Annotated in this window: 49 protein-coding genes and 1 pseudogene (1 of these 50 only partly in view); 22 read left to right on the top strand and 28 right to left on the bottom strand. The window is 69.3% G+C overall.

Annotation, left to right across the window (positions count from 1 at the left end; genetic code table 11):
- The 4 genes in view from RN02_RS00310 to RN02_RS00300 are tightly spaced (at most 25 nt apart) and all read left to right on the top strand, a layout consistent with a single transcriptional unit that may run on beyond the window.
- On the top strand, positions 1-180 hold the final stretch of the coding sequence (locus tag RN02_RS00310; protein ID WP_043312568.1) for a TolC family protein. 1,041 nt of this gene lie to the left of the window's left edge; only the last 180 of its 1,221 coding nucleotides appear in the window; its start codon lies beyond the left edge, outside the window; the stop codon is at positions 178-180.
- Positions 180-350 (top strand): hypothetical protein, encoded by a 171-nt coding sequence (locus RN02_RS33650; protein WP_161796232.1) that lies wholly within the window; start codon positions 180-182, stop codon positions 348-350. The genes RN02_RS00310 and RN02_RS33650 overlap by 1 nt, the downstream gene beginning before the upstream one ends.
- Before the next feature lie 25 nt (positions 351-375).
- Complete coding sequence (locus tag RN02_RS00305) at positions 376-1,623, top strand: efflux RND transporter periplasmic adaptor subunit (RefSeq protein ID WP_043312523.1); 1,248 nt, start codon at positions 376-378, stop codon at positions 1,621-1,623.
- A gap of 15 nt (positions 1,624-1,638) precedes the next feature.
- Entirely contained in the window at positions 1,639-4,770 is a 3,132-nt protein-coding gene (locus RN02_RS00300) for a CusA/CzcA family heavy metal efflux RND transporter (protein WP_043312522.1), read from the top strand.
- A 540-nt stretch (positions 4,771-5,310) separates the two neighbouring features.
- Here the strand turns inward: RN02_RS00300 and RN02_RS00295 are convergent.
- Positions 5,311-6,636, bottom strand: coding sequence for an OprD family porin (locus RN02_RS00295; protein WP_043312521.1), 1,326 nt, complete (start codon positions 6,634-6,636; stop codon positions 5,311-5,313).
- A 632-nt stretch (positions 6,637-7,268) separates the two neighbouring features.
- Here RN02_RS00295 and RN02_RS00290 point away from each other — a divergent pair.
- Positions 7,269-8,570 (top strand): MFS family transporter, encoded by a 1,302-nt coding sequence (locus tag RN02_RS00290; protein WP_043312520.1) that lies wholly within the window; start codon positions 7,269-7,271, stop codon positions 8,568-8,570.
- 21 nt (positions 8,571-8,591) lie between these two features.
- Here RN02_RS00290 and RN02_RS00285 read toward each other — a convergent pair whose 3' ends face one another.
- The gene (locus RN02_RS00285; RefSeq protein ID WP_009614612.1) at positions 8,592-10,070 is read right to left on the bottom strand and encodes an MDR family MFS transporter; all 1,479 of its coding nucleotides are present in this window, start codon (positions 10,068-10,070) and stop codon (positions 8,592-8,594) included.
- A gap of 278 nt (positions 10,071-10,348) precedes the next feature.
- On the opposite strand from RN02_RS00285, the gene cfaB reads away from it, so the two are divergent.
- Entirely contained in the window at positions 10,349-11,533 is a 1,185-nt protein-coding gene (gene cfaB, locus RN02_RS00280) for a C17 cyclopropane fatty acid synthase CfaB (RefSeq protein WP_043312519.1), read from the top strand.
- Positions 11,534-12,035: 502 nt separating this feature from the next.
- On the top strand, positions 12,036-12,488 hold the full coding sequence (locus RN02_RS00275) for a GNAT family N-acetyltransferase (RefSeq protein ID WP_043312518.1): 453 nt from the start codon (positions 12,036-12,038) through the stop codon (positions 12,486-12,488).
- Here the strand turns inward: RN02_RS00275 and RN02_RS00270 are convergent.
- Genes RN02_RS00270 through folE2 form a run of 4 tightly spaced genes read right to left on the bottom strand, consistent with a single transcriptional unit; the run spans position 12,485 to position 15,799 of the window.
- A complete protein-coding gene (locus RN02_RS00270; protein ID WP_043312517.1) occupies positions 12,485-13,357 on the bottom strand; it encodes a metal ABC transporter substrate-binding protein in 873 nt (290 codons plus the stop codon). The two genes, RN02_RS00275 and RN02_RS00270, sit on opposite strands and share 4 nt — an antisense overlap.
- A 23-nt stretch (positions 13,358-13,380) precedes the next feature.
- Positions 13,381-14,244, bottom strand: a complete 864-nt coding sequence (locus RN02_RS00265; RefSeq protein ID WP_043312516.1) for a metal ABC transporter permease — start codon at positions 14,242-14,244, stop codon at positions 13,381-13,383.
- Entirely contained in the window at positions 14,244-14,909 is a 666-nt protein-coding gene (locus tag RN02_RS00260; RefSeq protein ID WP_043312515.1) for an ATP-binding cassette domain-containing protein, read from the bottom strand. The genes RN02_RS00265 and RN02_RS00260 overlap by 1 nt, the downstream gene beginning before the upstream one ends.
- The gene (gene folE2 / locus RN02_RS00255) at positions 14,906-15,799 is read right to left on the bottom strand and encodes a GTP cyclohydrolase FolE2 (protein WP_043312514.1); all 894 of its coding nucleotides are present in this window, start codon (positions 15,797-15,799) and stop codon (positions 14,906-14,908) included. The genes RN02_RS00260 and folE2 overlap by 4 nt, the downstream gene beginning before the upstream one ends.
- Before the next feature lie 67 nt (positions 15,800-15,866).
- Between folE2 and RN02_RS00250 the strand changes: the two genes are divergently transcribed.
- On the top strand, positions 15,867-17,045 hold the full coding sequence (locus tag RN02_RS00250; protein ID WP_043312513.1) for an N-acetylmuramoyl-L-alanine amidase: 1,179 nt from the start codon (positions 15,867-15,869) through the stop codon (positions 17,043-17,045).
- Positions 17,046-17,334: 289 nt separating this feature from the next.
- Here RN02_RS00250 and RN02_RS00245 read toward each other — a convergent pair whose 3' ends face one another.
- A complete protein-coding gene (locus tag RN02_RS00245; RefSeq protein WP_009614620.1) occupies positions 17,335-17,742 on the bottom strand; it encodes a hypothetical protein in 408 nt (135 codons plus the stop codon).
- A gap of 105 nt (positions 17,743-17,847) precedes the next feature.
- On the opposite strand from RN02_RS00245, the gene dksA reads away from it, so the two are divergent.
- Genes dksA through RN02_RS00230 form a run of 3 tightly spaced genes read left to right on the top strand, consistent with a single transcriptional unit; the run spans position 17,848 to position 20,122 of the window.
- A complete protein-coding gene (gene dksA, locus RN02_RS00240; RefSeq protein ID WP_043312511.1) occupies positions 17,848-18,276 on the top strand; it encodes an RNA polymerase-binding protein DksA in 429 nt (142 codons plus the stop codon).
- 26 nt (positions 18,277-18,302) lie between these two features.
- On the top strand, positions 18,303-19,505 hold the full coding sequence (gene zigA / locus RN02_RS00235) for a zinc metallochaperone GTPase ZigA (RefSeq protein WP_043312509.1): 1,203 nt from the start codon (positions 18,303-18,305) through the stop codon (positions 19,503-19,505).
- Positions 19,505-20,122 carry a DUF1826 domain-containing protein gene (locus tag RN02_RS00230; RefSeq protein ID WP_043312505.1) on the top strand — a complete coding sequence of 206 codons (618 nt, stop codon included), beginning with the start codon at positions 19,505-19,507 and terminating at the stop codon, positions 20,120-20,122. The genes zigA and RN02_RS00230 overlap by 1 nt, the downstream gene beginning before the upstream one ends.
- On the opposite strand, the gene RN02_RS00225 is transcribed toward RN02_RS00230, so the two are convergent.
- The gene (locus RN02_RS00225; RefSeq protein WP_043312502.1) at positions 20,119-20,574 is read right to left on the bottom strand and encodes a GNAT family N-acetyltransferase; all 456 of its coding nucleotides are present in this window, start codon (positions 20,572-20,574) and stop codon (positions 20,119-20,121) included. The two genes, RN02_RS00230 and RN02_RS00225, sit on opposite strands and share 4 nt — an antisense overlap.
- 58 nt (positions 20,575-20,632) lie before the next feature.
- The gene (locus RN02_RS00220) at positions 20,633-21,550 is read right to left on the bottom strand and encodes a LysR family transcriptional regulator (protein WP_043312499.1); all 918 of its coding nucleotides are present in this window, start codon (positions 21,548-21,550) and stop codon (positions 20,633-20,635) included.
- A 97-nt stretch (positions 21,551-21,647) separates the two neighbouring features.
- On the opposite strand from RN02_RS00220, the gene RN02_RS00215 reads away from it, so the two are divergent.
- Positions 21,648-21,929 carry a DUF2218 domain-containing protein gene (locus RN02_RS00215; protein ID WP_009614626.1) on the top strand — a complete coding sequence of 94 codons (282 nt, stop codon included), beginning with the start codon at positions 21,648-21,650 and terminating at the stop codon, positions 21,927-21,929.
- A gap of 40 nt (positions 21,930-21,969) precedes the next feature.
- Here the strand turns inward: RN02_RS00215 and RN02_RS00210 are convergent, their stop codons facing one another.
- From RN02_RS00210 to RN02_RS00200, 3 genes are all read right to left on the bottom strand, one after another.
- Positions 21,970-22,701 (bottom strand): RcnB family protein, encoded by a 732-nt coding sequence (locus RN02_RS00210; RefSeq protein ID WP_043312496.1) that lies wholly within the window; start codon positions 22,699-22,701, stop codon positions 21,970-21,972.
- A gap of 259 nt (positions 22,702-22,960) precedes the next feature.
- Positions 22,961-23,242 (bottom strand): type II toxin-antitoxin system RelE/ParE family toxin, encoded by a 282-nt coding sequence (locus tag RN02_RS00205; protein WP_009614629.1) that lies wholly within the window; start codon positions 23,240-23,242, stop codon positions 22,961-22,963.
- Positions 23,239-23,466, bottom strand: a complete 228-nt coding sequence (locus tag RN02_RS00200) for a CopG family ribbon-helix-helix protein (RefSeq protein ID WP_009614631.1) — start codon at positions 23,464-23,466, stop codon at positions 23,239-23,241. The genes RN02_RS00205 and RN02_RS00200 overlap by 4 nt, the downstream gene beginning before the upstream one ends.
- Before the next feature lie 280 nt (positions 23,467-23,746).
- Between RN02_RS00200 and speB the strand changes: the two genes are divergently transcribed.
- From speB to RN02_RS00180, 4 genes are all read left to right on the top strand, one after another.
- The gene (speB, locus tag RN02_RS00195; RefSeq protein ID WP_043312494.1) at positions 23,747-24,703 is read left to right on the top strand and encodes an agmatinase; all 957 of its coding nucleotides are present in this window, start codon (positions 23,747-23,749) and stop codon (positions 24,701-24,703) included.
- Between the two features lie 74 nt (positions 24,704-24,777).
- Positions 24,778-25,704: a LysR family transcriptional regulator gene (locus tag RN02_RS00190; RefSeq protein WP_043312493.1), complete on the top strand. Its 927-nt coding sequence runs from the start codon at positions 24,778-24,780 to the stop codon at positions 25,702-25,704.
- Positions 25,701-26,432 carry a phytanoyl-CoA dioxygenase family protein gene (locus RN02_RS00185; protein ID WP_043312491.1) on the top strand — a complete coding sequence of 244 codons (732 nt, stop codon included), beginning with the start codon at positions 25,701-25,703 and terminating at the stop codon, positions 26,430-26,432. The genes RN02_RS00190 and RN02_RS00185 overlap by 4 nt, the downstream gene beginning before the upstream one ends.
- 11 nt (positions 26,433-26,443) lie before the next feature.
- On the top strand, positions 26,444-26,845 hold the full coding sequence (locus RN02_RS00180; protein WP_043312489.1) for a GFA family protein: 402 nt from the start codon (positions 26,444-26,446) through the stop codon (positions 26,843-26,845).
- A gap of 657 nt (positions 26,846-27,502) precedes the next feature.
- Here RN02_RS00180 and RN02_RS00175 read toward each other — a convergent pair.
- The 4 genes from RN02_RS00175 to RN02_RS00160 form a co-directional block, all read right to left on the bottom strand.
- Entirely contained in the window at positions 27,503-30,466 is a 2,964-nt protein-coding gene (locus RN02_RS00175; protein ID WP_043312487.1) for an autotransporter outer membrane beta-barrel domain-containing protein, read from the bottom strand.
- Between the two features lie 116 nt (positions 30,467-30,582).
- Positions 30,583-31,422 (bottom strand): acyl-CoA thioesterase, encoded by an 840-nt coding sequence (locus tag RN02_RS00170; protein WP_043312485.1) that lies wholly within the window; start codon positions 31,420-31,422, stop codon positions 30,583-30,585.
- A 73-nt stretch (positions 31,423-31,495) separates the two neighbouring features.
- The gene (locus RN02_RS00165) at positions 31,496-32,524 is read right to left on the bottom strand and encodes a DUF5924 family protein (RefSeq protein ID WP_043312483.1); all 1,029 of its coding nucleotides are present in this window, start codon (positions 32,522-32,524) and stop codon (positions 31,496-31,498) included.
- 296 nt (positions 32,525-32,820) lie between these two features.
- Positions 32,821-33,756: a LysR family transcriptional regulator gene (locus RN02_RS00160; RefSeq protein ID WP_009614641.1), complete on the bottom strand. Its 936-nt coding sequence runs from the start codon at positions 33,754-33,756 to the stop codon at positions 32,821-32,823.
- Positions 33,757-34,042: 286 nt separating this feature from the next.
- Here RN02_RS00160 and RN02_RS00155 point away from each other — a divergent pair, with 286 nt between their 5' ends.
- The 5 genes and pseudogenes from RN02_RS00155 to RN02_RS00140 all read left to right on the top strand — a co-directional run bounded on the left by RN02_RS00155 (position 34,043) and on the right by RN02_RS00140 (position 39,547).
- Positions 34,043-35,533: an aldehyde dehydrogenase gene (locus RN02_RS00155; protein ID WP_043312481.1), complete on the top strand. Its 1,491-nt coding sequence runs from the start codon at positions 34,043-34,045 to the stop codon at positions 35,531-35,533.
- Between the two features lie 45 nt (positions 35,534-35,578).
- Positions 35,579-35,652 (top strand): annotated as a pseudogene (locus RN02_RS34625) (hypothetical protein); the annotation flags it as partial.
- A 39-nt stretch (positions 35,653-35,691) separates the two neighbouring features.
- The gene (locus tag RN02_RS00150; protein WP_043312479.1) at positions 35,692-37,074 is read left to right on the top strand and encodes an aspartate aminotransferase family protein; all 1,383 of its coding nucleotides are present in this window, start codon (positions 35,692-35,694) and stop codon (positions 37,072-37,074) included.
- Positions 37,075-37,302: 228 nt separating this feature from the next.
- Entirely contained in the window at positions 37,303-38,337 is a 1,035-nt protein-coding gene (locus RN02_RS00145; protein ID WP_009614645.1) for an ABC transporter substrate-binding protein, read from the top strand.
- Positions 38,338-38,434: 97 nt separating this feature from the next.
- Positions 38,435-39,547, top strand: coding sequence for a class II histone deacetylase (locus RN02_RS00140; RefSeq protein WP_043312478.1), 1,113 nt, complete (start codon positions 38,435-38,437; stop codon positions 39,545-39,547).
- Positions 39,548-39,554: 7 nt separating this feature from the next.
- Here RN02_RS00140 and RN02_RS00135 read toward each other — a convergent pair whose 3' ends face one another.
- From RN02_RS00135 to glyA, 8 genes are all read right to left on the bottom strand, one after another.
- Positions 39,555-40,127, bottom strand: coding sequence for a DUF1993 domain-containing protein (locus tag RN02_RS00135; RefSeq protein ID WP_043312477.1), 573 nt, complete (start codon positions 40,125-40,127; stop codon positions 39,555-39,557).
- A gap of 456 nt (positions 40,128-40,583) precedes the next feature.
- Complete coding sequence (fdhA, locus tag RN02_RS00130; RefSeq protein ID WP_043312476.1) at positions 40,584-41,783, bottom strand: formaldehyde dehydrogenase, glutathione-independent; 1,200 nt, start codon at positions 41,781-41,783, stop codon at positions 40,584-40,586.
- 154 nt (positions 41,784-41,937) lie between these two features.
- On the bottom strand, positions 41,938-42,795 hold the full coding sequence (gene purU / locus RN02_RS00125; RefSeq protein ID WP_043312474.1) for a formyltetrahydrofolate deformylase: 858 nt from the start codon (positions 42,793-42,795) through the stop codon (positions 41,938-41,940).
- A gap of 55 nt (positions 42,796-42,850) precedes the next feature.
- Entirely contained in the window at positions 42,851-43,486 is a 636-nt protein-coding gene (locus tag RN02_RS00120) for a sarcosine oxidase subunit gamma (protein ID WP_043312473.1), read from the bottom strand.
- A 109-nt stretch (positions 43,487-43,595) separates the two neighbouring features.
- Positions 43,596-46,616: a sarcosine oxidase subunit alpha gene (locus RN02_RS00115; RefSeq protein WP_043312472.1), complete on the bottom strand. Its 3,021-nt coding sequence runs from the start codon at positions 46,614-46,616 to the stop codon at positions 43,596-43,598.
- A 2-nt stretch (positions 46,617-46,618) separates the two neighbouring features.
- On the bottom strand, positions 46,619-46,942 hold the full coding sequence (locus tag RN02_RS00110; RefSeq protein WP_009614657.1) for a sarcosine oxidase subunit delta: 324 nt from the start codon (positions 46,940-46,942) through the stop codon (positions 46,619-46,621).
- Between the two features lie 134 nt (positions 46,943-47,076).
- Positions 47,077-48,327 (bottom strand): sarcosine oxidase subunit beta, encoded by a 1,251-nt coding sequence (locus RN02_RS00105; protein ID WP_043312471.1) that lies wholly within the window; start codon positions 48,325-48,327, stop codon positions 47,077-47,079.
- Between the two features lie 120 nt (positions 48,328-48,447).
- A complete protein-coding gene (glyA, locus tag RN02_RS00100) occupies positions 48,448-49,701 on the bottom strand; it encodes a serine hydroxymethyltransferase (RefSeq protein WP_043312470.1) in 1,254 nt (417 codons plus the stop codon).
- Between the two features lie 386 nt (positions 49,702-50,087).
- Between glyA and RN02_RS00095 the strand changes: the two genes are divergently transcribed.
- A complete protein-coding gene (locus tag RN02_RS00095; RefSeq protein WP_009614660.1) occupies positions 50,088-51,104 on the top strand; it encodes a GlxA family transcriptional regulator in 1,017 nt (338 codons plus the stop codon).
- Positions 51,105-51,160: 56 nt separating this feature from the next.
- Here the strand turns inward: RN02_RS00095 and RN02_RS00090 are convergent, their stop codons facing one another.
- The 4 genes from RN02_RS00090 to RN02_RS00075 form a co-directional block, all read right to left on the bottom strand.
- Positions 51,161-52,462 (bottom strand): MFS transporter, encoded by a 1,302-nt coding sequence (locus tag RN02_RS00090; RefSeq protein ID WP_177331034.1) that lies wholly within the window; start codon positions 52,460-52,462, stop codon positions 51,161-51,163.
- 297 nt (positions 52,463-52,759) lie between these two features.
- On the bottom strand, positions 52,760-53,971 hold the full coding sequence (locus RN02_RS00085) for a M24 family metallopeptidase (protein WP_043312467.1): 1,212 nt from the start codon (positions 53,969-53,971) through the stop codon (positions 52,760-52,762).
- Between the two features lie 307 nt (positions 53,972-54,278).
- A complete protein-coding gene (locus RN02_RS00080) occupies positions 54,279-54,998 on the bottom strand; it encodes a GlxA family transcriptional regulator (protein WP_043312465.1) in 720 nt (239 codons plus the stop codon).
- 10 nt (positions 54,999-55,008) lie between these two features.
- A partial coding sequence (locus RN02_RS00075) for an L-serine ammonia-lyase (protein ID WP_043312464.1) occupies positions 55,009-55,608 on the bottom strand: 600 nt, incomplete at its 5' end.

The raw sequence follows: 55,608 nt of genomic DNA, 5'->3' as shown, positions 1-55,608 counted from the left end.
CGCCAGGCCCTGGACGCCGCCACCCGCGGCTTCGAGATGGGCAAGTTCGGCTTCCTCGAAGTGCTCGACGCCCAGCGCACCCTGCTCGCCGCGCGCGACCAGTACCTGCAGGCGCTGGCCCGCCTCGCCGAGGCGCGCGCTCGCACCGAGCGCATCTTCGGCGACCTGGCGCTGCGCTGATGGCCGGGCGCTCCCTGCGCGCCCGGCTGTCGTCGGCCCTGCTGCTGGCGGCGTTGCTGGCCACCAGCGGCCACCTTCCCTACCAGGCCTACGGCTCCGCCGCCGGGCACTGGTGCATCCATGCCCTGTTCCGCGCCCTGGGCGCGCTGTCGAGCCTGATCGGCGCCTGAGGCGCGGGGCCATCCGGGAGAGTCCATGAAGTCGAGAGAAATGAAGATCGCCGCCGCCGTGCTGTTCCTGCTGGCGCTGGGTGGCGCCGCCACGCTGTTGCCGGGCGGGGCCGCGCAGGCGCCGGAAGGGCATGGCGAGGCGGCCGCGCACCAGGATGGCGAACACCACGGCGAAAGCGCCGCCAAGGCCCATGGCGAGGCCGCTGGCCATGGCGACGACGAGCACCACGCCGAGACCGACGAGCATGGCGAGGAAGACGCCGGCCTGCGCCTGAGCGACGAGCAGTTGCGCGTAGCCGGCGTGGAGCTGGAGTACGCCGCGCCGGCCGAGCTGTCTGCGCGCCTGAGCCTGCCCGGCGAGATCGCCTTCGACGCCGACCGCACCGCGCACCTGGTGCCGCGCGTGGCCGGGGTGGTGCAGCAGGTGGCGGCCGAACTGGGCCAGGCGGTGAAGCGCGGCGAGCTGCTGGCGGTGATCGCCAGCCCGCAGCTGTCGGACCTGCGCAGCGAACTGGCGGCGGCGCAGCGGCGCCTCGAACTGGCGCGGGTGACCTACGAGCGCGAGCGCCAGCTGTGGCAGGAGAAGGTCTCCGCCGAGCAGGACTACCTGCAGGCGCGCCAGGCCCGGCAGGAAGCCGAGATCGCCCTGGCCAACGCCCGGCAGAAGCTCGGCGCCCTGGGCGCCGGCGGCGGCGACCGCTACGAGCTGCGCGCGCCCTTCGACGGCGTGGTGGTGGAGAAGCACCTGGTGCGCGGCGAGGTGGTGGACGAGAACACCGCCGCCTTCACCCTTTCCGACCTGTCGCGGGTCTGGGCCACCTTCGCCGTGGCGCCGCGCGACCTGGCCTGGGTGCAGTTGGGCAAGGCGGCGCAGGTCGAGGCCGTGGACCTGGGCATGAGCGCCGAGGGCCGCGTCGCCCAGGTCGGCAACCTGCTGGGCGAGCAGTCGCGCATGGCCAGCGCCCGGGTGGTGGTGGAGAACCCCGGCGGCGCCTGGCGGCCGGGCCTGCCGGTGCAGGTGACGCTGGCCGGCGCGCCGCGCGCGGCGGCGGTCAGCGTGGCGGAGGCGGCCATCCAGCGGGTGGAGGAGCAGGACGTGGTGTTCGTCCGCCGCGACGGCGTCTTCGTCGCCCAGCCGGTGCGCCTGGGCGCGCGCGGCCAGGGCCGGGTGGAGGTGCTGCAGGGCCTGGCCGCCGGCGAGCAGGTCGCCGCCGCCGGCAGCTTCGTCCTCAAGTCGGAGCTGGGCAAGGCCAGCGCCGAGCACGCCCACTGACCGCGAGAGCCCCCCATGTTCGAACGCATCATCCGTTTCGCCATCGAGCAGCGCTACCTGGTGCTGCTCGCCGTGCTGGGCATGGCCGCCCTCGGCGTGGCCAGCTACCAGAAGCTGCCGATCGACGCGGTGCCCGACATCACCAACGTCCAGGTGCAGATCAACACCGCCGCCCCCGGCTACTCGCCGCTGGAGACCGAGCAGCGCATCACCTACCCCATCGAGACCGCCATGGCCGGCCTGCCGGGCCTGCAGCAGACGCGTTCGATCTCGCGCTCGGGGCTGTCGCAGGTGACGGCGATCTTCGCCGACGGCACCGACATCTACTTCGCCCGGCAGCTGGTCAACGAGCGCCTGCAGCAGGCCCGCGAGCAGCTGCCCGAGGGCGCCGAGGCGGCGCTGGGGCCGATCTCCACCGGCCTGGGCGAGATCTTCCTGTGGACCATCGAGGCCGCCGAGGATGCGCGCAAGGAGGACGGCACGCCCTACACGCCCACCGACCTGCGGGTGATCCAGGACTGGATCGTCAAGCCGCAGCTGCGCAACGTGCCCGGCGTGGCCGAGATCAACACCATCGGCGGCCAGGCCCGGCAGTACCAGGTGGCGCCCGACCTGCAGCGCCTGGCCGCGCACCGCCTGACCCTGGCCGACCTGCTGGCGGCGCTGGAGCGCAACAACGGCAACGTCGGCGCCGGCTACATCGAGCGCAACGGCGAGCAGCTGCTGGTGCGCGCGCCGGGGCAGCTCTCCGGCCTGGAAGACATCGGCAACGTGCTGGTGGCCAACCTGGAAGGCACGCCGATCCGCGTGCGCGACGTGGCGCAGGTGCAGATCGGCCGCGAACTGCGCAGCGGCGCGGCCACCGAGAACGGCCGCGAGGTGGTGCTGGGCACGGTGTTCATGCTGATCGGCGAGAACAGCCGCAGCGTCGCCGCCGCCGTGGCCGAGCGCCTGGAACAGGTCAACCGCAGCCTGCCGGCGGGGGTGCGCGCGGTGCCGGTGTACGACCGCACGCAACTGGTGGACAAGGCCATCGCCACGGTGAAGAAGAACCTGGTGGAGGGCGCGGTGCTGGTCATCGCCGTGCTCTTCCTGTTCCTCGGCAACCTGCGCGCGGCGCTGATCACCGCCATGGTCATCCCGCTGGCGATGCTGTTCACCTTCAGCGGCATGTTCGCCAACCGCGTCAGCGCCAACCTGATGAGCCTGGGCGCGCTGGACTTCGGCATCATCGTCGACGGCGCGGTGGTCATCGTCGAGAACGCCATCCGCCGCCTGGCCCACGCCCAGCAGCACCACGGCCGCCTGCTGACGCGCAGCGAGCGCCTGCATGAAGTATTCGCCGCCTCGAAGGAGGCGCGCCGCGCGCTGATCTTCGGCCAACTGATCATCATGGTGGTGTACCTGCCGATCTTCGCCCTCACCGGCGTGGAAGGGAAAATGTTCCACCCCATGGCCTTCACCGTGGTCATCGCGCTGTTCGGCGCCATGCTGCTGTCGGTGACCTTCGTGCCGGCGGCCATCGCGCTGTTCGTCAGCGGCCGCGTGCGCGAGGAGGAGAACTGGCTGATGCGCGGCGCGCGGCGCGGCTATGAGCCGGTGCTGGGCTGGGTGATGGGCCACCGCGCGCGGGTGTTCGCCGGCGCCGCGCTGCTGGTGCTGGGCGCGGGCCTGCTGGCCACGCGCATGGGCAGCGAGTTCGTGCCCAGCCTCAGCGAGGGCGACTTCGCCCTGCAGGCGCTGCGCGTGCCGGGCACCAGCCTGACGCAGTCGGTGGAGCTGCAGGAGCGCCTGGAGCGCCACATCCTCGCCAGGGTGCCGGAGGTGCAGCGGGTGTTCGCCCGCACCGGCACCGCCGAGATCGCCTCCGACCCCATGCCGCCGAACATTTCCGACAGCTACCTGATGCTGCGCCCGCAGCAGGACTGGCCGGACCCGCGCAAGCCGCGCGCGCAGCTGGTGGAGGAAATCCAGCGCGCCGCCGCCGAGGTGCCGGGGAGCAACTACGAGCTGTCGCAGCCGATCCAGCTGCGCTTCAACGAGCTGATCTCCGGGGTGCGCAGCGACGTGGCGGTGAAGGTCTTCGGCGACGACATGGTGGTACTGGAACAGACCGCCGGGAAGATCGCCGAGGCCCTGCGCCAGGTGCCCGGCGCCTCCGAGGTGAAGGTCGAGCAGACCGGCGGCCTGCCGGTGCTGACCGTCGACATCGACCGCGACCGGGCGGCGCGCTTCGGCCTGGCGGTGGGCGACGTGCAGGACTTCGTCGCCATCGCGGTGGGCGGGCGTCAGGCCGGCACGCTGTTCGAGGGCGACCGCCGCTTCGACCTGCTGGTGCGCCTGCCCGAGGCGCAGCGTAGCGACATCGACGGCCTGTCGCGCCTGCTGCTGCCGTTGCCGGCCGGCGCCGACGGGCGCATCGCCTTCATCCCGCTCGGCCAGGTGGCGCAACTGCAATTGCTGCAGGGGCCGAACCAGGTCAGCCGGGAGAACGGCAAGCGCCTGGTGGTGGTCAGCGCCAACGTGCGCGGCCGCGACATCGGCTCCTTCGTCGCCGAGGCCGAACGGCGCCTGGCCAGCGAAGTGCAGGTGCCGGCCGGCTACTGGACCGCCTGGGGCGGCCAGTTCGAGCAGCTGCAATCGGCGGCCAGGCGCCTGCAGGTGGTGGTGCCGGTGGCGCTGCTGCTGGTCTTCGTGCTGCTGTTCATGATGTTCGGCAACGTCCGCGACGGCCTGCTGGTGTTCACCGGCATCCCCTTCGCCCTCACCGGCGGGGTGGCGGCGCTGTGGCTGCGCGACATCCCGCTGTCGATCTCCGCCGGGGTGGGCTTCATCGCCCTGTCCGGAGTGGCGGTGCTCAACGGCCTGGTGATGCTCGCCTTCATCCGCAACCTGCGCGAGGCGGGTCGCGGCCTGGACGCGGCCATCCACGAGGGCGCCCTGACGCGCCTGCGCCCGGTGCTGATGACGGCGCTGGTGGCCTCGCTGGGCTTCGTGCCCATGGCGCTGGCCACAGGTACCGGCGCCGAGGTGCAACGGCCGCTGGCTACGGTGGTGATCGGGGGCATTCTCTCCAGCACTGCGCTCACGCTGCTGGTGTTGCCGGCGCTGTATCGCTGGGCGCACAGGCGCGATGAGGTGGGCTGAGCAGGGACGTAAAAAAAGGCGCCCGCGGGGGGCGCCTCAGGGGCCATCCCTCACCAAAGGAGCTTTCGCTGCCGGGACGGCCGTCAGTTCACACGAGTGGGGCTGACGGGGGGTATTGGAACCTGTGGCTGGTAACAGGATGCTGAGGTGGGGATGACGATTTTGATAGGGAGGGGTTGGGCTTTTGTGTAGGAGCGAGCTTGCTCGCGAACGGAGTTCCCCGGTTGCAACGGAGCCTTGGATTGACTCCGTTCCCTCTCCCCAGCCCTCTCCCTGAAGGGAGAGGGGGCTAGTTCGTGCCGAGAGGCGGTGTGGTTTCATCCTGATACCCGTGTAGTAGCCGGCTAACGCCGAAATACCCGAGCACACCGAACGGTCCCCTCTCCCTTCAGGGAGAGGGTTAGGGAGAGGGCGCTCTTCAGGCCAGGCACCGAAGCCACCGGGAAACCGGGTTCGCGAGCAAGCTCGCTTCTACGCAAAAGCCAAACCACCCCCGCAAACGAAAAAGGCCCCGCAGGGGCCTTTCTCCACACCCGAACCTCAAAGCACCCGCAACGGGTACTCCACTATCAGCCGCACCTCATCCAGGTCCGACTCGAAGGCCGTGGCCCGGGTCGTCGCCTGGCGCAGGCGGAAGGACAGGTCCTTCAGGCTGCCGTTCTGCACCACGTACTTCGCCTCGACGTCGCGCTCCCAGCGCTTCTGGTCGGTCAATGGATCGCCGTTCCCGTCGCGGCGCATGTAGACCGCGTTGGCGTGGCTGTAGTCGGCGTCGCTGCCGCGGGCGTAGCGGGTCATGAAGCTCAGGCCGGGGATGCCGTAGGCCTGCATGTCGAGGTCGTAGCGGAGCATCCAGGAGCGCTCCTTCGGCGAGTTGAAGTCGGTGTACTGGATGGAATTGTCCAGATAGATCGAGTCCGACTGGCGCAGATAGTCGAAGTCGTTATTGCCGTTGTTGCGCTGGTGGCTCAGGGCCAGGGTGTGGGCGCCGAAGCGCACGCCGAGCTTGCCGCTCCAGATGTTGGTGTTGAACTCGCCGAGCAGCTCGCGGCCGCCGTCGTCCACCGACTTGTAGTAGGTGAAGCCGCCGATCAGGTCCAGGCCGTCGGCCAGTGGATAGGTCGCCGAAGTGGCCGCGTAGTACTGCTTCCAGGCGTCCTTCAGGCGACTGCCGTAGAGGCTCACGCTGACCTGTTCGGTGAGCGCGTAGTCGCCGCCCAGGTAGGCGACCCAGGGGGCGTCGACGGGGCCTGCGTAGAAGGTCGAGAAGCCTTCGCTCATCTTGCGCTCGTTGGGCTGGCTCATCGAATGCAGGCGCCCGGCCTGCAGGTCCAGGCCGTCGATGCTGGCGTTGTTCAGGGTCACGCCGCGGAAGGATTCGGGCAGCAGGCGCGAGTCGCCGTAGTGCACCACCGGCGTCTGCGGGAACACGTCGCCGATCCTCACCTCGGTGTCGAACAGGCGCAGCCTGGCGGCGCCGCCGGCCTTGGCGTATTCGTCCTGGGTGCGGCCCCGGGCGTCCACCGGCAGCACGTCGAACGAACTGTGCCCGCCGTTGCGGCCGTCGCCGCTGTCCAGCTGGATGCCGAGCATGGCGAAGGCGTCGACGCCGAAGCCCACCGTGCCCCGGGTGTAGCCGGACTGGTAGCGGGCGAAGAGGCCCTGGGCCCAGGCCTCGGAGTAGCCGTTGCCCTTGGGGCTGGACTGGCCGTGGCGGTCGTCGCGGTTGAAGTAGAAGTTGCGGTTGAGGATGTCCAGGCGCTGGCCTTCGAGGAAGCCTTCGGCGCTCTCCTCGGCGCCGGCCAGGGGGCTGGCCAGCCCGGCGGCGAGCAGGGAGAGGGCCAGGGGGATGTGCCGCTGTGTCATCGATCGCTCCATGGGGTGTTGGGCGGCTGCCGGAGAGGCGCCGCATCGTTGTTGTGCACCCGCAGCGGCTGGGAGCCGCGCGCAGGCAGGCTCCATCCTGATGACGGCGGAATGACGCGGAGATGAGGCGGACATGACAATTCCGTCAGCCGGCGAACGGCGGACGAAGACGGGAGCGACTACGGAGGATGGGGAAGGCGGGGGGACCATTATCCCCCCGGTGCCTGCGCGTCCGGGGGTGTGGACGGGGCACCGAGGCTTTGCGGCAGGAGCCGCCCTGCGAGGGGAAGGTAATCGACCTTGTCTTGTGGACAAGGTCGGACCCTGCGGCCCACCGAGGGGTACCTGACAAGTAGTCCCGGCAGGCACGCGTGGGTGGCGAAACGATAGAAGCTGGCCTTGTGCCGGTCAATCGGAAATGCCGAACGGACGTTCGATATTCGCCCTTTCGATGGTTGGCACCCCGTCGATCGGCAGGATTTATCGTTAGCTGGCTATCGGCAGGGGGCTATACTCCTGTAACAGATTGTGTCGGCAAGCTGCCCGAGTGCGGCCTGCCGCACCTCGTCCGGTGGCGAAAGGGACGGCCGCCGTACAACGCCAACAACAGTGTCATCGACGAGAGAACCCGCATGAACGCACCCGTACCGCATTACTCCGCCGAAGAACGCGCCCGACGCATCTTCGCCATTGTCGGCGCCTCCTCCGGCAACCTGGTGGAGTGGTTCGACTTCTACGTCTACGCCTTCACTGCCATCTACTTCGCCCACGCCTTCTTCCCCTCGGGCAACCCCACGGTGCAGCTGCTCAACACCGCCGGGGTGTTCGCCGCCGGCTTCCTGATGCGCCCCATCGGCGGCTGGATGTTCGGCCGCATCGCCGACAAGAAGGGCCGCAAGACGGCGATGATGATCTCGGTGCTGATGATGTGCGGCGGCTCCCTGGCCATCGCCGTGATGCCCACCTACGAGACCATCGGCGTGCTGGCGCCGGCGGCGCTGCTGCTGGCGCGGCTGTTCCAGGGCCTGTCGGTGGGCGGCGAGTACGGCACCAGCGCCACCTACATGAGCGAGGTGGCGCTCAAGGGCCAGCGCGGCTTCTTCGCCTCCTTCCAGTACGTGACGCTGATCGGCGGCCAGCTGCTGGCGGTGCTGGTGGTGGTGATCCTGCAGCAGCTGCTGAGCACCGAGGAGCTGCGCGCCTGGGGCTGGCGGATTCCCTTCGTGGTCGGCGCCATCACCGCGGTGATCGCCTTCTACCTGCGCCGTTCGCTGAGCGAGACGGCCAAGGACGAGAACCTGCACCGCGCGGAGTCCGGCACCCTCACCGAGCTGTTCGCCCACCACAAGCGCGCCTTCTTCACCGTGCTCGGCTTCACCGCCGGCGGCTCGCTGATCTTCTACACCTTCACCACCTACATGCAGAAGTACCTGGTCAACACCGTGGGCATGGACGCCAAGGTGGCCAGCGGCGTGATGACCTTCGCGCTGTTCGTCTACATGTGCATGCAGCCGCTGTTCGGCGCCCTCTCCGACCGCATCGGGCGCAAGACCTCGATGCTCTGGTTCGGCCTGCTGGGCATGCTCTGCACCTGGCCGATCCTCTCCGCGCTCAAGACCACCACCAGCCCCTACATGGCCTTCGTGCTGATCATCGCGGCCATGGCCATCGTCAGCCTGTACACCTCCATCAGCGGGCTGATCAAGGCCGAGATGTTCCCGCCGCAGATCCGCGCCCTGGGCGTGGGCCTGTCCTACGCGGTGGGCAACGCCATCTTCGGCGGCTCGGCGGAATACGCGGCCCTGGGCCTGAAGAGCCTCGGCGTGGAGTCGTACTTCTACATCTACGTCTCGGTGATGTGCGGCGTGGCGCTGGTGGTCTGCCTGCTGCTGCCGGACCTGCGCAAGGTCAGCTACCTCAACGACGAGGACTGACGGTACGCGGGCGGTGGAGGCTCAGTCCTCCACCTTGCCGCGCAGGCGGCTGTTGGGCAGCGCCAGGGCGATGAGCAGCGCCAGCACGCCGACGCCGGCGTTGACCAGGAACAGCCGGCGGAACACTTCGTCCAGCAGCAGGCGGCGGTCCTCGTGGCCGGGGCCGGCGAGGCTGGCGAGCAGTTCGTTGGCGGAGATGCCGTGGCCGAAGCCCTGCCCGGCCGCCAGCGGCTGCAGCATGGCCAGGAGGATCGCCGACATCAGGGCGACGCCCACCGCTCCACCGAGGGAGCGGAACAGCGTGGTGTTGCTGGTGGCGACGCCCAGGTGGCTATGCGATACGGCGCTCTGCGCGGCCACCAGGCTGGTGGGGAACTGGGTGCCGGCGGCGGTGCCGCACAGCAGCATGAACAGCCCCGACAGCCAGAAGCTGGACGGCGTGACCAGGGCCAGGCCGGCCACCGCGCAGGGCAGCAGCAGCGCGCCGGCGACTATCTGCGGCTTGTAGCGGCCCAGGATGGTGGTCAGGCGCCCGCAGCAGTAGGCGCCGATCGGCACGCCCATGGCCAGCGGCAGCATGTGCAGCGCGGCGCTGTCGGCGCCGGCGCCGGTCACCGACTGGAAGCGCAGCGGCACCAGCACCGACAGCGAGATGATCTGGAAGCTGGCGAAGAAGCCGACCATCCAGCTCAGCGTCGCCGCGCGGATGGCGAACAGCTGCATGGGCACCAGCGGCTCGGCGGCGCGGCGCTCCTGCAGGACGAACAGCACCAGCAGCACCAGGGCCGCGGCGAACAGCCCGAGCAGCTGCGCATCGCGCCAGTCGGCGCCCTGGCCGACGTCGGTGATGGCCAGCAGCAGGCTGCCCAGGCCTGCGATCATCAGCAGCGTGCCCAGGTAGTCGATGCGCGGCCGCCGCCCCGGCACCGGCAGGCCCACCAGGGTGCGCCGCGACACCGCGAAGGCCACCAGGCCCACCGGCAGGTTGATCAGGAACACCCAGCGCCAGGACAGGTACTCGGTGAGCAGCCCGCCCAGCACGGGGCCGGCGATGCTCGCCACCGCGTACATGCTGCTGAAGTAGCCCTGGTAGCGGCCGCGTTCGCGCGGCGGGACTATGTCGCCGATGATCGCCTGGCTCACCGACATCAGCCCGCCGGCGCCCACGCCCTGCAGCACCCGCGCCAGCACCAGCTGCTCCATGCTCTGGGCCAGGCCGCAGAGCAGCGAGGCGAAGGTGAACAGCGCGGTGGCGAAGAGCATCAGCCGGCGCCGCCCGTAGAGGTCGCCGAGCTTGCCGTAGATGGGCATGGAGATGGTCATGGCGACCATGTAGCCGGAGATCACCCAGGCCAGCAGGTCGAAGTTGGCGAAGCCGGCGGAGATGGCGGGCAGCGAGACGGCAACGATGGTCTGGTCGAGCGCGCCGAGGAAGATCGCCAGCATCAGCCCGATGAGGATGGTGCGCACCGGCGGACGCGGGTGGCTCAGGGTATTCAAGCAACCCCCTTGAGGACGAGCGAATTTATTGGGACGGGATGGATGCTTAGCAGTCTAACGGATTGTGCCTGCGGCGCGCTGCCGCACTTTTGCAATCCGGTAAAGGCTCTATCTCGATATGGACACGCTGACTGTCAGAAATCTCCTGCTACGCTTTTGCAGCGCTCCGTTCGCACCTGCCGCCGAATCCACCGATAGACGAAGGGCGGGAACACCCATAGGCGAAGGCTATGAGGGTCCTGTTCTATAGTTTTTCTGTTCGTGACCAGGAGGAATGCATGAAAGCCAACCTGCCCTCTGAGTTGCTGTCCCTGCAATTGCCGTTGCGCATCCGCATCGGCGATGCCCAGGCCTTCGACCTCGGCCCGGACCCGCAGGTGACGCTGATCGTCCGCGATCCGACGCTGCTGGCCGAGATCACCCAGCCCAGCCTGGACGCCCTCGGCCGCGCCTACGTCGAAAAGCGCATGGATATCGAGGGGCCGATCGGCGACGTCATCGCCATGGGCGATGCCCTGAGCGAGGCCCTGGGCGTCGACGACGGGCCCGCCGACTTCGTCCGCGAAAGCCACGACAAGCGCACCGACGCCGAAGCCATCCACTACCACTACGACCTCTCCAACGACTTCTACAAGCTCTGGCTGGACCCGGAGATGGTCTATTCCTGCGCCTACTACGAGACCGGCGCGGAAGACCTGGCCACCGCCCAGCTGGCCAAGCTGCGCCACCTGTGCCGCAAGCTGCGCCTGAAGCCCGGCGAGCGCCTGCTCGACGTCGGCTGCGGCTGGGGCGGCCTGGCCCGCCTGGCGGCGCGCGAATTCGGCGCCGAGGTCTACGGCATCACCCTGAGCGAAGAGCAGCTCAAGCTCGGCCGCGAACGGGTCAAGGCCGAGGGCCTGGAAGGCAAGGTGAGGCTGGAGCTGCTGGACTACCGCGACCTGCCCCGCGACGGCCGTTTCGACAAGGTGGTCAGCGTGGGCATGTTCGAGCACGTCGGCCACGCCAACCTGGGCCTCTACTTCCAGCAGCTGTACGACGCGGTGCGCCCGGGCGGGCTGGTGATGAACCACGGCATCACCGCCAAGTACACCGACGGCCGCCCGGTGGGCCGCGGCGCCGGCGACTTCATCGACCGCTACGTGTTCCCCCACGGCGAGCTGCCGCACTTGTCCCTGGCGGTGTCGCGCATGAGCGAGGCGGGCCTGGAAGTGGTCGACGTCGAGGGCCTGCGCCTGCACTACGCGCGCACCCTGGACTTCTGGAGCGCCAGCCTGGAAGCGAAACTGGCCGAGGCCGCCAAGCTGGTGCCGGAGCAGGCACTGCGCATCTGGCGCCTGTACCTGGCCGGTTGCGCCTATGGCTTCAAGAAGGGCTGGATCAACCTGCACCAGATCCTGGCGAGCAAGCCGCACGCGGACGGCAGCCACGAGGTGCCGTGGAGCCGGGGGGATATCTACGCCTGAGGCCTACCCTGTAGGAGCGGGCCCTGCCCGCGATTCGCGCGCAGGGCGCGCTCCTACATGGGCACGGTGTTGGGGGCATCTCGTAGGAGCGGATCTCATCCGCGAATCGCGCCGGAACCTCCGGCTATCGCGGACAAGGTCCGCTCCTACAGGCTCCGGCAAACACAACGCCCGTAGGATGGTGTTGAGCGAAGCGATACCCATCGCCATCACTGCCGGATGGGTTCGGTGCGCACCCCGAAGAGCGCCCTCTCCCTAACCCTCTCCCTGAAGGGCGAGGGGACCGTTCGGAGTGTGCTGATGTTTCGGTGTTAGCCGGCTTGTACCGAGCACCCGGCTAATACCAAATCCTTTCTCGGCACGGACAAGCCCCCTCTCCCTTCAGGGAGAGGGTTGGGGAGAGGGGCGGAGTCAATCCATCGCGCCAGAACCACCGGGAGCCCGGGTTCTAACATCCTCTGGCACAATACGCCCCCTCCAGCCCCCGCCCGGATGCCCTCCCGTGCCCACCCTCCAGGAACTCCCCCTCACCCAAGCCCCCTGGCCCCTGCTCCTGCTCGCCGACCCCAGCCGCGAGCAGATCGAACGCTACCTTCCGCAATCGCGCCTGCTGGCGCTGGTCGAAGGCGAGACAGTCCGCGGCGTGCTGGCGCTGACGCCGGTGAGCTGGGGCGTGCTGGAAGTCACCAATCTCGCCGTGGACGAGGCCTGGCAGGGGCGTGGGCTGGGCAAGCGCCTGCTGGCCGCGGCCATCGACGCGGCGCGGGCGGCCGGGGCGTTGCGGCTGGACATCGCCACCGGCAATTCCAGCCTGGCGCAGCTGGGGCTCTACCAGCGCATGGGCTTTCGCATCTGCGCCGTGGAGAGCGACTACTTCAGCCTCAACTACCCCGAGCCCATCGTCGAGAACGGCATCCCCTGCCGCGACCGCCTGCGCCTGAGCCTGGTGCTCTAGTCGGCCAGCGCCTGGTACAGGGTGTCGACGTTGCTGCGGTACAGGCCCAGGTAGGTGCTGGCCGGGCCTTCGCTGGCCAGGGCGTCCGAGTGCAGGGTGCCGCCGATCTTCGCGCCGCTTTCCTCGGCGATCCGCTGCATCAGCCGCGGGTCCTTGATGTTCTCCACGAAGACCGCGCGGATGTGCTGCTCGCGGATCTGTCGGATCAGCTCGGCGACTTCCGTGGCCGAGGCCTCGCGCTCGGTGGACAGGCCCTGGGGCGCCAGCAGCTTCAGGCCGTAGGCCTGGCCGAGGTAGCCGAAGGCGTCGTGGGAGGTGACCAGGGTGCGGCGGTCGGTGGGCAGGTTGCCGAGCTTGTCCTTGGCGTAGGCGAGCAACGCGTGGGCCTGCTTCAGGTAGGCCTCGGCGTTGCGCCGGTAGTCGGCGGCATTGGCCGGGTCGAGCTTCTCCAGCGCCTTGGCGATGTTGTCGACGTAGATGTCGGCGTTGGCCAGGTTGTTCCAGGCGTGCGGGTCGGGGATGGTCTGGCCGTCCTCCTCCAGGCTGCGCGGGATCACGCCGTGGCTGGCCTGGATCACCTGCGCGCGGGTCTCGGTGCTCTTCACCAGGCGGTCGAGCCAGGGTTCGAAGCCCAGGCCGTTCTCCACCACCAGCTGCGCCTGGCGCACGGCGCGGGCATCGTCCGGGGTGGTCTCGTAGGTGTGGGCGTCGCTGTCGGGGCCGACCAGATTGTTCAGCTGGATGTGCTCGCCGCCGACCGCGCGGGTCATGTCGGCGAGGATGCTGAAGCTGGTCACCACGCGCGGCTTCTCGGCGGCGGGCAGCGACAGGGGCAGGCAGAACGCGAACAGCAGCAGAAGGGCGCGCATGGCGGGTTTCCTTGGGTGAGTGGTCATTGCGGGATGGGCAGCAGGCCGCGGCGCAACAGGCCGTGCACCGGGCCGAACAGCACGGAGAACAGGTAGAACAGGCCGGCAAGCAGGACGATGGCCGGCCCGCTGGGCAGCGACCAGGCGTAGGACGCCGCCAGGCCCAGCCACACCGAGAGCGCGCCGATGCCCGCGGCCAGGGCCAGCAGCGCCGGCAGGCGGCGGCTCCAGAAGCGCGCGGCGGCGGCCGGCAACATCATCAGGCCGACCATCATCAGCGCGCCCAGGGCCTGGAAGCCGATCACCAGGTTGAGTACCACCAGGCCGAGGAACAGCCCGTGGGTGAAGGGTCCGAGGCGGCTGACGCTGCGCAGGAACAGCGGGTCGAGGCTGTCCAGCAGCAGGCTGCGGTAGATCAGCGCGAGCACGCCGAGGCTGAGCGCGGCCACGCCGAGCATGCCCAGCAGGGTCGTGCGGTCCACCGCCAGGGCCGAGCCGAACAGCAGCTCCAGCAGGTTCAGGCGCTTGCCGGCCAGGCCCAGCAGGAGCACGCCGCTGGCCAGGGAGATGGGGTAGACCGCGGCCAGGCTGGCGTCCTCGCGCAGCCCGGTGTGGCGCGTCACCCAGGCCGCCAGGCCGGCCACCGCCAGGCCCGCGCCGAGGCCGCCGAGGGTCAGCGCCGGCAGCGACAGCCCGGCCAGCCAGAAGCCGATGGCGGCGCCGGGGAGGATGCCGTGGGCGATGGCGTCGCCGATCAGGCTCATGCGCCGCAGGATCAGGAACACCCCCAGGGGCGCCGCGCTTGACGCCAGGACCACGCCGCCGAGCAGCGCGCGGCGCATGAAGGCGAATTCGACGAAGGGCTGCCACAGCGTGTGCAGGACCATCACGCCACCCGCGCCAGGCAGCGGCTGGCGATCAGCTCGCGGCTGTTGCCGTAGCGGCAACCCTCGGCGGCCACGCGCAGGCAGTCGGGCACCCGCTCGCGCACCGCGCCCAGGTCGTGGCAGACCAATAGCAGGGTGCGACCTTCGCGGTGCCAGGCGTCGATGTGCTGCCAGAGCAGCGCCTGGCCGGCTTCGTCGAGGCAGGCGTCGGGCTCGTCGAGCAGCAGCAGCGGGCTGTCCAGCAGGCTCAGGCGGGCCAGCAGGGCGCGCTGCAGCTGGCCGCCGGAGAGCGCCGCCAGCGGGCGCTGCTCCAGGCCGTCCAGCTGCCAGTCGGCCAGCGCCCGGCGCAGCTTCTCACGACGCTCGGCGGTGCTCAGGCGGCTGTTCCAGAAGCCGGCGCCGACCAGCTCGCCGAGGCCGATGGGGAATTGCCGGTCGAGGGCCTGCTGCTGCACCAGATAGCCGATCTCCCGCGGCCGCAGCTGGACGCGCACGCGCCCGGCCAGGGGCTTCTGCAGCCCGGCGATGACCTTCAGCAGGCTGCTCTTGCCGCAGCCGTTGGCGCCGACGATGGCGGTCAGGCTGCCGGCGCCCAGATCGAGGTTCAGCGGCGGCGTCAGCGGCAGGCGCGGCGGCCCCCACTGCAGGGCCTGGCAATGGATCATGGGGCCTCCCTGCGCCACTGGCTGCGGGCCACGGCGTCGTGGGCGTGGAGGCTTTCGGCGTGGACCACGCTCAGCGCGAAGGCCTCCAGTTCCCCGCGTTGCGCCAGGGCGCGGTGCAGGCGGCGGGCGGCGTCTTCGCAGAACATCAGGTTCTGCCCATTGGCCAGGGCAAAGGCCTGCTCGTCGGCGCGCTTCACCGCGGTCTGTACGGCGGTGCCCAGGGCGGCCTCGGCGCAGTCGAGCAGCTCGCGCAGCGGCAGGCCGTCCAGGCCCTCGCGCAGGTGCAGGTGCAGGTCGGCGAAGCTGCGCTGGCTGTGGGGCGTGGCGACTATGCCGGCGCTGCTGCCGAGCCAGGTGTGGACTTCCTGGTGGCTGGGCGAGCGGTCGGCGAAATCCTCGGCGAAGCGCTGCTGGATCAGCTGGCGCGCCAGGGCCGCCGAGCAGGGGCAGGTGGAGGAATAGGCCAGGCGCAGGCGTAGCTCCAGGCGCAGGCCCTGGTCGTCCAGGCGTGCGTGGACCTCGCAGGGGTACTGCTTCCAGCCGCTGAGCGGGCTGACCAGCGCCGGGCGGCTGAGCAGGGCGTCGAAGGCCAGGCGCAGGCTGGCGCGGCGCGACAGGCCGGCGTGGCTGGCGAGGAAGTCGTCGAGCACTTCGCGCAACAGCTGCGGGCCCAGCTCGGCCTGCTCCAGGCGGGCCAGGGCCAGGTACAGGCGCGACATGTGGATGCCGCGGGCGGCGGCTGCGTCCAGGCTGACGCCGGCATCGGCCAGCGCGTTGAGGCGTTCGCCGTGCAGGCGCAGCGGCAGGGCGATGCCCTGCATGCCGACCCAGTCCAGGGCGAGGGTGTCGGACGCGGCCTGGCTGGCGACGTCGGGGAGAAAGGCGGTCATGGGAATGGCTGGCACTGTCGGATGTTATAATATAACATATTGTTTCCCCAACCTTCCTGCAAGCGCCATGAATCGACGCCGCCTGCTGCAAACCTTGCTCGCCAGCGCCGCCTGGCTACCCGCCCTGGACGTTTTCGCCAATTCACGCCTGCTCGGCGCGCGCACCGAAGCTACGGCCGGAGGCCTGCGCCTGGTCCTCGACCTCGACGGGCCCTTCCACTACCGCACCTTCACCCTCTCCGCGCCGGAGCGCCTGGTGGTCGACCTGGACGGCGCGAGCCTTGCCGCGCCCCTGGCCTCCCCTGCCCCGTCCGGCCCGCTGCGCGGCCTGCGCAGCGGGCGCCTGGCCGACGGCGGCACGCGCCTGGTGCTGGACCTGGCCGAGCCGGTGCAATTGCAGGCCTTCGTCCTGGGACCCCAGGCCGGCAGGGGCCATCGCCTGGTGCTCGACCTGCATCCGGCGGGGGCACCTGTCCCGGTCGCCACGGCGAAGGCCGCCGGCAAGGGCCGCGACATCCTCGTGGTGGTGGATGCCGGCCACGGCGGCAAGGACCCCGGCGCCCTCGGCTCGCGCGGCGAGCGGGAGAAGGACGTGGCACTGCTGATCGCGCAGAACCTGGCGCGGCGCATCGACCGCCAGAGCGGCTTCAAGGCGCGCCTGGTGCGCAACGTCGACGTGTTCATCCCGCTGCGCCAGCGCGTGGAAGTGGCGCGGCGCTGCAACGCCGACATGTTCGTCTCGGTGCACGCCGACGCCGCGCCCCGCCGCACGGCCTCCGGCGCCTCGGTGTTCGCCCTCTCCGAGCACGGCGCCACCTCGACCCTGGCGCGCTTCATGGCCGAGCGCGAGAACGGCGCCGACCTGATCGGCGCCGCCGGCAACCTGCCGCTGCAGGGCAAGGACCCGGCGCTGGCCAAGGTCATCCTCGACATGTCGCTGAGTTCCACCATCGCCTCCAGCCTGGACCTGGGCCACAGCGTGCTGCGCAGCCTCGGCGGCATCACCCGGCTGCACCAGGAACGCGTCGACCAGGCCGGCTTCGCCGTGCTCAAGTCACCGGACATCCCCTCGATCCTGGTGGAGACCGGCTTCATCTCCAACGACGCCGACTGCCGCCGCCTGCACGACGCGCGGCACCAGCAGGAGCTGGCCGGAGCGATCTTCGATGGATTGCACGGCTACTTCCGCCAGCGCCCGCCGGTGGGGAGCTTGTTGGCGGCGTTGCGGGAGCAGGGTAAGGCGTAGGGCGAGGAGCGGATTCATCTGCGATTTCGCGGCGGGGCTCGCCCTATCGCGGACGGAGTCCGCTCCTACGAGGAAACTCCGTGCTTCACGACAATTGTAGGAGCGGGCCCTGCCCGCGATTCGCGCGCAGGGCGCGCTCCTACAGGGGAATGGCGTGGGTGGGGCAGCGTAGGAGCGGATCTCATCCGCGAATCGCGCCGGAATGTGGAATACCGTGCTGCCCCGCGAACCGTAGGAGCGGACTCCGTCCGCGATTCCCCATGCGTCCGGCAGTGGCGTGGCCGGGCGCCTATCGCACCTGCTGGCTGCACCCGCTGACGCGCCCGCAGGTCAGCTTCGCCTGGCCGCCGCTGGAGCTGCTGAAGCGGCTGATGTGCGTCCAGCCGATGCCGCGGCTGGTGCCCAGCCACACCTGGCCGTCGCTGCTCACGCCGCTGAAGAAGGTGAGGCGCCCGTAGCGCGTGCCGGTCTGCGCCCAGCGCTGGCCGCTGGCGGCGTCGAAGCCGCGCAGGTAGGTGTCGTGGCCCTGGGTGGCGACGCTGTAGTGGCTGCCGTCACGGTCCATGCAGGCCAGCACGTTGGCCAGCCAGGCGCAGGCCGCCGGCGGCAGGCCGGGGAAGGCCAGCGGCGGCTCGCCCGCGGCCCGCGCCAGGGGCGCCAGGAGCAGCAGGCAGAGCGTCAGGGCGGCGGCTTTCATCGGGACCTCGGGGCGGGCTGGGCGGGCCTCCATGGTACGCCGGCGGATTGTCGAATACGAAATGTTATATTATAACAATTCGATCCCGTCCTTCCGGAGACCGCCATGTCCCTGCAAGCCGAGCCGGTCCTCAGTGAACGGCAACTGCTGGCGCAACCCGCCAGCGCCTACATGAACGAAGCCCAGCAGGCCTTCTTCCGCGACCTGCTGCTGCGCCAGCGCGCCGAGCTGCAGGCGCGCATCGACGGCGAATTCGACGCGCTGCGCGAGGTGGAACGGCCCGGCGACGAGGCCGACGTCGCCAGCCGCGAGGAGCAGCGCCAGTGGCAACTGCGCCTGCTGGAGCGCGAGAAGAAGCTGCTGGACAAGATCGACCAGTCCCTGGAGCGCCTGGCCCGCGGCGAGTACGGCTGGTGCGCCGAGACCGGCGAGCCGATCGGCCTGCGCCGCCTGCTGCTGCGCCCCACCGCCAGCCTCAGCGTCGAGGCCAAGGAACGCCAGGAGCGCCGCGAGCTGCACCTGCGCGACGCCTGAAGAATCCATAACAGAGAGCCACCACCGTGAAGCAACGCCTACCCGTCACCGTCCTTTCCGGCTTCCTCGGCGCCGGCAAGAGCACCCTGCTCAACCAGGTGCTGAAGAACCGCGAGCACCGCCGCGTCGCAGTGATCGTCAACGACATGAGCGAGATCAACATCGACGGCAGCGAGGTGCAGCGCGACGTCAGCCTCAACCGCGCCGAAGAGAAGCTGGTGGAGATGAGCAACGGCTGCATCTGCTGCACCCTGCGCGAAGACCTGCTGCAGGAAGTGGCGAAGCTGGCCGCCGAAGGCCGCTTCGACTACCTGCTGATCGAGTCCACTGGCATCTCCGAGCCGCTGCCGGTGGCCGAGACCTTCACCTTCCGCGACGAGCAGGGCCGCAGCCTGTCCGACCTGGCGCGGCTGGACACCCTGGTCACCGTGGTCGACGGCCTGAACTTCCTGCGCGACTACCAGGGCAGCGACAGCCTGGCCAGCCGCGGCGAGAGCCTGGGCGAGGAAGACCAGCGCTCCATCGCCGACCTGTTGATCGACCAGGTGGAGTTCGCCGACGTCATCCTGCTCAGCAAGGTCGACCTGATCTCCAGCGCCGAGCGCGAGGAATTGCTGGCGATTCTCCGCGGCCTCAACCCCGACGCCGAGATCCGCCCCATGGTCATGGGCCAGGTGCCGCTGGAGTGGATCCTCGACACCGGCCGCTTCGACTTCGAGCGCGCCGCCCAGGCCCCCGGCTGGCTCAAGGAACTACGCGGCGAACACGTGCCGGAGACCGAGGAGTACGGCATCGCCTCCCGCGCCTACCGCGCGCGCCGGCCCTTCCACCCGCAGCGCTTCCACGACTTCCTTGCCACGCCCTGGAGCAACGGCCGCCTGCTGCGCTCCAAGGGCTTCTTCTGGCTGGCCAGCCGCTACCGCGAGGCCGGCAGCTGGTCCCAGGCCGGCGGCCTGATGCGCCACGGCCTGGCCGGGCGCTGGTGGCGCTTCGTGCCGAAGGAGCGCTGGCCGCAGGACGAGGACGGCCTGCGCCAGGTGATGCGCCACTGGAGCGCGGAGACCGGCGATTGCCGCCAGGAGCTGGTGTTCATCGGCCAGGGCATCGACTTCGCCCGCCTGGAGGATGAGCTGGACGCCTGCCTGCTGGACGACGCCGAATTCGCCGCCGGGCCCCAGGCCTGGGCGCGCCTGGTCGACCCCTTCGAGTCCTGGACGGAGGACGCCTGATGCTCGCCCGGTCATTGCAATGCACGCCGCGCCAGGTGCTCGGCGACGACCCGCAGGTGCTCGCCGAGGTGCTGCACGACGGCGTCAACCTGGCGGTCTGGCGCCGCCGCCTGTTCCCCGAGCTGGCGGCCTATGCCGAAGCCCTGGTGCAGGGCGAGGCGCTTTACGCCCGCCACGCGACCCTGGAGCTGGACGAGGCCGGGCGCAGCGACCAGCTGCGCGGCCTGTTCGACGAGAGCCCGGGCGCCACGCTCTTCGCCAACGACCTGGCCTGGCTGGTGGAGGCCTTCGCCTGCCTGACCGGCGCGCGCCGCGTGGGCCTGCGCCTGCGCAGCCTGGAGCGGGCCATGTGCCCGCGCTTCCACGTCGACCACGTGGCGCTGCGGCTGGTCACCAGCTACGCCGGCTGCGCCAGCGAATGGCTGGAGGAAGGCGCCCTGCCCCGCGACCGTCTCGGCGAGGCCGAGCCGGTGCGCATCCAGCGCCTGGAAGTGGGCGACGTGGGCCTGTTCAAGGGCGAGAAATGGATCGGCAACGAGGGCGCCGGCATCGTCCACCGCTCGCCCGCCCCGGCGCCGGGCACGCGGCGCCTGCTGCTGACCCTGGACTGGCTCTAGGCTGGGCGGCGCATGTCGATGTGCGGGATGTCGTCTTCCAGGTACACCTCGCCCTCGGCGACGAAGCCATAGCGGCCGTAATAGCCCTGCAGGTGCGCCTGCGCCGAGAGATACACCGGGCTGCCCGGCCAGCGCCGCGCCGCTTCGTCCAGGGCGTGTTGCATCAACTGGTGGCCGAGGCCGCGACCGCGCCCGGCGGCGGCGGTGATGACGCGGCCGATGACCACCTCGCCGTCGTGCGTCGCCGGGTCGAGCAGGCGCAGGTAGGCCAGTAGCTGGCCGCCCTCGTGGGCCATCAGGTGGCAGGTGTCGCCGGACAGGTCCTGGTCGTCGATGTCCTGGTAGGGGCAGTTCTGCTCCACCACGAAGACCTCGCAGCGCAGGCGCAGGAGGGCGTACAGCGTCTCCTTGCTCAGTTCGCTGTGGTGTTGGCAGCTCCAGGTGAGGTCCATGGCGTGAGGCTCCGGCGGCAGGTGGAAAAGGCCGCCCATCCTCTCACGCCCGGGTGTTTCACACAGCCACCCGCGGCCCCGTCGGCGACAGCCCGCCGAGGTGCCGGCGCAGCGCCTCGATGGCTACCCGCACCTTGGCCGGCTGGGCGTCGCGCCGCGGCGTCACGGCGTAGATGCCGTAGGTGGGCAGGCGCCATTGCGGCAGCAGGCGCAGCAGCCTGCCCTCCTCCAGCGCCTCGCGCACTTCCGGCTCCGGCTGCAGCGACACGCCCAGGCCGTCGAGGGTGAACTGGCGCAGGGCGAGCATGCTGTTGGCCGCCACCCGCGGTTCCAGGCGCAGGCGGCAGCTCTCCCCGTCCGGCCCGTCGAACTGCAGCGCCTGGCCGTGGCCGCGGGTGTTCAGCGCCAGCCAGTCGACCTGCTGCAATTGCTCGGGATGGTCGATTGCCCCGCAGCGGCGCAGGTAGGCCGGGGCCGCGCAGACCAGGTTCTGCCAGTCGCCCAGGTGGCGCGCCACCAGGCTGGAATCGGCCAGGTTGCCGACGCGGATAGCCAGGTCGATGCGCTGCTCGATCAGGTCGATCTGCTCGTCGTGGAAGAACAGCTGCAGGCGCAGTTGGCGGTGGTTCTCCAGCAGCGGACGCAGCGCCTCGGTGATCAGCCGCCCGGAGAAACCCACCGGCGCCGCCAGGCGCAGTTCGCCAACAGGTGCCTCGCGCCACTCGCCCAGGCGCTGCTCGGCCTCCTCGGCGATGGCCAGCATCTGCGCGCAACTGCGGTAGAAGGCCTCGCCGGCCTCGGTCAGCGTCAACCTGCGGGTGGTGCGGTGCAGCAGGCTCACCTGGGCCTGCGCCTCCAGCTTGCGGATCTGCTGGCTGACCGCCGAGGGGCTCATGCCCAGGGCCTCGGCGGCGGCGGCCATGGAGCCGCGGGCGACCACGGTGGCGAACACGGCCATGCCTCGGAGGTTGTCCATTGTGAAGCTCCGCTTAAGAGTGAAAGGCACGATAGCCGGTTTTTCCCGGGCTTTCTTGTACCTAGCATGCGAAGCCTCTGAAAGAAGAGGATGAACGATGCCGACTTCCCGTGCCGACGTGCCCACCCCTGATGGCGCCCGTTACCTCAAGCGCCTGTGCAACCACTTCGCCCACAAGCTGCCGGTGGAACTGAGCGAGGACAGCGGCGTGCTGAACTTCGAGTTCGGCACCTGCCGGCTCGAGGCCGACGCCGCCGCGCTGCACCTGCAGGCCGAAGCCGAGGACGCCGAGCGCCTGGCCCGCGTGCAGCAGGTGGTGGTCAGCCACCTCGACCGCTTCGCCTGGAAGGAAGGCCAACTGCCAGTGAACTGGAGCTGAGCCCCCTGCCCTTTTCCCTTGCCGCCGTGGCCGCCGCGGTTCAGCGCTGGCCGCTGAGAATCTGCTGGATCAGGCCGCTGGCCAGTTCGATCAGCAGGTAGTTTCCGTCCACTTCCTGCCACTGGTAGCCATAGGCTGGCGGCGGTAGCTGGCGGCTGCGCCAGTCCTCCACGTAGTAGCGCCGCGCGCGGTATTCCGGCGGCAGGTACTGGCCGGTCTGCCAGTGCCGGCGCTCGGCCTCCTGGCGGCGCATGGCGTCTTCCCATTCGCGTTGCCGCTGCTCCTGCTGGCGGCGTTGCGCCTCTTCCCACCGGCGCTGGCGCTCATCGGCCTGGCGGCGCTGCTCGTCCTGCCACTGGCGGTCGCGCTCGGCCTGCTGGCGCTGTTCTTCCTGCCAGCGCCGCTGCTGTTCCTGCTGGCGTCGCTGGGCTTCCTGGCGCTGCTGCTGCTCGGCCTGGCGGCGCTGTTCGTCGCGCTGGCGCTGGAACTCCTGTTGCTGGCGCTGCCGGTCCTCCATCTGCCGACGTTGCTGCTCGGCCATCTGCCGCTGCTGTTCCTGCTGCTGGCGTTGCTGCTCCTGCTGGCGGCGCTGCTGTTCCTCGTTCTGCCGGCGCTGCTGCTCGGCCATCTGGCGTTGCTGTTCCTGCTGCTGGCGCTGTTGCTCCTGCCATTGCTGCTGTTGCTGGGCGTCGTTGGCGTTCCAGGCGAGGGCCGCGCCGGCGGGCAGCAGCAGGCCCAGGCAGAGGGCGCGGAGGGAGGCGGTGTTGGGCATGGTCGGGTCGTCGGGCAGGGCGGCGAAATGGCCGGGAAAGTCAGGAAAGTGGACAGGGAAATGCTGGAAAAAGTTCCGATCTCGAAAAAACGCGTCGCCGCATGAAAAGACGATTGGTCATCATTCGGTCGTAACTAGATCGATATTTCAATTTATGGTCGCAAATAGACCAAATTACCTTGGAAGATGCATTTGATCTATTTTTGTACAAAATTAATAAGTCAATACTTTGAAATATTTTGTAACCGTGTGGCCACTTTTACCCCGGGTTATCCACAGAATCGATGCGCAAAATTTGTACATCGCGGCCTTTTACCCGGTAGGCGGCCTGGTAGGGCCAGCGTTCCAGCGGCAATTCGCGCACGCCGGGCACCTCGCTGGGCCGGCCGACGCTGCTCAGGCTGAGGTCGGCCAGCGCCTTCACCTGGCCGACCACGTCCTGGATGGCCTTCAGCGCCTTCTCCGGGCCGATCAGCACCACGTAGTGGTCGTACAGGCCGTCCAGGTCGGCCGCCGCCTTGTGCGTCCATTGCAGGCTCATGCCAGCCCCCACTTGGCTTCTATCTCGGCGTGCGGCAGCAGGTGCCCGGCATTGGCGTCGGCCAGGCCCTCGTCGATGGCCGCCACGTGCCAGCTCTGGCGCTCCAGGTACTGCGCCAGGGCCTGGCGCAGGTGGTAGGGGCGGTCCCGGTGGGTGGCCCGGGCCAGTTGGTCCAGGGCCTTGGCCAGGGCGTCATCGGCGCGGAAGGAGATTACGGTGGTCAATTTCTGAGCAGTCCGTTTACGCTGTATACAGTGTTTACAACGATAACATAAGTATACGAATCAGGCACTTGGCGTTGGCGAGAAGGATCATTGGCAGGGGAGGGCGCGAGTGCGGCCGGGCGCTGGCGCGGAACTGGCTGGGCGGGCGGAAAGGCCCGGCTGGCGCGGCCTACAGGGCACTTTCGCGGCGGCGCAAGTTGGCTTGCCGCTTTCGGGATTTGCCGCCGCCGCGGGGCGGTCCAGGCTGGCGGGGCAGCCCCTTTCTCGCCAGGAGACGCCCATGCCCCATGACTTCCCGCAACCGGTGGACGCCGCCGAGGTCCCGCGCTTCGCCGGCATCCCCAGCTTCATGCGCCTGCCGATCTTCGAGGACCCGGCCCAGGTGGACATCGCCCTGGTCGGCGTGCCCTGGGACGGCGGCACCACCAACCGCGCCGGCGCCCGCCACGGCCCGCGCGAGGTGCGCAACCAGTCCAGCCTGATGCGCAAGGTGCACCACGTCAGCCGCATCGCGCCCTACGACCTGGCGCGCGTCGGCGACCTGGGCGACGCCCCGGTGAACCCCATCGACCTGCTCGATTCGCTCAAGCGCATCGAGGGCTTCTACCGGTGCATCCACGCCGTCGGCGCGGTGCCGCTGTCGGTGGGCGGCGATCACCTGGTGACGTTGCCGATCTTCCGCGCCCTGGCCGCCGGGCGGCCCATCGGCATGGTCCACTTCGACGCCCATTCGGACACCAACGACCGCTACTTCGGCGACAACCCCTACACCCACGGCACGCCGTTCCGCCGCGCCATCGAGGAAGGCCTGCTGGACCCGCGGCGCACCGTGCAGATCGGCATCCGCGGCTCGGTGTACTCGGCGGACGACGAGGCCTTCGCCAGGGAGTGCGGCATCCGCGTCATCCACATGGAGGAGTTCGTCGCGCTGGGCGTCGAGGCGACCCTCGCCGAGACGCGCCGGGTGGTGGGCGAGGGGCCGACCTACGTCAGCTTCGACGTCGACGTGCTCGACCCGGCCTTCGCCCCCGGCACCGGCACCCCGGAGATCGGCGGCATGACCACGCTGCAGGCGCAGCACCTGGTCCGCGGCCTGCAGGGCCTGGACCTGATAGGCGCGGACGTGGTGGAGGTGTCGCCGCCGTTCGACCTGGGCGGCGCCACGGCGCTGGTCGGCGCGACCATGATGTTCGAGCTGCTGTGCATCCTCGCCGACGCCCGGGCCCGGCGCCGCTGACCGCTGCGGAGGTTCACGGGGCGGCGCCCGCGGGGCTATAACGAAGGCCTGCCCCCGCCGCCGCGAGAACCCCCATGCTGGGCAACTTTTCCGACATCGACCTGCGCCTGCTGCGCACCTTCTGCGCCATAGTCGAGGCCGGCGGCTTCACCGCCGCCCAGGTGCGCCTGAACACCAGCCTGTCGCGCCTGAGCGTGCTGGTGCGCGACCTCGAACTGCGCCTGGGCTACTCGCTGTGCCGGCGCGGCAGCAGCGGCTTCCAGCTCACCGAGGAGGGGCAGCAGCTGTACGACGCGGCCCAGGGCCTGTTCGTCGACATCGAACGCTTCCGCGAGCAGGTCACCGGCCTGGGCGGACGCGACCGCGAAACCCTGCACCTGGGCTGCGTCGACGGCGTGGTCGGGCAGCACTGCTGGGCGCTGCCGCTGGCCCTCCGCCTGTTCCGCCAGGGCAACCCCGGCGTGCGCCTGAACCTGCACACCCAGCGCCCGGACGAGCTGGAGAACGCCGTGCTGGAAGAGCGCCTGCAACTGGCCATCGGCGCCTTCCACCATCGCCTGTCCGGGCTGCGCTACCAGTTGCTGTTCAGCGAGGAACAGAACCTCTACTGCGCCCCCGGCCACCCGTTCTTCGCCCGCGCCGACGACGAGCCGGGCCTGGAGGCGATCTGCGCCGCCGATTACGTCGGCCGCGGCTACATGGCCGAAAGCCGCCGCCCCCACGGCCTGGTGTTCAACCGCACGACCACCGCCTACAGCATGGAGGCCATCGCCAACCTGGTGTTCAGCGGCACCTTCATCGGCTACCTGCCGACGCCCTACGCCGCCGCCTGGGTCGCCGAGGGGCGGCTGCGGGCGATCCGCCCGGCGCAGCTGGCCTACCACTCGGAATTCCACTGCGTGACGCGCCAGGGCGCCGAGCCGGGCGAAGCCCTGGGCGCCTTCCTCGGCGCGCTGGAACAGGCCCAGGCGCAACTGGGCAGGGGAGGGCTGGAGCCATGAACGCACTGCACGCATTGCACGAGGACGGCTTCGTGCTGCTGCCCGGCCTGCTGGATGCCGCGCAGGTGGCCGAGGTGCGCGGGCTGATCGACGCCCTGCGGCCGATCCACTGGGACTACGAGGGCCTGGTGGACCACTACAAATGCGTGTTCAACCGCTCGCCGCGCTGGCTGCCGTACCTCGACCCGCCGGGGCTGATCGAGGTGGCCGAGGCGGCCCTGGGCGCGGACTGCCACGTCATCGGCCAGACCGCCTGGCGCTGCCACCCCGGCTTCATCGGCGGCGACATGCACCAGGACTATCTGCCGCTGCGCCTGCCGGAAGCGCTGCTGCTGGGCGGCTTCGAGCTGCCGATGTTCATCTGCACGGCGCAGGTCTACCTCGACGACATCGACCACGACCTCTGCCCGACCTGGGTGATCCCCGGCAGCCACCGCGCTGGCCGCGCGCCGCACCCGGATGAGCGCAGCTGGCGGGGCAGGGCGGCCGAACCGGTGCTGTGCCGCGCCGGCGACTGCCTGCTGTTCCGCAGCGACCTGTGGCATTCCGGCAGCCGCAACCTGAGCCAGCGCACGCGCTACCTGTTGCAGGTGCACTACGGCCGGCGCATGGTGGCGCAGAAGTTCTCGCCCTATCTCGACTGGCGCTTCGACCCCGAAGTGCTGGCCGCCTGCACGCCCCGCCAGCGCCGCCTGCTGGGCGGCCACGAGGCGGCGGAATACGACTGAGGAGCCCGGCCATGAGCCAAACCTGCCAGGGGGGCTGCCATTGTGGTGCCCTGCGTTATGAGTTCACTGCGGAGCTGGACGATGTCGGCCACTGCCATTGTTCGATCTGCCGGCGGAGTAGTGGGGGCATGGTGGTCACCTGGGCGACGGTGCCGCGCAGTAGTTTCCGTTGGTTGAAGGGGACGCCGGCCTGCTATGTGTCGAGTCCGGGTAATCGTCGGTTGTTCTGTGGCAACTGTGGGGCGCAGGTGGTGTTCGAGACGGAGCGGACGCCGGAGACGCTGGATGTGACTGTGGCGACCTTCGATCACCCGGAGGTGGCGCCGCCGCAAAGGCATGTGTGGGTGAAGAGCCGGGTTGCTTGGTTGCATCTGGATGAGCAGTTGCCGGGGGAGGATGAGGAGGTTTTGTAGGCGCGAGCTAGCCGGCGGTTCTTGTGCGCTGGATCGGTTTCGTACCCTCTCCCCAGCCCTCTCCCTGAAGGGAGAGGGGGCTAGTCTGTGCCGAGAGGAGGAATGGTTTCAGCCGGTAGTCACGGTGCTAGCCGGCTGACTCCAGAACATCAGTGCCTGCCCAACGGTCCCCTCTCCCTTCAGGGAGAGGGTTAGGGAGAGGGCGCTCTTCAGGCCACACACCGAACCTCGCCGGCTGACTGCTGTTCGCGAGCAAGCTCGCTCCTACGAAAAGCATCCTCCGGACTTGTGGGCCGGGCGTAGGGCGCATAACGCCTACAGCATTATCCGCCGTTTGACTCTGATCCCAGGCGCGCTTCGGGGGCGGTTGCGGAGTGCCTGTTTCCGGGCGCTCCGGCCTTGACCACCAAGCCGGGCATGGGCCGGGTGAAGCGGCGGATAACCGCGAACGGTTATTCGCCCTACGTCGAGGGTGGGCCGGGCGTAGGGCGCATAACGCCTACGGCGTTATCCGCCGTTTGACCTTGATTCCAGGCGCGCTTCGGGTTCGGTCACGGAGCGCCTGTTTCCGGGCGCTCCGGGCTTGACCACGAAGCCGGGCATGGGCCGGGTGAAACGGCGTATAACCGCGAACGGTTATGCGCCCTACGCGGCATTTCAGAACGCCATCTGCCACTGCGCGATCAGCGCATGGTTCTGCGCCTGGCTGCCTTTCTCGCCGCTGTAGGCCAGGCCGATGCTGTGGCGGGCCGACAGGCCCAGGTCCAGGCCTACGTCCAGCAGCAGGCTGTTGCGGTCCAGCGCCGTGCCCTGGACGCTGAAGGCGCCGCCGCCGGCGAGGAAGGCCTGGCGGGTGCTGCTGTCCAGGTCGCCGTAGGTGTGGCGCCAGCCCAGGCCCAGGCGCGGGGTCAGGCTCATGCCGTTATCCAGGCTGGCGAGCCAGGCCGTGCGCAGGCCCAGGGTGCTGCTGACGTTGTGCTGGCTTTGCTCGTCCACGTGCAGGGCCGCGGCGCCGCCTTTTTCGTCGTAGGCGTCGCGCTTGTAGTACTGGTAGCCGAGGTTGGCGTAGGGCTCGGCGCTCAGGCGGCCGTCGCCGAGCTGGTAGCCGGCCTCGGCGAAGGCCTGCCAGCTGTGGGCGTCGTAGTCGCCCTTGGGGCGGTCGCTGAAGCCGTCGAACTCGACGCGGCGTTTGCTTTCGCCGTCGTGGCTGCTGTAGGCCGCGCCCAGGCGCAGGGCCAGCGGGCCGTCCTGGCGCAGGGCGTAGGTGCCCAGGTGCCAGCTGTCGATGTCGCCGGAGGTGCCGCCCTGGCCGTCGAGGTCGGTGTGCGAGTAGCCGCCCAGCACGCCCAGGCGCCATTGGCTGTCCAGCGCCCAGTCGGCGCCTAGCAGGGTGCCGCCGGTGTTCTGGTCGAGGTCGCCGCTGCCGTGCTCGCCGTCCAGTTGGCCGTGGCTGCCGATGCCTTGCAGCCAGAGGCGGCCGGCGGCGTTCGGGTCGTTCAGGTTGCGCGCCTCGCTGGGCACGCCGAGGGCGGCCAGCTGCGGGGTGTCGCGCTCGTCGCTGGCCACCAGCAGGCCGCCGCCGAGCTGGCGCAGCGCGCCGAGCATGGCGCCGCCCACCGCCTGGCTGCCGGCCAGGGTGGCGGCGGCCAGGTTGGCGTTGCCGGCGCCGGCCAGCTGTTCCACGGCGCGGCCGGCGTTGCCGGCGTCGCTGGTGATCAGCGCGTTGTACAGCTGGCCCATGCCCTGGCCCTGCAGGGCGCTGGCGGCGTTGCGGCCGTTGCCGCTGCTGGCCAGGTCGGCGAACTGCACGTCGTTGCGCGTCAGTTGCAGGTCCACGCTGTTGGCGCCGTAGCCGAGGCTCGGGGTGAGGAAGGCGAAGTTGCTGCTGACCTCGGCGAACCGGCCGCTGACGCCGCCGCTGGCGTTCAGCACCTGGTAGCTGCTCTGCCAGGGATAGTTGCCGGGCCCGGCCTGCAGGGCCAGGCGCGCGCCGTCCAGCGTCGCGCTGCCATCCACTTGCAGGGTGGCGTGGCTGCCGTCGGCCTCCACGCCGTAGGCCAGGGTCGAGCCGCTGCGCAGGGCCAGGTCGCCGGTCACGTGGGTGGCGCCCTGCTGCGGGTTGGCCAGCAAGGTGCCGCTGACGTCCAGGCCGCCGACGCTGCCGCTGCCGGCGTAGCTGGCGCCGCTGTCCACCAGCAGGCTGCCGGCGATGCCGCCCTGGTTGATCAGTCGGGCGCCGGCGAAGACTTCGCCGCCTTCGCTGAAGTCGCCGCTGCCGCTGAGGGTCCATGCGCCCTGGCGCACCTCCAGGCGCTCGAAGTTGCGGCTCTGGCCGAAGCTGCCGCCGCGGGCGTCGTCGAAGCTCACCCGGTCATGGCCGTCGCCGCCGTCCACCAGGCCTTCGAAGCGGCTGCCGGCGAGCAGCGTCAGGCTGTCGTCGCCACCGCCCAGTTCCAGGGCGATGCCGTTGCCGCCGTGGATCAGGCCGTCGTTGATCACGCTGTCGGCGAAGTCGCCGACCAGGCTCACGCCGCTGGAAGCCAGGCCCTCGATGGTGCCGTGGTTCTCCAGGGTGGTGGCGCCGTAGCCGCTGCCGGCGGAGCCGTCGTCCACCAGGATGCCGCGGCTGGCGCCGCTGATCAGCGCGCCGGCGGCGTTGTAGACGTTGCCGCCGCCCATGGCGATGCCCTCGCTGCCGTTGGGCTGGCCGCCCTTGTCGACGCCGGCCGCGCCTATGCCTTCGATGATCCCGTGGTTCTCGATGTGGCCGATCAGGTCGATGTCCACGCCATCGCCGTCGCCATCGGGCACCAGGCCGTTGTAGGCGCCGGTGATGCGCCCGTAGTTGCTGACCGTGCCGTTGCCGTCGGAGCCGTAGCCCGAGCCGTTGCGGCCGATGATCACGCCGTCGGCGTAGTTGACCAGGGTGGCGCCGACGTCGGTGGTGATGCCGTGGCGGCCGCCGGAGATCAGCCCGTGGTTGTAGACGCTGCCGCCCTCGGCGTCCTGGAAGTCGATGCCGTCGTTCTTGGCGTCGGCGTCGATCATGTCGCCGCTGCTGATCTCGCCGTAGTTGGTGATGCTGGCGTTGGCGCCGGGGCGGATACCGTCGTTGCCGTCGCCGTGGATGACGCCGGTCTCGCGGTTGATGATGGTCACCGGCACGCCGCTGCGCAGGTCGTCGAAGTCCACCGCCTGGCCGCTGGTCGAGCGGATGCTGCCGGCGTTGTCCAGCAGCAGGCTGCCGCTGTCGAAGCCGTCCTTCACCCGCACCGCGTCGTCGCTGGCGCTGATGCTGGCGCCGGCGCGGTTGTAGATCCGGTAGTTGCGGGTGGTCGCGGTGCTGCCCGAGCTTTCGATGGCGCGGCCGCTGGTGGCGGTGATCTGTCCGCTGTTGTCGACCACCACGCCGGCGCCGCTGGTGGCGTCCTTCAGGGCGACGGTCTTGTCGCTGGCGGTGATGCTGCCGCTTGCGGTGACCTGCAGGCTGGCCTCGCCGGAGAGCGTCTGCTTGCTGGTGCTGGGCGTGCTGATGACTATGGGACCGGCGGGCACGGCATGGGCGCCGGCGCTGAAGACGAGGGCGATGCTGAACGCCAGCGGAGAAGGCTTGAACGACATGGCGACGACCTTTTTTCTTCTGGAAGTGGCCGTCGTTTATAGCGATGCAATCTTACGTTTTTGTAACCATGCTGGCTTTTTGCCAAAGCCGGGCGCGGGGCGCCCGGCCCTTGCCGTCACTGCTTGTAGTAGACGATCTGGTTGCTGGTGGCGAGCAGTTCGCCGGCCTCGCTCCACAGCTCCGCGGCCTGGTCGAAGTAGCCGTTGCGGAAGGCCTGGCCGCGGGCGTCGCCGAGCAGGTAGCCGCTGCCGACTTCGGCCAGTTGCGCGGCGTCGGTGTGGAAGTAGGTGGTGATCGACACGGTGCCGGCCGGCACCGGGGTGGCGCGGCGCAGCCATACGCGCGGGTAGAAGATGTCGCTCATCGCCGCCAGGGCCGGGAAGTCCAGGGCCCGCGGCTGGGCGTCGCGCAGCCAGAGGCGGGTGCGGCTGTGCTCGCCGCTGCCGTCCCAGGTGCTGGGGAAGGCGCCGTCGATGGCGCGCATCTCGTACTGCTGCGCCCAGGCCACGCCCTTGCCGCTGGTGTTCAGCGGCGGCGTCTGCGCCGGCGCCGTGGCCTGCGGGCGCGCCAGGTCGAGTTCGCTCCAGGTCTCGCGGCGCAGGGCGGTGACCGCGGTGCCGGTGGTGGAGACCTGCTCCACGCCGTCGCCGTCCACCTGGCTCAGCTGCAGCAGCCAGTGCTGGGTGGAGCGGTTGGTGCGGATCGGCGTGGCGCGCACGGCGAAGGCGCCGGCCTCGATGGCGGCGGCGAAGTTCACCGTCAGCGCGACGGGCACGCCGAGCAGCCGCGGGTGGCGCAGCACGGCCTGCAACAGGGTGGCGGCGGTGATGCCGCCGAAGGGCCCGACCATGTTCCAGTAGTCGGCGCTGGTGTGGCCGTGGAACAGGTCGGCGTCGCGGGCGTCGGCTTCCAGGGCCAGGGCGCGGTCGAAGGGGTGCAGGGCGGAGTCGGTCATGCTCGGTGCTCTCGGCGCGGGTATCCGGTCCTTTTAGGGGAGCGGCCCGGGCGCGGTCAAGCGAACCGGGCGGTCAGGGCGTGACCTCGAAACGCAGGGTGCCGATCACCTGGCCGACCTCGGTGATCACCTGCACCTGCCAGCGCCCGGTCGGGTCGGCGGGGAAGTTCTGCTTGTGCGTCCAGGCGCGGTAGCCGGCCTCGCGGCCGCCGTGGATGTCCAGGGCGATGCGGTCGACTTCCTGGCCGTTGTGCAGCCACACGTGGAAGATGCGCTCGTCCAGGCCGCGCGGCGCGCTGATGGCGGTGTAGGCGTAGAGGCCCTGGGCACGGATCTGCGCGGCGCCGACCTGCTCGACGCTGTCGCCGGGGGTGCGCTGGCTGTTGTCGAACTGCTCGGTGACCGCCATTTCCGCCAGCCACAGGGTGGACGGCGGCACCCAGGCGCGGCCGAACCAGCCGACCACGCCGATGCACAGGGTCAGGCCGAGCAGGGCGAACCAGCGCCACCACTTGTGGATGCCCACCGACACCACCAGGCTGGGGAAGGACAGCGCCACGGCGATGCCCAGGGCCCAGCGGTAGCTTTCCGGGGTGCTCAGCTGGAGGATCAGCGGCAGCGCGGTGAGCAGCACGGCGAACAGCGTCAGGGTGTGGTAGCCGAGGAAGGTCCAGCGCCGCGGCGCCAGCCACTTGTAGTAGACCGGGTCGGTGATGGCGATCAGCCCGGCCAGCCCCAGGGCGCCGGTGAACAGGGCCTGGCCGCTGTTCCAGGTGGTGGTGACGAAGAAGAACGGCAGGACGAAGAACAGGCTTTCCTGGTGGATCAACTGGGTCGCGTAGCGCAGCAGCCCCGGCGGCACCGACCAGCCGAAGCGCTCCTTGAAGCGCTGGGTGAGCAGGTTCTCCAGCATCAGCCAGAGCCAGCTGACCAGCATGACGATGGCCATGGCGCGGGCGAAGCCGGCGCGGTGGCGGTCGACCATCATGAAGCTGAACAGCCCCGAGCAGAAGCCGAACAGGGCGACCAGCCGCGGGTAGCGTTCGAGGAGCGAGAGGGCCAGCGCGATCAGGCGCTGCACGCGGGATTTCAACACAAGCATGACGAAGGGCCGAAGCCGGACAACCGGAAGGGCGGGGATTGTAGCGCTTGTGCCGGGCGCGGGGCAGCGGCGCTGGACGGAGGGTAGGGTGGCCGGCGGCTCTTCGTAGGAGCGGACCTTGTCCGCGATAGCCGGACGTTCCGGCGCGATTCGCGGATGAGATCCGCTCCTACGCCGCCCCACCCGCGCCATTCCCCTGTAGGAGCGCGCCCTGCGCGCGAATCGCGGGCAGGGCCCGCTCCTACAAGGGTTGGCATTCAGCCCCGTAGGATGGGTATCGCTCCGCTCAACCCATCCTACGAAGGCTTGTGTGCGGGCTCTGACGCCACCCCGCCACTCAACTCCTCGCGGGCATAGTCGACGAACAGCCGCGCCGGCTTGGTCAGCTGGGCGCGCTTGAGCCAGGCGGCCACCAGGCCGGAGGCGCTGACGTCTTCGGCGATGTTCACCATCACCACTTTCTTGCCGTCGTAGGTGCACTCCGAATGCGGCCGGGTGACCAGCACCGAGAAGCCGAAGCCCTGGCCGACCATGCCGCGCACCATCTCGATGGAGGGCGAGCTGAAGGCGATGTTCGGCGTCAGCCCCAGTTCCTCGAAGATGCTCACGAAGTAGGTGCGGCTGGGTTGCACGTCGAGCAGGATCATCGGTTCCAGCGCCAGGTCGCGCAGCGACACCTGGGCCTGGCGGGCGAAGCGGTGGTCGGCCGGGAGCAGGGCGTAGGGGCGCTGCGCCGGCATCAGCGGCTCGGTCTCGATGGTGCCGTCGAGGTCGTGGCGGTACAGCAGGGCCAGGTCGAAGCGCCCGGAGGTCAGGCCCTGCACCAGTTCCTGCTGCTCGCCGTCGCGGATGCGGATCTCCACCCCCGGGTAGCGTTCGCGGAAGCCGGCGATCAGCCGCGGCAGGTACAGCGGCGCCACCGTCTCGAAGCAGGCCAGGTCGATCTGCCCGGCCACCACGTCGTTGTCGGCCAGGGCGTTCTGCTCGAACTCGTGGGCCATGCGCAGCAGTTCCTGGGCCTTGCGGTAGAAGCGCGCGCCGCTGGGGGTGAGGGACACGCCCTGGGCATGGTGGCGGATGAACAGCTGCACGCCGAAGCTCTCTTCCAGGCCCTTGATCGCCGTGGAGATCGACGGCTGGGCGATGTAGAGCTTGCGCGAGGCCTCGGCCACGCTGCCGCATTCCACTGTGGTCACGAAATACTTCAATTGCCGCAAGGTATAGGAAGCCACTGCAAGACCTCTATGGCGCGGCTTCGCCGGTGGCGTGCGCGCTCTCGTTGTGTCATCGGTTCATCGGGAAGCAAGGATCGGGCCCGCCGGCCTGCGCCGGGGAGCGCCGAGGCGCCTCCAGGTGCCGCACCATAACCCAGCATGGCGCACTTTGCCGGTGCGCGCCTGCCCAGCTTTTTCATATATCCCGAAGACATATTTAATATTTTTCCTCCGCCGGGGCATGCGCGACCATCAGGGGTACCACAGAACAAAACAATAATTGCTCGTGAGCAGGAGTGCCCTGGTGTATCAACTCAGCGACTGGCAGCAGCGTGCAGCCCGCCAGACCTTCATCGACGCCGCCCTGATCGATGGCCGCCGCATGGCCGCCGCCGACGGCGCCACCTTCGCATCCATCGACCCGGCCACCAACCGCCTGCTGGCCAACGTTGCCGCCTGTGGCGCGGCTGAAGTCGACGCCGCCGTGCGCAGCGCCCGCCGTGCCTTCGAGCAGGGCCCCTGGGCGCGCATGGCGCCGCGCGAGCGCAAGGCCGTGCTGCTGAAGCTGGCCGAGCTGATGCTGGCCCGCCGCGACGAGCTGGCCCTGCTGGACTCGCTGAACATGGGCAAGCCGGTGATGGACGCCTGGAACATCGACGTGCCCGGCGCCGCCGGCGTCTTTTCCTGGTACGCCGAGGCCCTGGACAAGCTCTACGACCAGGTCGCCCCGACCGCGCCCAACGCCCTGGCCACCATCACCCGCGCGCCCCTGGGCGTGATCGGCGCCGTGGTGCCGTGGAACTTCCCTCTCGACATGGCCGCCTGGAAACTGGCCCCGGCCCTGGCCGCCGGCAACTCGGTGGTGCTCAAGCCGGCCGAGCAGTCGCCGTTCTCGGCCCTGCGCCTGGCCGAGCTGGCCCTGGAGGCCGGCCTGCCCGAAGGCGTGCTGAACGTGGTGCCGGGCCTCGGCGAGCACGCCGGCAAGGCCCTGGGCCTGCACCCGGACGTGGACTGCCTGGTGTTCACCGGCTCCACCGAAGTGGGCAAGTACTTCATGCAGTATTCCGCCCAGTCCAACCTCAAGCAGGTGTGGCTGGAGTGTGGCGGCAAGAGCCCGAACCTCGTGTTCGCCGATTGCCGCGACCTCGATCTTGCGGCTGAAAAAGCGGCATTCGGCATTTTCTTCAACCAGGGCGAGGTCTGCTCGGCCAACTCGCGGCTGCTGGTGGAGCGTTCCATCCACGACGAATTCGTCGAGCGCCTGATCGCCAAGGCCCGCGACTGGGCCCCGGGCGACCCGCTGGACCCGGCCAGCCGCGCCGGCGCCATCGTCGACGCCAAGCAGACCGCCAGCATCCTGCGCTTCATCGAGGAAACCCGCGGCAGCGCCGCTACCCTGGCCTGCGGCGGCCGCCAGCTGAGCTTCAATGGGTCGGGCAACTTCATCGAGCCGACCATCTTCACCAACGTCGACCCGCAGCAGCGCCTGGCCCGCGAGGAAGTCTTCGGCCCGGTGCTGGCGGTGACCGCCTTCGACAGCGAGGACGAGGCCCTGCGCCTGGCCAACGACAGCCCCTTCGGCCTGGCCGCCTCGGTGTGGAGCGACGACCTCAACCGCGCCCACCGCGTGGCCGGCCGGTTGAACGTCGGCACCGTGTCGGTGAACACCGTGGACGCGCTGGACCCGGCCATCCCCTTCGGCGGCGGCAAGCAGTCCGGCTTCGGCCGCGACCTGTCGCTGCATTCGTTCGACAAGTACACCCAGCTGAAAACCACCTGGTTCCAGCTGCGCTGAGGGCAGGCCCGGGGCCGGCGCACCGCCGGCCCGTGCTGCCACGGCGAACCGCTCGAGACGGCCGGTGAGACTGCCCAGGTAAGTCCGTCGCCCTCGATCCCCTGCAAACCCCTCAGGCCGGCTGCCGGAGCACCGCCGAGGGAACTAGGAGAAAGTCGATGACCGACAACACCAAAGCGCAACGCGAAACCCGCGACTACCAGGCGGCCGACGCGGCCCACCACATCCACGCCTTCCTCGACCAAAAGGCGCTGAACGCCGAAGGCCCGCGGGTGATGGTGCGCGGCGAGGGCCTGTACCTGTGGGACAACGACGGCAACCGCTACCTGGACGGCATGTCCGGCCTGTGGTGCACCCAGCTGGGCTACGGGCGCAAGGACCTGACCGCCGCGGCGAGCGCGCAGATGGACCAGCTGTCGTACTACAACATGTTCTTCCACACCACCCACCCGGCGGTGATCGAGCTGTCCGAGCTGCTCTTCAGCCTGGTGCCGGGCCACTACAGCCACGCCATCTACACCAACTCCGGCTCCGAATCCAACGAGGTGCTGATCCGCACCGTGCGCCGCTACTGGCAGATCCTCGGCAAGCCGCAGAAGAAGATCATGATCGGCCGCTGGAACGGCTACCACGGCTCGACCCTGGCGGCCACCGCGCTGGGCGGCATGAAGTTCATGCACGAGATGGGCGGGATGATCCCGGATATCGCCCACATCGACGAACCCTACTGGTTCGCCAACGGCGGCGACCTCACCCCCGAGGAGTTCGGCCGCCGCTGCGCGCAGCAGCTGGAGGACAAGATCCTCGAGCTGGGCGCCGAGAACGTCGCCGGCTTCATCGCCGAGCCCTTCCAGGGCGCCGGCGGCATGATCTTCCCGCCGGAGAGCTACTGGCCGGAAATCCAGCGCATCTGCCGCAAGTACGACGTGCTGCTGTGCGCCGACGAAGTGATCGGCGGCTTCGGCCGCACCGGCGAATGGTTCGCCCACCAGCACTTCGGCTTCGAGCCGGACACCCTGTCCATCGCCAAGGGCCTGACCAGCGGCTACATCCCCATGGGCGGCCTGGTGCTGAGCAAGCGCATCGCCGAGGTGCTGGTGGAGCAGGGCGGCGTGTTCGCCCACGGCCTGACCTATTCCGGCCACCCGGTGGCGGCGGCGGTGGCCGTGGCCAACCTCAAGGCGCTGCGCGACGAGGGCATCGTCACCCAGGTCAAGAACGACACCGGCCCCTATCTGCAGCAGTGCCTGCGCGAGGTGTTCGGTAACCACCCGCTGATCGGCGAGATCCAGGGCGCCGGCCTGGTGGCGGCGCTGCAGTTCGTGCAGGACAAGGCCACCCGCAAGCGCTTCGACAACGAGAACGACCTGGCCTGGCGCTGCCGCACCATCGGCTTCGAGGAGGGCGTGATCATCCGTTCCACCCTCGGCCGCATGATCATGGCCCCGGCCCTGGTGGCCGGCCGCGCCGAGCTGGACGAGCTGGTGGACAAGACGCGCCTCGCGGTGGACCGCACCGCGAAAGAGATCGGCGTGCTCTGACGCCAGTCTCGCAGGCGCTGCCTTCCGTAGGATGGCGTTGAGCGCAGCGATACCCATCGATGGGTATCGCCGTGCACATCCCCTCCTGCGAGCAGCGCCCTTTGCCACAACCGAACAACAACGCCGCGGGCCCACGCAGGCCCGCGCCGTGGAACCTTTTTGCCGCCCGTTCGGCAACTGCCCAGCAATCCAAACCAACAACGCCAACCGGCTGTGGGAGTTCGTTCCATGAAATCGTCCTTGCATTGCATCCTCGCCTGCGCGGTCCTCGCCGCCACCGGCGCCGCCCAGGCGCAGGATCTCACGGTGATCTCCTTCGGCGGCGCCACCAAGGCCGCCCAGGACAAGGCCTACTTCAAACCCTTCGATGCCAGCGGCGCCGGCAAGGTGATCGCCGGCGAGTACAATGGCGAGATGGCCAAGGTGAAGGCCATGGTCAACGTCGGCAAGGTCACCTGGGACGTGGTCGAGGTGGAAAGCCCCGAGTTGCTGCGCGGCTGCGACGAGGGCCTGTTCGAGCGCATCGACCCGGCCGCCATTGGCGACGAGTCGCAGTTCGTCCCCGGCACCTTCAGCGAGTGCGGCGTGGCCACCTACGTCTGGTCCATGGTCATGGCCTACGACAGCAAGCGCCTGGCCAAGGCGCCGACCTCCTGGGCGGACTTCTGGAACGTCAAGGACTACCCGGGCAAGCGCGGCCTGCGCAAGGGCGCCAAGTACACCCTGGAAGTGGCCCTGCTGGCCGACGGCGTGAAGCCCGAGGACCTGTACAAGGTGCTGGGCACCCCCGAGGGCGTCAGCCGCGCCTTCAGGAAACTCGACGAGATCAAGCCCTACATCCAGTGGTGGGAAGCCGGCGCGCAGCCGCCGCAGTGGCTGGCCGCCGGCGACGTGGTGATGAGCGCCGCCTACAACGGCCGCATCGCCGCCGCGCAGAAGGAAGGCGTGCCGCTGGCCATCGTCTGGCCGGGCAGCCTCTACGACCCGGAATACTGGGCGGTGGTCAAGGGCACGCCGAACAAGGCGCTGGCCGAGAAGTTCATCGCCTTCGCCAGCCAGCCGCAGACGCAGAAGGTGTTCTCCGAGAACATCCCCTACGGCCCGGTGCACAAGGGCACCCTGGAACTGCTGCCGGCCGACGTGCAGGCCGCGCTGCCCACCGCCCCGGCCAACCTGCAGGGCGCCCGCTCGGTGGACTCGGCCTTCTGGGTCGACCACGGCGAGGAACTGGAACTGCGCTTCAACGCCTGGGCGGCCCGCTAAGGCCCCCCGGCCAACCCGAGTGCCCGGCGTGCCGGGCACCGCTTTGCCTTGCGAGAACCACAATGACAACGACGCAAACCCCGGCGGCGACCCGCGCATGAGCCGCCGCAGCGGATTCTTCTTCGACGAACGCTGCTTCTGGCACGCCGCCGGGCTGCACGCGCTGATCCTCCCGGTGGGCGGCTGGCTGCAGCCGCCGGCCGGCAGCGGCCACGCCGAGTCGGCGGAGAGCAAGCGGCGGCTGAAGAGCCTGATGGATGTCTCGGGCCTGAGTGCGAAGCTCAAGCTTTCCAGCGCGCCGCTGGCCAGCGAGGAGGACCTGCTGCGCGTCCACCCGCTGGACTACCTGCAACGCTTCAAGGCCATGAGCGACGCCGGCCATGGTGAGCTGGGCGAGGAGGCCATGGTCGGCCCCGGCACCTACGAGATCGCCCGGCAGTCCGCCGGGCTGGCCATCGCCGCGGTGGACGCGGTGCTCAGCGGCGAGCTGGACAACGCCTACGCGCTGTCGCGGCCGCCGGGCCACCATTGCCTGGCCGACCGCGGCATGGGCTTCTGCTACCTGGCCAACATCGCCGTGGCGGTGGAGGCGGCGAAGGCGCGCCACGGCATCCGCCGCGTCGCCGTGCTGGACTGGGACGTGCACCATGGCAACGGCACCCAGTCGATCTTCTATGGCCGCGACGACGTGCTGACCCTGTCGATCCACCAGGCCGACTGCTTCCCGGTCGGTTCCGGCGCCGTGGAAGAGCAGGGCGAAGGCGCCGGCCTGGGCGCCAACGTCAACGTGCCGCTGTATCCCGGCAGTGGCGACGACGCCTATCGCCACGCCATGCAGCGCATCATAGTGCCGGCCCTGGAGCGCTTCCGCCCGGAGCTGATCGTGGTCGCCTGCGGCTTCGACGCCAACGGCGTGGACCCGCTGGCGCGCATGCTCGCCCACAGCGAGACCTTCCGCGCCCTCACCCGCAGCGTGCGCGAGGCCGCCGAGCGCCTGTGCGACGGGCGCCTGGTGCTGGTCCACGAGGGCGGCTACGCCGAAGCCTACGTGCCCTTCTGCGGCCATGCGGTGATCGAGGAACTGGCCGGAGTGGCCACCGAGGTGGTCGACCCCTTCCTGCCGATGCTCGAAGGCCAGCAGCCGGACGCGGACTTCCGCGCCTTCCAGCGCCAGGCCATCGAGCGCATGGCGCAGAAGCTGGGCCTGTAGGCCGGCATCAAGCCTGCGGCAGCGTGCCCGGGCGCAGGTAAGTCAGCACGTGCGCGACGTAGTCGGCCTTGCCCAGTTCGATGCCCAGGCTGCGCAGGATGGCGTAGGCGGTGATGCAGTGGAAATAGAACTGCGGGAACGACCAGTCGCGGGCGTACTGCTGGCTGTCCATGTCGAAGATGATGCCGTTGGGCAGGTCGAGCGCGATCGGCGCCTCGGGCCTGCCATCGAGCGCATCGCCGGGCAGGTCGGCGAGCGCTGCCAGCGCTTCGGCGATGCAGGCCCGGGCATCCGCCAGGGTGCCCGGCCGCTCGTTCGACGCCCAGCCGTCGTTGCGCACCTGCAGCCACGCCTGCGGAACGGCCAGGCCGCGTAGGCGGTAGGTCGGCTCCAGCGCCTGGAAGCAGGCGAAACGCACCTGCGCGGCCAGCGGGTACATGTCCGGCGCCAGGCGTTGCGCCATCAGTTCGTCGACGTCGTTGCCGGCGGCGCTTTCATGGGCGGCGGCCTTGTCGAGCCATTGCGAGAGGTTCGTGAGCATGTGGGTGAACGAGGGGACGAGAAGGCTGGTCAGCGGCATGGCGGGCTCCGGGAAAGGGGAGCCGTCAGCTTAGTCCGGGCTCGCCGGCCGTGCTGCGCCATGAAGTCCCTGTCGTACTTGGCCTGCTGTGGATATCGCGGACGGAGTCCGCTCCTATACCTCCAGGGAAGCACGGCTTTTCGTAGGATGGGTTGAGCGAAGCGATACCCATCCTACGAAGAGCATGCGGCGCGTGCTGGCTGTGGGTCCTTTGTCTCCGGCTGACCCCAGCCTCCCCACACACGCCGAACGGTCCCCTCTCCCTCCGGGAGAGGGTTAGGGTGAGGGGCCGTTGAGGCACGGGGCGTCATGTTTACCGTAAGCGGGCCCTGCCCGCGATTCGCGCGCAGGGCGCGCTCCTACAGGGGAATGCGGCGCAAAAAAAGAGGGAGCCCGAAGGCTCCCCTGGAGAGAAACCGCGGCGGGGGATGCCGCGGTTGGAGCGCTGGCCGCGGCTCAGGCGGCGCGGAACAGGTTGTGCGGGTCGATGACGAATTTCTTCGGCACGCCGGCATCGAACTCGCCGTAGCCCTTGGGCGCTTCGTCCAGGGTGATGACTTCCACCCCGACGATGTCGGCGATCTTGATGCGGTCCCACATGATCGCCTGCATCAGCTGGCGGTTGTACTTCATCACCGGGGTCTGGCCGGTGTGGAAGCTGTGCGACTTGGCCCAGCCCAGGCCGAAGCGGATGCTCAGCGCGCCGTGCTTGGCGGCGTCGTCCACCGCGCCCGGGTCCTCGGTGACGTACAGGCCCGGGATGCCGATCTGGCCGGCCACCCGGGTGATGCCCATCAGCGAGTTGAGCACGGTGGCCGGGGCCTCGTGCTGCGAACCGGAATGGCCGTGGCCGCGGGCCTCGAAGCCTACCGCGTCGACCGCGCAGTCCACTTCCGGCTCGCCCAGCAGGTCGGCGATCTGCTCGTGCAGCGGGGTGTCCCTGGACAGGTCGGCGATCTCGAAGCCCTGGGCCTTGGCGTGGGCCAGGCGGGTCGGGTTGACGTCGCCGATGATCACCACCGCGGCGCCCAGCAGGCGGGCAGAAGCCGCAGCCGCCAGGCCGACGGGACCTGCGCCGGCGATGTACACGCTGCTGCCCGGGCCGACGCCGGCGGTGACCGCGCCGTGGTAGCCGGTGGGCAGGATGTCGGACAGGCAGGTCAGGTCGCGGATCTTCTCCATGGCCTTCTCGCGGTCCGGCAGCTTCAGCAGGTTGAAGTCGGCGTAGGGCACCAGCACGTATTCGGCCTGGCCGCCGACCCAGCCGCCCATGTCGACGTAGCCGTAGGCGCCGCCGGCGCGCGCCGGGTTGACCGTCAGGCAGACGCCGGTGTGCTGCTCCTTGCAGGTGCGGCAGTGGCCGCAGGCGACGTTGAAGGGCACCGAGACCAGGTCGCCGATCTTCATGGTTTCCACGCCGCGGCCGATCTCCACCACCTCGCCGGTGATCTCGTGGCCCAGCACCAGGCCGGTGGGCGCGGTGGTGCGGCCGCGCACCATGTGCTGGTCGGAGCCGCAGATGTTGGTGGAGACTACCCGCAGGATCACCCCGTGGTCGATCTGCTTGCCTTGCGGGTCCTGCATCTTGGGATAGGGGATGTTCTGAACTTCGACCTTACCTGGGCCGAGATAAACCACACCACGATTGCCAGACATACGCATTCCTCTTTTTTGTCGTTGTGGGTACAAATGCGCGGCGCGGCGGCCACGCGGCTTTGCACTGGGAATTCGAGCTGGAAGCTCAAAGCGCGAAGCTTGAAGCCAGGCCGCATGCTTCCAGCTTCAGGCTTCCCGCTTCCAACTGCTCTTTTTAGAGAACCACCGTCCGATTCGCGTTGAGGAACACCCTCCGCTCGATGTGGTAGCCCACCGCTCGCGCCAGGGTCAGGCACTCGACGTCGCGGCCTTTGGCGATCAGGTCCTCGGGGTAGTGGGCGTGGTCCACGGCCTCGACGCCCTGGGCGATGATCGGGCCCTCGTCGAGGTCGTTGTTGATGTAGTGGGCGGTGGCGCCGACCAGCTTGACGCCCTTCTGGTACGCCTGGTGGTAGGGCTTGGCGCCCTTGAAGCCGGGCAGCAGCGAGTGGTGGATGTTGATCGCCCAGCCGTCCAGCCTGCGGCACAGCTCGGGGGAAAGCACCTGCATGTAGCGGGCGAGGATCACCAGTTCCGCGCCGCTTTGCTCGATCACCTGCCACACCTTGGCTTCCTGGGCGGCCTTGTCCTGCGGGTCGAGGGCGAAGTGGTGGTAGGGGATGCCGTGCCAGCGCGCCAGGGGCTCCAGGTCCGGATGGTTGGAGACCACCGCCGCCACGTCCATCGGCAGCTGGCCGATGCGCTGGCGGTAGAGCAGGTCGTTCAGGCAGTGGTCGGCCTTGGAGACCATGATCACCACCTTGCTGCGGTAGCCCGGCGGGGTCAGTTCGGTCTTCATCTGGAAGGGCTCGACGCGCTCGGCCAGGCTGGCGCGGAAGGCCGCCTCGTCGAAGCCGGCCGGGGCGCGGAACTCCACGCGGATGAAGAAGCGCTGGGCCAGGCGGTCGTCGAAGGAGTGGTGCTCGGTGACGTAGCACTGCTGTTCGAACAGGTGGCGCGTCACCACGTCGACGGTGCCGAGCAGGCTCGGGCTGTCGGCGGTGAGGATCCAGGTATCGGGGGTGCGGCTCATGACATGGCTCCGGTGGCGACGCGGGAGGGCGGGCCGGGTGGCCCGCCCGCCGGGATCAGGCGGCGATCTGCAGGCCGTACTCGGCGCTGGCGTCCTGCAGCCACAGCCAGAAGTAGTCGGCGAAGCTGCGGCGCACCACCAGTTCCCAGGTGTCCTCGCCGGTGTGGCGGATCACGCATTGGGACTTGGCGAAGATGCTGCCCACCGCCTTGCCCACCGGGAAGTTGCTCGGGTGCACGTCGTAGCTGGTGGACTTCATCAGCAGTTCGCGCACCTTGGGCCCGGTGAGTTCCAGCAGGGTCTGCCCGCCGCTGACGTTGACCACCGAGTAGTGCAGGTCTTCGCCGAGGGTTTCGCGCAGTTTCTTCTCAACAGTGAATTCCTCGCCGCCGGGGACGATCAGCAGCCACTCGTCCGGGCCCAGCCACTGCAGCGAGACCTCGCCCTTGGCTACCAGGCCCAGGGCCACCGGCAGCTCCAGGCCCAGGGCCTTGTGCACGCCTTCGGCGAAGGCGGCTTCATGGGGATTGCCGCGCAGGGTCAGGTGGCCCAGCAGCTTCTTCTCGCGCAGGGTGATGCCGGCGTTGGCGACGCTGCGGCCGGCGAGCTTGTCCAGCTCGGCGTGGTGCAGCGGGGTCTCGACTTTCACCCCGGCTTCGGGGCATTGCTGGTAGAGGTTTGCCTTGCTCATTCGTATTCACCTTGGGGCGCCGTGCGCCCTGGAATCCTGACGCCCTCCTCCTGGCGGAGGAGGGCTCGGCCTTCGCTTGCGGCTTGTCGCTTACCGCTTGCAGCTGCTCTTAATCCACATTCTGCCGTTCGCCTTTCGGGTCGTAGAACACCGAGCTGCAGATTTCCGCCTCGATCACCCGGCCGTCGACCAGGGGCGCGTAGACCTTCTCGCCCATGCGCTTGAGGCCGCCCTTGACCACCGCCAGGGCGAAGCCGTAGCCGAGGGTGCTGCTCATGTAGCTGGAGGTGACGTGGCCGACCATGTTCATCGGGATCGACTGCTGGGTGGTGAACACCAGCTGGGCGCCTTCGGGCAGCACGTCCATGGGGTTGGTGGGTTTCAGCCCGACCAGTTGCTTGCGGTCTTCGCGCAGGCAGTCGGCGCGGTTCATGCCGCGCCAGCCGATCCACGAGAAGGGCTTGGTGCGGCCCACGGCCCAACCCATGTTGAGGTCGTCCGGGGTCACCGAGGCGTCGGTGTCCTGGCCGACAATGATGAAGCCCTTCTCGGCGCGCAGCACGTGCATGGTCTCGGTGCCGTACGGGGTCAGGTCGTACTTCTTGCCGGCCTCGACTATGGCTTCCAGCACGCCCATGGCGTAGTTGGCCTGGATGTTCACCTCGTAGGAGAGCTCGCCGGTGAAGGAGATGCGGAATACCCGCGCCGGCACGCCGGCCACCTTGCCTTCCTTCCAGGTCATGAAGGGGAAGGCGTCCTTGTCCAGGTCGATGTCGGTGACCTCGGCCAGCAGCTTGCGGCTGTTGGGGCCGGACAGGGTCAGGGTGGCCCAGTGGTCGGTGACCGAGGTGAAGTACACCTTCAGCTCCGGCCATTCGGTCTGGTGGTACAGCTCCAGCCACTCCAGCACGCGGGCGGCGCCGCCGGTGGTGGTGGTCATGACGAAGTGGTTGTCCGCCAGGCACGCGGTCACGCCGTCGTCGAAGACCATGCCGTCTTCCTTGCACATCAGGCCGTAGCGGGCCTTGCCCACGTCCAGCTTGGTCCAGGCGTTGGTGTAGACGCGGTTGAGGAACTCGCGGGCGTCCGGGCCCTGGATGTCGATCTTGCCCAGGGTGGAGGCGTCCAGCAGGCCCACTGACTCGCGCACCGCGCGGCATTCGCGGGCCACGGCGGCGTGCATGTCCTCGCCGGCTTTGGGGAAGTACCAGGGGCGCTTCCACTGGCCGACATCCTCGAACTCGGCGCCGTTCTTCACGTGCCAGGCGTGCAGGGCGGTGAAGCGCACCGGCTCGAACAGGTGGCCGCAGTGGCGGCCGGCCACGGCGCCGAAGGTCACCGGGGTGTAGTTCGGGCGGAACATGGTGGTGCCGGTCTCGGCGATGCTCTTACCCTGGGCGCGGGCGGCGATGGCCAGGCCGTTGATGTTGCCCAGCTTGCCCTGGTCGGTGCCGAAGCCCAGCGCGGTGTAGCGCTTGACGTGCTCGATGGACTCGAAGCCCTCGCGGCAGGCCAGTTCGATGGCCGCGGCGGTGACGTCGTTCTGCGGGTCGACGAACTGCTTGGGCGCGCGGGAGGTGGGCTTCTCGTGGGGCACCTGGAACAGCGCCACGGTCGGCTCCTCGACCCGCTCGGAAGCCTTCGGCAGCTCGCCTGCGACGGCCTTGAAGCCGGCGTCCTCGGCGGCCTGGGTGCCGGCGTTGTAGCCGTCCTGCAGGTTGTCGGCGAGGCGGAACACGCCGTTCACGGCGCCTGCGCAGATGCGCTTCTGCAGGCCTTCGCCGGGGACGAAGGCGAGGATGTCCTCGCGCCACTCGGGCTTGCCGCCCAGGTGCGAGGCCAGGTGCACCACCGGGCTGTAGCCGCCGGAGCTGGCGATCAGGTCGCAGTCCAGCCAGTCGCCGGGGGCGGTGACCTTCAGGCGGATGGGGTCGATGGCGGCGATTTTCGCGCCGCTCACGCGCTTGCCGCCGCGGGCTTCGATCACCGCGCTGCCGGTGATGACGCGCATGCCGCGCTTGCGGGCTTCTTCCACCCACTCGCCGCGCGGGTTGGCGCGGGCGTCGGCGATGGCCACCACTTCCAGGCCGGCTTCCTGCCAGTCCAGGGCCACGCGGTAGGCGTAGTCGTTGTTGGTGGAGAGCACCAGCTTCTTGCCCGGCGCCACGCCGTAGCGGCGCACGTAGGTGGAGACCGCGCCGGCCAGCATGTTGCCCGGCAGGTCGTTGTTGGCGTACACCAGCGGCCGCTCGTGGGCGCCGGCGGCGAGCACCACGCGCTTGGCGCGCACGCGGTGCACGCGGTGGCGCACCTGGCCCAGCGGCGCGGTTTCACCCAGGTGGTCGGTGAGGCGCTCGTGGATGGTGAGGAAGTTGTGGTCGTGGTAGCCGTTCACCGTGGCGCGCGGCAGCAGCACGACTTCCGGCAGCGACTTCAGTTCGGCCAGCACCTGTGCCACCCATTCGGCGGCGGGCTTGCCGTCGAGGGTCTCGCGGGTGTCCAGCAGGCTGCCGCCGAACTCTTCCTGCTCGTCGGCCAGGATCACCCGGGCGCCGGTACGCGCGGCGGCCAGGGCGGCGGCCAGGCCCGCGGGGCCGGCGCCGACCACCAGCACGTCGCAGTGGCGGTTCATCCAGTCGTAGCTGTCCGGGTCGACCTCGGTGGGCGCGCGGCCAAGGCCGGCGGCCTTGCGGATGTACTTCTCGTACGTCAGCCACATGGACTGCGGGTACATGAAGGTCTTGTAGTAGAAGCCGGGGGGCATCATCTTGCCGCCGACCTTGCCGAACACGCCCATCAGGTCGTTCTGCACGTTCGGCCAGCCATTGGTGCTGCTGGCCACCAGGCCCGGGTACAGGGCCTGCTGGGTGGCGCGTACGTTGGGCACCTGGGTGGCCTCGCGCGAGCCGATCTGCAGGATGGCGTTGGGCTCCTCGGCGCCGGCCGCGACTATGCCGCGGGCGCGGGAGTACTTGAAGCTGCGGCCGACCACGTCGACGCCGTTGGCCAGCAGGGCGGCGGCCAGGCTGTCGCCGGCGAAGCCCTGGTATTGCTGGCCGTTGAAGGTGAAGGTCAGCGGCTTGCTGCGGTCGATGCGACCGCCACGGGAAAGGCGATTGATCTGGCTCATGTTCAGGCCTTCGCGACTGCGGGCTGGGCGGCGGGTTTCTTCTCGGCGCTGGTCACGCTGGGTTTCTCGCCGATCTTGTAGGTTTCGAGAATCTCGTAGGTCACCGTGTGGCGGGTGGCGTTGAAGTACTGCCGGCAGCCGGCGGCGTGCACCCACAGCTCGTGGTGGATGCCGCGCGGGTTGTCGCGGAAGAACATGTAGTCGCCCCACTCCTCGTCGGTGCAGGCGCCGGGGTCCAGCGGGCGCGGGATGTGCGCCTGGCCCTTGGCGTGGAATTCCTCTTCGGAGCGCAGCTCGCCGCAATGGGGGCAGAAGATGTGAAGCATGGTCTAAACCTCCGGGGTTGCCTTCCGTGGGAGGCGGGGCGCCGGCTCTTCGCCGAACCACCCTCTCCCGCCCTTCGGGCACCCTCTCCCGCAAGCGGGAGAGGGGAATCAGTTGTCGCCCTGCGGGCGAATGTTCAATGTGCGACAGCCGCAGCACCGTGCTCGTCGATGAGCGCGCCACTGTGGAAACGTTCGATGGAGAAGGGTGCGGCCAGCGGATGCGGCTCGCCGGTCGCCAGGGTGGCGGCGAAGACGTTGCCCGAGCCGGGGGTGGCCTTGAAGCCGCCGGTGCCCCAGCCGCAGTTGAAGAACAGGTTCTTCACCGGCGTCTTGCCGATGATCGGGCAGGCGTCCGGGGTGGTGTCGACGATGCCGCCCCACTGGCGGTTCATGCGCACGCGGGAGAGCACCGGGAACATCTCGACGATGGCCTGCAGGGTGTGCTCGATCACCGGGTAGGAGCCGCGCTGGCCGTAGCCGTTGTAGCCGTCGATGCCGGCGCCGATGACCAGGTCGCCCTTGTCCGACTGGCTGATGTAGCCGTGCACGGCGTTGGACATGATGACGCTGTCGATGATCGGCTTCAGCGGCTCGGAAACCAGCGCCTGCAGCGGGTGCGATTCGATCGGCAGGCGGAAGCCGGCGAGCTTGGCCATATGCCCGGAGTTGCCGGCGGTGACCACGCCGACGCGCTTGGCGCCGATGAAGCCGCGGTTGGTCTCGACGCCGATCACCGCGCCGTCCTGCTTGCGGAAGCCGATGACTTCGGTCTGCTGGATCAGGTCCACGCCCAGGGCATCGGCGGCGCGGGCGAAGCCCCAGGCCACCGCGTCGTGGCGGGCCACGCCGCCGCGGCGCTGCACGGTGGAACCCATGATCGGGTAGCGGGCGCTCTTGGTGCAGTTCAGGTAGGGGATTTCCTCGGCCACCTGCTTAGCGTTCAGCAGCTCGCCGTCCACGCCGTTGAGGCGGTTGGCGCTGACGCGGCGCTCGCCGTCGCGCATGTCCTGCAGGGTGTGGCAGAGGTTGTAGACGCCGCGCTGGGAGAACATGACGTTGTAGTTGAGGTCCTGGGACAGGCCCTCCCACAGCTTCATGGCGTGCTCGTAGAGCTGCGCCGACTCGTCCCACAGGTAGTTGGAGCGGACGATGGTGGTGTTGCGCGCGGTGTTGCCGCCGCCCAGCCAGCCCTTCTCCACCACCGCGATGTTGCGGATGCCGTGTTCCTTGGCCAGGTAGTAGGCCGTGGCCAGGCCGTGGCCGCCGCCGCCGACGATGACCACGTCGTACACCGGCTTGGGCGTGGGCGTGCGCCACATGCGCTGCCAGTTCTCGTGGTGGCTCAGTGAGTGCTTTAACAGGCCGAAGCCGGAGTAGCGTTGCATGTGGGTGCTCCTGAAAATCTCGTGTCGCGGCGTTCTACCTGTAGGAGCGGGCCCTGCCCGCGATGCTTTCGGCCATTCGCGGGCAGGGCCCGCTCCTACGGAGCAAGGGCCGCGGGAATCTCAACGATAGACCGGGAAGTCGGCGCACAGGCCGGCGACCTGGGTGGCCACCTTGGCCTCGACGTCGGCGTCGCCCAGGTGGTCGAGCACGTCGCAGATCCAGCCGGCCAGTTCGCGGCTCTGTTCTTCCTTCAGGCCCCGGCTGGTGATGGCCGGGGTGCCGACGCGGATGCCCGAGGTGACGAACGGGCTCTGCGGGTCGTTGGGCACGGCGTTCTTGTTCACCGTGATGCCCACGCGGCCGAGGGCGGCGTCGGCTTCCTTGCCGGTCAGGCCCTGCTTGACCAGGCTGATCAGCATCAGGTGGTTGTCGGTGCCGCCGGAGACCACGTCGTAGCCGCGGTCGATGAAGACTTCGGCCATGGCCTTGGCGTTCTTGATCACCTGGGCCTGGTAGTCCTTGAACTCCGGCTCCAGCGCTTCCTTGAAGCACACCGCCTTGGCGGCGATCACGTGCATCAGCGGGCCGCCCTGGGCGCCGGGGAATACCGCGGAGTTGAGCTTCTTCTCGATCTCCTCGTTGCTGCGAGCCAGGATCAGGCCGCCGCGCGGGCCGCGCAGGGTCTTGTGGGTGGTGGTGGTGACCACGTCGGCATAGGGCAGCGGGTTCGGGTACAGGCCGGCGGCCACCAGGCCGGCGACGTGGGCCATGTCGACGAACAGCAGCGCCCCGACCTTGTCGGCGATGGCGCGGAAGCGCGGGAAGTCGAGGGTCTTGGAGTAGGCGGAGAAGCCGGCGACGATCATCTTCGGCTCGTGTTCCACGGCCAGGCGCTCGACCTCGTCGTAGTCGATCAGCCCGGTGGCGGTGTCCAGGCCGTACTGCACGGCGTTGTACAGCTTGCCGGAAGAGGAGACCTTGGCGCCGTGGGTCAGGTGGCCGCCGTGGGCCAGGCTCATGCCCAGGATGGTGTCGCCGGCGTTGAGCAGCGCCAGGTACACCGCCGAGTTGGCCGAGGAGCCGGAGTGCGGCTGGACGTTGGCGTAGTCGGCGCCGAACAGCTGCTTGGCGCGATCGATGGCCAGCTGCTCGACTTTATCCACGTGCTCGCAGCCACCGTAGTAGCGCTTGCCCGGGTAGCCTTCGGCGTACTTGTTGGTCAGCCCGCTACCCTGGGCCTGCATGACGCGCTTGCTGGTGTAGTTCTCCGAGGCGATCAGCTCCAGGTGGTCTTCCTGGCGTTGTTCCTCGGCGGCCATGGCGGCGAAGAGTTCGTCGTCGTAGCCCTGGATCTGGTCATGCTTGCTGAACATCGCGGTCTCCGTGCGACAGGCGCGTCGCTTGTGGGTGGAGGCTGCCCTGACCGCCCGCGCCGGGGCCTGGCAGGGCTCGGTGCGAAGGGGTCGGTATTAGCCAGTTGCAATCGATTGTGCGCAATAGCCAGCCCCCCCATTTGCCTGTTTGCGACGTCAAAATGCCCAAACCTACCTGCGCGCTGCACCGCCCGTCCCTGCTTCGTCTGCGCCGGGCCCGCGGCAGCCGCGAAGGCGTCGGCGCGACATCGCCAAGGGTGTAAGCTGGAGGCCGCCAGCGCCCCCGGCGCATGTCGCAGAAGAACAAGAAAAGCAGGCTGTCCTGACTGCCGTCGCCCCGCCCCGCGGAAAACGCCGTGCCAGCCAGCGCAGTGGAGGTATCGATAATGCTCAGCGCTGTCCCGACCAACGGTCGCGAACACCAACCCGACGCCGTTGCGGCCACCGCCACCAGGACCTTCGGCTTCCTGCTGGTGCCCAACTTCACCACCATCGGCTTCGCCTCGGCGGTGGAAACCCTGCGCATGGCCAACCTGGCGGCGCACCGGCCGCTGTACCGCACGCTGCAGATCGCCGCGGACCTGGAGCCGGTGCGCGCCAGCAACGGTATGCGCGTGGTGCCGGACCACGGCATCGACGAGGTGCCGCGCCTGGACGCGCTCTTCGTGGTCGGCTCCAACCCCATCCCGGCCAAGTGCGACCGGCGCCTGCTCGACTGGCTGCGCAAGCTGGCCCGCCAGGGCGTGCCGCTGGGCGGCATCTGCACCGGCAGCCACCTGCTGGCCAGCGCCGGGCTGCTCAAGGACTACCGCTGCACCATCCACTGGGAAGACATCGAGCAGCTCAAGGAGCGTTTCCCCGGCATCGTCATCTCCAACCAGCTGTTCGAGCTGGACCGCGACCGCTACACCTGCTCCGGCGGCACCGCGGCCATGGACATGACCCTGCAGCTGATCGCCCGCGAGCCGGGCGGCGTGGAGATCGCCACCCGCGCCGCCGAGCTGCTGCTGTGCGACCGCATGCGCGGCTCCCGCGAGCAGCAGCGCATCCCCCTGCGGCAGAAGCTAGGCAGCGCCCAGCCCAAGCTGAGCCAGATCGTGGCGATCATGGAGGCCAACCTGGAGGAGCCGCTGGAGCTGGACGAACTGGCGCAGCTCAACGAGGTGTCGGTGCGCCAGCTGGAACGCCTGTTCCACAAGTACCTGCAGCGCACCCCCAGCCAGTACTACCTGGAACTGCGCCTGAACCGCGCCCGCGACCTGCTGCTGCGCAGCGAGGCGCAGATCCGCGAAATCGCCCTGTCCTGCGGCTTCACCTCGCCGGCACACTTCTCCAAGTGCTACAGCCGCTTCTTCGGCTGCTCGCCGCGCGGCCAGCGCAAGCAGAGCCCGCTGGGGGCCTGAAACGCGAAAAGCCGTGCCCGGGGGCACGGCTTTTCGTTACGGATGGCGCGGCCGCCTCAATCCTCCATCGGCCGGTGCGCCGTCTCCCGCACGCAGAGCATCGCCAGCAGCGCCACCGCCGCCGCGGCCACCAGCATCCAGGCCGGCGCCAGCTTGTTGCCGGTGAGGCTGATCAGCCAGGTGGCGATGAACGGCGCGGTGCCGCCGAACAGCGCATTGGCGGTGTTGAAGCTGAAGGCGAAGCCGGTGTAGCGCACGCGGGTGGGGAAGATTTCCGCGAGGAAGCAGGGCAGGGTGCCGTCGTTCATCGCCAGCATCAGGCCGAAGCCGATCTGGATCAGCAGGATGAAGGCGAAGCCCTGGTTGCCCAGCAGGCGGAACAGCGGCACGGTGAGCGCCAGGAACAGCAGCGAGGCGGCCACCAGCATGGTTTTGCGGCCGAAGCGGTCGGACAGCTTGCCCATCAGGAAGATGAAGCCGATGTAGGTGGTCAGCGATACGGTGGAGGCGAGGAAGGAATCGCTCTCGCTCATGCCCATCTCCGCGGACAGGTAGGTCGGCATATAGCTGAGGATCAGGTAGAAGGCCACCGCGTTCAGGCAGGTGGCGCCCACGGCCACCAACAGGTGCTTGCGGTGGGTGCCGAACAGCTCGCGGATCGGTGCGCGGTGCTGGCCCTGCTTCTGCTCCATGGCCGCTTCCATCTCGCGGAACTTCGGGGTATCGGCCAGGTGCAGGCGGATGTAGCGGCCGATCAGGCCCAGGGGCGCGGCTAGCAGGAAGGGCAGGCGCCATCCCCATTCGTGCAGTTGGGCGCTGTCCAGGTGCGCGTACAGCTGGGCGGCGAACAGCGAGCCCACCAGCAGCCCGGCGGCGGTGCTGGCCGGCACCAGGCAGGTGTAGAAGCCGCGCTTGCCTTCCGGGGCGTACTCGGCGAGGAAGGCCGAGGCGCCGGCGTATTCGCCCGAGGCGGAGAAACCCTGCACCAGGCGGATGGCCAGCAGCAGCCCCGGCGCCGCCAGGCCGGCCTGGGCATAGCCGGGCAGCAGGGCGATGCAGAAGGTCGAGCCGGACATGATCAGGATCGACAGCGACAGCGCGTTGCGCCGGCCGAAGCGGTCGCCGATGTGGCCCCAGACGATGCCGCCGATGGGCCGCACGATGAACGACAGGGCGAACACCGCGAAGGTCGCCAGCAGGCCGGAGACCTTGTCGGTCTGCGGGAAGAACACCACGGCGATGACCGCCGCCAGGTAGCCGTAGGCGGCGTAGTCGAACCACTCGACGAAGTTGCCCATGAAGGCCGCGCTGGCGGCCCGGCGCAGGACGCGGCGTTCCTCGGAGACGGGGGCGTTCATGGCGCTTCGGCCGTAGGCCAGGGGTTGCTGGGAGAGGCTCATTGTGCGCCTCCCGCCGGTTGGGCGCAGTGTTGCGCGGGGGTGTCGGGAGCGCCGCTGGCGCCGTGCGTGAAGGTGACCATTGCCCATACCTCTGTTGTTATCGAAATGGAAGTTCGGCAGCGGGTAAGTCGTGGCTGGCGCGGATACGCCCGGCGCAGCCTCTTGTTCTTATCGGTCGTGGCACCGCCCCCGGGGGCGGTGGTGCTCGTTCTGCAAGCGAAGAAGCCGCGTGCTGTGCGCACGCGGCTCCCGAGGTCATTTACGGATGATGTTGCGCTGCGGCCCGTAGGGGAACCGGGTGATGTTCTCGGCGCCCTGCTCGGTGACGATCAGGATGTCGTGCTCGCGGTAGCCGCCGGCGCCCGGCAGGCCCTCGGGGAGCATGATCATCGGCTCCATGGAGACCACCATGCCCGGCTCCAGCACCGTGTCGATGTCCTCGCGCAGCTCAAGGCCGGCCTCGCGCCCGTAGTAGTGGCTGAGGGTGCCGAAGGAGTGGCCGTAGCCGAAGGTGCGGTATTGCAGCAGGTCGTGTTCCAGGTAGATCTCGTTCAGCTCGCGGGCGATGTCGCAGCAGCGCGCGCCGGGCCTGATCAGCTTCAGGCCGGCCTCGTGGACCTTGACATTGACCTCCCACAGGCGCAGGTGCTCGTCGGAGCAGTGGTCGAGGAACAGGGTGCGTTCCAGCGCGGTGTAGTAGCCGGCGATCATCGGGAAGCAGTTCAGGCTGAGGATGTCGCCCTTGTTCACCTTGCGCGAGGTCACCGGGTTGTGCGCGCCGTCGGTGTTGATGCCGGACTGGAACCAGGTCCAGGTGTCCATCAGCTCGCCGTCGGGGAAGCGCTTGGCAATCTCGCGGATCATGGCCTGGGTGGCGTGCAGGGCCACTTCGTATTCCGGCACCTGGTCGTGCAGCGCCTCGACCACCGCGGCGCCGCCGATGTCGGCCACCTGGGCGCCGTGGCGGATGATGGCGTGCTCTTCGGCGGACTTGATCATGCGCATGCGCATGCAGGCGGCGGCTACGTCCACCAGCTCGGCGTCGGGGTAGCGGGCGGCGAGCTTGTCGCGGTTCTGCAGGTTCAGGTGGTCGAACTCCACGCCGATGCGCCGGGCCTTGGGCAGGGCCTGCTGGATGGCGGCGAAGTAGTTGTCGCGCTGCCAGTCGGTGTAGACGATGTTGTCGGTGCCCTGGGTGCGGCGCCAGGGCTGGCCGCCGTCGATGTTGGCGCTGATGCTGACCACGGCGTCCTGGGTGACCACCAGGGCGTAGGGGCGGCCGAAGGAGCAGTAGAGGAAGTCGGAGTAGTAGTTGATGTTGTGGTAGGAGGTGAAGACCGCGGCATCGATGCCCGCCTCGGCCAGGTGGGCGCGCAGTCTGGCCTGGCGGTTGGCGTATTCCTGCCCGGAGAAGGTCGGGCGGACCTTCTGGCCGTTGCGGATGCGGATCGTCTGGGGCATTTGCATGGCGTTCTTCCTCGCTGCTTCTTGTCGGTCGACGCGCCTTTCTGGCCCGTCGTTGGAAGGCATTGCAGCAGAAGGCCGGGGCGCTCTTTTGCACGAATCCGACCCGAACTTGGACGTATCCGCTCGGCCCGCGCCGGGGCGCTCTTCGTAGGATGGGTTGAGCTTGCGAACCCATCGCCATGGCCTGATGGGTATCGCTTCGCTCAACCCATCCTACGGCGGCGTTTCTCGGTGTCGTGGGCGCAAAAAAAGAGGCCCGCAACGTGCTGCCGACACGTGCGGGCCTGTGGTGCAACCGGGGAAAGGGCTAGTGCAGCGCTGCCTGGCGCCGCTCCTGGGTCGGCGGGCGGCCGAAGTGCTCGCGGTAGCAGCGGGTGAAATGCTGCTGGCAGGGGAAGCCGCAGGCCCGCGCCACCTCGGCCAGCGGCCGGGCGCTGCCGCGCAGCAGCTGGCGGGCGTGGGCCAGGCGCAGGCGCTGGTAGTAGCGCGCCGGCGTGCATTGCAGGTAGCGCTGGAACAGGCGCTCCACCTGGCGCCGCGACAGGCCCAGGGTGGCCGCCAGCTGCGGCATGCCCAGGGGCCGCGTGAGGTGCGCGCGCATCAGCGCGATGGCGCGCTGCAGGCCGGCGTGGGGCGGCGTGGAGGCCTGGAGGGTGCCCAGGTTGCGTTCGTCGTCGAGGATGGTGCGCACGGCCTGGGCCAGCGCCGGGCCCTGGCTGCGGCCGATCAGTTGCAGCAGGGTGCTGGCGCAGTCGCCCTCGCCGCTCGCCGGGCGGCAGCCTTCCGGGCCGCAGAGCAGCAGCAGGTCGGCCGGCGGGCGCTGGGCGAGGCTGGCGTCGCAGTTCACGCACAGGCCGCTGCTGGCCCTGGCGGGGCTGCCGTCCAGGCTCAGCAGGGCCCACACGGCGCAGCTGGCGCCGGCCAGCAGGTTGGCCTGGCGCAGCGGCTCCAGGGCCAGCGCCAGGGCGAACAGGTCGAAGCCGTCCTGCAGCAGGAAGTTCACGTGGGCCGGGGCGGTGTCGTGCATGGCGCTCTCCTCAGCACTCGATGATGCTGACGGCCAGGCCGCCGCGGGAGGTTTCCTTGTACTTGTCGTGCATGTCGGCGCCGGTGTCGCGCATGGTGCGGATCGCCTGGTCGAGGCTGATGAAATGCTGGCCGTCGCCACGCAGGGCCATCTGCGCGGCATTGATGGCTTTCACCGCGGCGATGGCGTTGCGCTCGATGCAGGGCACCTGGACCAGGCCGCCGACCGGGTCGCAGGTCAGCCCGAGGTTGTGCTCCAGGCCGATCTCGGCGGCGTTCTCGACCTGCTCGGGGCTGGCGCCGAGCACTTCGGCCAGGCCGGCGGCGGCCATGGCGCAGGCCGAGCCGACCTCGCCCTGGCAACCCACTTCGGCGCCGGAGATGGAAGCGTTCTTCTTGCACAGGATGCCCACCGCGGCGGCGGCGAGGAAGAAATCCACCACGTCCTGCTCGCTGGCGTCGGGGTTGAAGCGCATGTAGTAGTGCAGCACCGCCGGAACGATGCCGGCCGCGCCGTTGGTGGGCGCGGTGACCATGCGCCCGCCGGCGGCGTTCTCCTCGTTGACCGCCAGGGCGTAGAGGTTGACCCACTCCATGGCGCTGAGGGTGGA

The organism is Pseudomonas sp. PI1, assembly GCF_000812405.1.
GTDB lineage: Bacteria > Pseudomonadota > Gammaproteobacteria > Pseudomonadales > Pseudomonadaceae > Pseudomonas > Pseudomonas citronellolis.
Note: the sequence above shows the minus strand (reverse complement) of the source record. Positions and strands in the feature narration are given on the sequence as shown.

What these genes read in the sequence shown, in the direction of transcription:
- RN02_RS00145 (WP_009614645.1), top strand. Translation starts at nt 37,303, where the DNA reads ATGAAATCGTCCTTGCATTGCATCCTCGCCTGCGCGGTCCTCGCCGCC.
- RN02_RS00265 (WP_043312516.1), bottom strand. Translation starts at nt 14,244, where the DNA reads ATGGTCCTGCACACGCTGTGGCAGCCCTTCGTCGAATTCGCCTTCATG.
- RN02_RS00115 (WP_043312472.1), bottom strand. Translation starts at nt 46,616, where the DNA reads ATGAGCCAGATCAATCGCCTTTCCCGTGGCGGTCGCATCGACCGCAGC.
- RN02_RS00105 (WP_043312471.1), bottom strand. Translation starts at nt 48,327, where the DNA reads ATGCAACGCTACTCCGGCTTCGGCCTGTTAAAGCACTCACTGAGCCAC.
- RN02_RS00230 (WP_043312505.1), top strand. Translation starts at nt 19,505, where the DNA reads ATGCTCGCCCGGTCATTGCAATGCACGCCGCGCCAGGTGCTCGGCGAC.
- RN02_RS00095 (WP_009614660.1), top strand. Translation starts at nt 50,088, where the DNA reads ATGCTCAGCGCTGTCCCGACCAACGGTCGCGAACACCAACCCGACGCC.
- RN02_RS00205 (WP_009614629.1), bottom strand. Translation starts at nt 23,242, where the DNA reads ATGAGCCTGCAATGGACGCACAAGGCGGCGGCCGACCTGGACGGCCTG.
- RN02_RS00305 (WP_043312523.1), top strand. Translation starts at nt 376, where the DNA reads ATGAAGTCGAGAGAAATGAAGATCGCCGCCGCCGTGCTGTTCCTGCTG.
- dksA (WP_043312511.1), top strand. Translation starts at nt 17,848, where the DNA reads ATGTCCCTGCAAGCCGAGCCGGTCCTCAGTGAACGGCAACTGCTGGCG.
- RN02_RS00185 (WP_043312491.1), top strand. Translation starts at nt 25,701, where the DNA reads ATGAACGCACTGCACGCATTGCACGAGGACGGCTTCGTGCTGCTGCCC.
- cfaB (WP_043312519.1), top strand. Translation starts at nt 10,349, where the DNA reads ATGAAAGCCAACCTGCCCTCTGAGTTGCTGTCCCTGCAATTGCCGTTG.
- RN02_RS00175 (WP_043312487.1), bottom strand. Translation starts at nt 30,466, where the DNA reads ATGTCGTTCAAGCCTTCTCCGCTGGCGTTCAGCATCGCCCTCGTCTTC.
- RN02_RS00180 (WP_043312489.1), top strand. Translation starts at nt 26,444, where the DNA reads ATGAGCCAAACCTGCCAGGGGGGCTGCCATTGTGGTGCCCTGCGTTAT.
- RN02_RS00290 (WP_043312520.1), top strand. Translation starts at nt 7,269, where the DNA reads ATGAACGCACCCGTACCGCATTACTCCGCCGAAGAACGCGCCCGACGC.
- RN02_RS00150 (WP_043312479.1), top strand. Translation starts at nt 35,692, where the DNA reads ATGACCGACAACACCAAAGCGCAACGCGAAACCCGCGACTACCAGGCG.
- RN02_RS00170 (WP_043312485.1), bottom strand. Translation starts at nt 31,422, where the DNA reads ATGACCGACTCCGCCCTGCACCCCTTCGACCGCGCCCTGGCCCTGGAA.
- RN02_RS00085 (WP_043312467.1), bottom strand. Translation starts at nt 53,971, where the DNA reads ATGCAAATGCCCCAGACGATCCGCATCCGCAACGGCCAGAAGGTCCGC.
- purU (WP_043312474.1), bottom strand. Translation starts at nt 42,795, where the DNA reads ATGAGCCGCACCCCCGATACCTGGATCCTCACCGCCGACAGCCCGAGC.
- RN02_RS00250 (WP_043312513.1), top strand. Translation starts at nt 15,867, where the DNA reads ATGAATCGACGCCGCCTGCTGCAAACCTTGCTCGCCAGCGCCGCCTGG.
- fdhA (WP_043312476.1), bottom strand. Translation starts at nt 41,783, where the DNA reads ATGTCTGGCAATCGTGGTGTGGTTTATCTCGGCCCAGGTAAGGTCGAA.
- glyA (WP_043312470.1), bottom strand. Translation starts at nt 49,701, where the DNA reads ATGTTCAGCAAGCATGACCAGATCCAGGGCTACGACGACGAACTCTTC.
- RN02_RS00215 (WP_009614626.1), top strand. Translation starts at nt 21,648, where the DNA reads ATGCCGACTTCCCGTGCCGACGTGCCCACCCCTGATGGCGCCCGTTAC.
- RN02_RS00190 (WP_043312493.1), top strand. Translation starts at nt 24,778, where the DNA reads ATGCTGGGCAACTTTTCCGACATCGACCTGCGCCTGCTGCGCACCTTC.
- RN02_RS00090 (WP_177331034.1), bottom strand. Translation starts at nt 52,462, where the DNA reads ATGAACGCCCCCGTCTCCGAGGAACGCCGCGTCCTGCGCCGGGCCGCC.
- RN02_RS00245 (WP_009614620.1), bottom strand. Translation starts at nt 17,742, where the DNA reads ATGAAAGCCGCCGCCCTGACGCTCTGCCTGCTGCTCCTGGCGCCCCTG.
- RN02_RS00220 (WP_043312499.1), bottom strand. Translation starts at nt 21,550, where the DNA reads ATGGACAACCTCCGAGGCATGGCCGTGTTCGCCACCGTGGTCGCCCGC.
- RN02_RS00295 (WP_043312521.1), bottom strand. Translation starts at nt 6,636, where the DNA reads ATGACACAGCGGCACATCCCCCTGGCCCTCTCCCTGCTCGCCGCCGGG.
- RN02_RS00110 (WP_009614657.1), bottom strand. Translation starts at nt 46,942, where the DNA reads ATGCTTCACATCTTCTGCCCCCATTGCGGCGAGCTGCGCTCCGAAGAG.
- RN02_RS00210 (WP_043312496.1), bottom strand. Translation starts at nt 22,701, where the DNA reads ATGCCCAACACCGCCTCCCTCCGCGCCCTCTGCCTGGGCCTGCTGCTG.
- folE2 (WP_043312514.1), bottom strand. Translation starts at nt 15,799, where the DNA reads ATGACCGCCTTTCTCCCCGACGTCGCCAGCCAGGCCGCGTCCGACACC.
- speB (WP_043312494.1), top strand. Translation starts at nt 23,747, where the DNA reads ATGCCCCATGACTTCCCGCAACCGGTGGACGCCGCCGAGGTCCCGCGC.
- RN02_RS00080 (WP_043312465.1), bottom strand. Translation starts at nt 54,998, where the DNA reads ATGCACGACACCGCCCCGGCCCACGTGAACTTCCTGCTGCAGGACGGC.
- RN02_RS33650 (WP_161796232.1), top strand. Translation starts at nt 180, where the DNA reads ATGGCCGGGCGCTCCCTGCGCGCCCGGCTGTCGTCGGCCCTGCTGCTG.
- RN02_RS00120 (WP_043312473.1), bottom strand. Translation starts at nt 43,486, where the DNA reads ATGAGCAAGGCAAACCTCTACCAGCAATGCCCCGAAGCCGGGGTGAAA.
- RN02_RS00225 (WP_043312502.1), bottom strand. Translation starts at nt 20,574, where the DNA reads ATGGACCTCACCTGGAGCTGCCAACACCACAGCGAACTGAGCAAGGAG.
- RN02_RS00300 (WP_043312522.1), top strand. Translation starts at nt 1,639, where the DNA reads ATGTTCGAACGCATCATCCGTTTCGCCATCGAGCAGCGCTACCTGGTG.
- RN02_RS00165 (WP_043312483.1), bottom strand. Translation starts at nt 32,524, where the DNA reads ATGCTTGTGTTGAAATCCCGCGTGCAGCGCCTGATCGCGCTGGCCCTC.
- RN02_RS00260 (WP_043312515.1), bottom strand. Translation starts at nt 14,909, where the DNA reads ATGATCCATTGCCAGGCCCTGCAGTGGGGGCCGCCGCGCCTGCCGCTG.
- RN02_RS00140 (WP_043312478.1), top strand. Translation starts at nt 38,435, where the DNA reads ATGAGCCGCCGCAGCGGATTCTTCTTCGACGAACGCTGCTTCTGGCAC.
- RN02_RS00270 (WP_043312517.1), bottom strand. Translation starts at nt 13,357, where the DNA reads ATGCGCGCCCTTCTGCTGCTGTTCGCGTTCTGCCTGCCCCTGTCGCTG.
- RN02_RS00135 (WP_043312477.1), bottom strand. Translation starts at nt 40,127, where the DNA reads ATGCCGCTGACCAGCCTTCTCGTCCCCTCGTTCACCCACATGCTCACG.